This window comes from Burkholderia sp. 567 (assembly GCF_040545115.1).
GTDB classification, from domain to species: Bacteria; Pseudomonadota; Gammaproteobacteria; order Burkholderiales; family Burkholderiaceae; genus Burkholderia; species Burkholderia ambifaria.
This window is the reverse complement of the sequence record NZ_JBEPLG010000009.1, coordinates 111,110-168,591: the sequence shown is the minus strand read 5'-3', so window position 1 is coordinate 168,591 and position 57,482 is coordinate 111,110. Positions and strand designations below refer to the sequence as shown.

The window sequence follows — 57,482 nt, the reverse complement described above, 5'->3', positions numbered from 1 at the left end:
TTGCCATGAGCGGACTATATCAATTCAGGAACAATCGTTCAATAAAATTGTGAATGGAGCGCCGAAGGCTGGATCTGCCGGAGCATGTGCCCGCATGTCCGGCAGTCGTCGTGGCGGGTCGCTCAGTCGCCGAACCCGATCTCCGCTTCGACCGATTGCCCGACCTCGAGCCACGCACCCGCGCCTTCGACGACGATCGCGTTGATGCCGAACGTCAGCGCATTGTCATAGTTCGGGTTCGCGCGATAGGTCTGCATCGTGTCGGTCGGCTCGTGCGGCCAGTCCGGGTTCGGCGCACCGGTCACCTGGTCGATCGTCGGCACCGGGCAGCGCGTGCACAGCTTCACGAGGCGCAGCCGCACGGGCGTTTCGCCGTCGGCGTCGAGATGCTCGAGGAAATCCTCTTCATACGCGTCGAGATCCGACACGACGATGTTCGGGCGGAAGCGGTTCATCGGGATCGCCGGCGCGCCTTTCGCGACGAGCTTCGCGTTCAGGTCGTCGAGCGACGACTGACCGATCACGAGCAGCGGATAGCCGTCCGCGAACTGCGTGTGCGTATCGATGTCGCCGGTCCATTTTCGGTTGCAGCCGCGGCGTGCATCCGCGCCGAAGCGCGCGAGCTTCAACGGCACGCCGAGGAATTCGGTGAGCCATGCAGCCGTTTCGGCGCCCGTGTCGATCGCGTCGACGGTGTCGCGCCAGACGGTCGCGGCCATCTTCGGGGTGGCGGGCGTCGCGTCGCCGTCGAGCGGCGTGCGGATCTCCGGCATGCCCGGCGCGTTCAGCACGAGCGCATCGCTGTCGAGCGCGGTGCGGATCAGCGCGAGGCGCGGGTGCGTGCGCTGCGTGATCATCATCCCGTCGGGGGTGGTGATCAGCCAGTGGCGATCGTAGGCGAGGCCCGTTTCGAGCAGTTGCGCGCGCGGCAGCGCGATGCCGGCGCAGGACTTGATCGGGTAGACGAAGAGTTCGGAGATGGCTGGCATGACGCTGGCTGACGAAGGCGGGATGATCGAATCGCGATTGTGCCAGATCATGCGAAAACCGTTCGGGCGGTTGGACGCCGCCGCGCGGCCGGTTACGCGAGCGCAAAGCCGAGGTCGAAGGTTGGGCGCACGTCGAGCGGCTGGCGCAGCAACCCGGCTTTCAGATAGAAGTCGGCCGTGCGCTGCTGTGCGGCGATCACCGTCGCGTCGATCGGCTGCCAGTGCGTGTTGCGGCGCTCGAACTGCAGCTTCGCGGCCGCCGACGGGATGCCGATGATGCGCGCGAGCGCCGCGGAATACGCGTCGACGTGCCGGTACGACCAGACCTGCGCGCGCACGACACGTTGCAGGAAGTCGCGCAGCACGTCGCGCTTCGACGCGATCGCCGCGTCCGTCGCCGCGACGTAGCTGAGGCCCGACCACAGGCCGCGGCCGTCGACGAGCACGCGCGCGGCCGCTCGTTTCGGCGAGCGCCGTATACGGCTCCCAGGTCGCCCACGCATCGATCGATCCGGTTGCGAGCGCAAGCATCGTGTCGGCCGGCGGCAGGAAGCGGAACGATACGGCGTCCGGCGGCAAGCCGGCCGCGTCGAGCGCCTTCAGCGTGACGAAATGGCCGATCGAGCCGCGCGTGGTGCCGATGCGCTTGCCTTTCAGGTCGGCGGTGCCTTTCAGCGTGGCGTCGGGCCGCACGAGCACGGCGGTGCCGTACGGGTCGGAGCGGTTCGCGGCGATCACCTTGATGCGGGCGCCCGACGCGAGCGCGAAGATCACCGGCGCGTCGCCGATCGGCCCGCAGTCGACGGCCCCCGCGTTCAGCGCTTCGGCCAGCGGCGCGGCGGCCGGGAATTCGGTCCACGCGATGTCGTACGCGAGGCCGTTCAGCTCGCCGGCCGCTTCGAGCAGCGCGCGCAGCCCGCCTTTCTGGTCGCCGGCCCGCAGCAGCGGCCGCGCACCCGATTGCGCATGGAGCGCGGCCGGCGCGACGGTGAGGGTGGTGGCGAGGGCGCTTGCTTGCGCGAGGAAGTGACGTCGGGTCGGATTCATCTTGAGTTCTGTCGAGCAGGGAAACGTTTCGGGAATTCAGTGCGGGAGCCCTGCTTGCACGTCGCGCACGGGTTCCGCATCGACGCGCAACAGCAGCGCGGTCAGCGGATCGGTGTTCGCGCCGGCTGCCGGCGCGGGTGCGGGGACATCCGAGCGGCACAGCAGGTCGGATGCCGACCAGCCGGTGCTGCCCGGCAATGCGCGCGCACGCAGCCAGCCGCGCCGGTCGGCGAGCAGTTGCGTGCCGCCGAACGCGTCGGGCGGCACGCCCGCGATCGTCGCGAACGCCTGCCACGCATCGGGCGTCGATGCGACACAGTTCGCGCGCATGCCGGTGGGCGGCGGTGCCGGCGTGTCGCCGGCGGTGACGAGCAGCGTCTGCCAGCGCGGGTCTTCCGGCGGCGGCGTGTCGGTCGGCGCGAGCGCGACGATGCGCACGCGCTGGCCTTCGCGCCAGCGCGCGAGCGGTTGCGGCGCGGCGCTGCCGCAGCGAACGTCGAGCGCCGGCAGCGGGACGGGCACGGGCCACGCACCTTCCGCCTGCGCGCCGCTGCCGGCCGACAGCGCTTTCAGGTAATCGAGCACGGCCCACGTGTCGGCCGGGCCGAGCGTCGCGGCAAAGCCCGGCATCGACGCCGCGCCGCGTGTGTCGTGCGTACCGTGCCGCACGCGCCAGTACAGTTCGCCGTCGAGCCGGCGCGCGAGCAGCGCGCCCGCGAAGGTCGGCGGCCAGTGCGCGAGCGTCGCCGCGAGCGGCCCTTCGCCGCGGCCGTCCGCGCCGTGGCAGGCCGCGCAATGCTGCCCATACAGCTGCTTGCCGCGCATCACGTTCGCGACGGAAAACGGCGCGGGATTGCGCTGGAAACTGGTCGGCACCGCTGGCGCGAGCCACAGCGATGCCGGCGGCCACGGTGCGAACCATGCAACGGCCAGCGCGGCGATTGCCGATGCCGCACGCCCTTTGCGCGATGCGATCGCGACGCAGCCCAGCGCCGCGGCAAGCACGGTCGCCGCACCCGCGAACGCGAGCTGGCGCGTGAGCGCCGCGTCGATGCGCAGCGTTTCGAGCGCGATCCGCTGCGCCCACGGCCACGCGGCCTGTCCGTCGGCATCGCCGGTCAGCCCGGCCGCCTGCAGCACGCGCGCGAACGCGACCTGCGCGCGATACAGCAGTTGCAGGAACAGCAGCGCCCAGTCGGAAAACGGCGGTGCACTCATCGGCGCGGCCTTTGTCGCGCACCGGCAATCCTGCGAACGGCACCGCGCATCTACCAGCTCGCATCGAGGCCGAGATGCCGCAGCGCCTCATGGCGCAGCTCGGCGAGACGCGGGTCGCCGCGATGGCGCGGATAGGGCAGGTCGACGCGCAGTTCCGCGACGATGCGTGCGGGACGCGGCCCGAACACGATCACGCGCTGCGCGAGAAACAGCGCTTCCTCGACATCGTGCGTGACGAGCAGCGCGGAGAACCCGTCGCGTTGCCACAGCGCGGTCAGCTCGGCCTGCATCGTCAAGCGCGTCAGCGAGTCGAGCTTGCCGAGCGGCTCGTCGAGGATCAGGAGGCGCGGATCGTTGACGAGCGCGCGGGCGAGCGCGACGCGCTGCGCCATCCCGCCCGACAGCTGATGCGGAAACACGTTTGAGAATTCCTGCAGCCCGACGCGTGCGAGCGCATCGTCGACGCGATGCTGCGCGGTGCGCGCCACGCCGCGCGCTTCGAGACCGAGCGCGACGTTCGCGCGCACCCGGCGCCACGGGTAGAGCGTCGGATCCTGGAACACGACGATGCGCGACGGATCGGGCCGTTCGATCGGCGTGCCGTCCTGCGCGATCGTGCCTTGCCGCGCGGCGTCGAGGCCCGCGACGAGCCGCAGCAGCGTCGATTTCCCGCAGCCGCTCGGGCCGAGCAGCGCGACGAATTCGCCGGCCGCGACCGACAGCGTGACGTCGTCGAGCACCGGCAGCGGGCCGCCGGGGCCGTCGAACGCATGGCTCACGCGGCGGATGTCGATGCGCGCGCCGCGCGGCGCCGAGACAACAGAGGGTTCGAGAACGGCGGCGCTTACCATTTGACGGTTCCTTTCTGCCACGCGAGCACACGGTCGCGCACCGCGAACAGCAGCGCGATCAGCCCGGAAAACAACAGCGCCATCACGATCAGCGCCGCATACATGTTCACGTACGATGCCCAGCCCAGCGCCCAGCTCAGGTACCAGCCGAGCCCCGACTTGACGCCCATCATCTCGGCGACGACGAGCACCGTGAACGACGCGCTCAGCCCCATGAAGATGCCGACGAATACGTGCGGCAGCGCGGCCGGAATCGCGACGCGCAGCACCAGGAAGCGCGCGTTCGCGCCGAGCGTGCGCGCGACGTCGTAGTACTGCCGGTTCACGCTCGCGACGCCCGACCACGTCAGCACCGCGACCGGGAAGCCGGTCGACAGCGCGATCAGGAACGCGGCGGCTGAATAGCTCGTCGGAAAGAAGTAGAACGTGAGCGGCAGCAATGCGGTGGCCGGCACCGGGCCGAGCACGCGCAGCACCGGGTGCACCCAGTAGCCGATGCGGCGCGACCAGCCGATCGACACGCCCACCGCGAACCCGACCGCGACGCCGTAGGCAAACCCGAGCGCGAGCAGCTTCAGCGTATTGCCGGCGCTGCCGACGAGGCGCGGCCAGTCGTCGACGTAGACTTCGATCAGCGCCTGCGGCGGCGCGAAGAACGGCGTGGGCAGCCAGCCGGTCTTCGCGGTGACGATTTCCCACGCGGCGAGCACGAGCGGCAGCGCGACGAGCCACGGCCCGGCCGGGCGCACGCGGGCGAGCCGCGCGCGCGTGGCCGGCACGCGATGGCCGAGCGTCGCCGCGATCAGCAGCAACGCGGCGATCGTCCATGCGGCGGTGCCGAACGTATCGGTGTACGCCCAGTCGGTGAAGCCGACGACGCGGTTCGGCCACAGTTCCGTGAGCGCGCCGAGCACGGCCCATGCGACCGCCGCGACGATGCCGGCCGGCCAGCTGCGCGCACGACGGGCTTCGGCCGCGAGCGTCGCGTCGCAGGCTGTGCACGCGGCACGGGATGTAGCGGCAGCCGTGGCAGCGGCGGGGGCCGACGCGGTGCGGGCGGGTGACGTGTGTTCGATCGTCGACATCGCGTCACCCGAGCACGTTCGCATAGACCTGCTGCGCGAAGCGCTGCGGGTCGGTGCTCTTCTTCAGCACGTTGATGCGGCGGAAATCGTCCGCATAGAACGCGATTTCCTGCTGCAAATCGACGTTGGTCGGGTGGTGCGTGTAGGTCAGCGTCGCGTACAGCTTGCGCAGGTCGTCGGGATTGATCTTCGGCGAATACTTCGCGAACGCCTTCGCGGCTTCGTTCGGGTTGTCGTGCGTGTACTCGGTGGCCTGCACGATCGAGCGCGCGAGCGCGGCGGCCGTCGGCCGGTCGTTGCGTACGAGATCGCCGCGCGCGCCGATCACGCAGCACACCTTGCGCGCGTATTCGCCGGACAGGTTCGTCGCGAGTTCGGTATACGCGCCGTTGCTGCGTTTCTCGAGCAGGTAGAGATTCGGATCGCCGTCGGCGATCGCCTGGATCTCGCCCTTGTCGACCGCGACGCCGAGCAGGTCGGCCGGATACTGCCGCCACGTGATGTCGCGCTCGGGATCGATGCCGTTCTTCGCGAGCAGGATCGAGAAGAAGTGCTTGCCGGGCGCGGCGAGATCGCTGACGCCGACGGTCTTGCCCTTCAGCGCCTGCAGCGTCGTGACGCCGGCCGTCTTCGAGCCGAGCAGCCGCACGCAGCCGCCGTGCGAGCTGCCGATGATCTTCACGTCGAAGCCGGCTTCGAGCGGCTTCAGCCAGCGGTGGATCATCCCGACCGCCGCGTCGGCCTTGCCGGTCGCGATCGATTCGAGCAGCTGGTCGGTCGACCCGCTGTAGTTGATCAGCTCGACCTTCAGCCCGTTCCTCTCGAAGAATCCGTGCTCCTGCGCGACGACGATCGGCGTCAGGCAGAACGCGTTCTGGTTCCACGCGAACGTGAGCTTTTTCAGCGGCGGCGCGGACCAGGCCTTGCGGCCGAGCGTGATCGCCGGTGCGGCGAGCGCGGCGGCGCCGGCCGCGCGCAGCAGCCGGCGGCGCTTGTCGTCATGGGCGCCGGTCGGCGCGGGTGCGATGGTATCGGTCATGGTGTGGTTTTGGGTTCCGGTCGTGCGGCAGGCGCTCAGTCGAGCAGGTCGGGTTCGTCGGCGACGACGCGCGCGAACAGGCTGTCGAACGCATGCAATGCGCCGTCGGGGCCGCCGATCTGGCCGTGCGTGTGTCGCGCGGTCGCGTGATCGATCGGTTGCGGCGTGCCGGCCGCTTCGGCCAGCAACTGCGTGTGCGCGGCATTGTCGAGCGCGATGTACCACCACGCGGCGGCCTCGACCGTCGGGCCGGCCGTCAGGATGCCGTGGTTCTTCAGGATCACGCCCTTGTGCGTGCCGCCGTCGGGCTTCACGAGCGCGGCCGCGATCCGCGCGCCTTCGCTCGTGTCGGCGACCATGCCCGTGAAGTCGTCGAACAGCGCGTGATCCTCGTAGAACACGCACGCGTCCTGCGTCAGCGGGTCGAGCGCGCGGCCGAGCGTGGACCACGCCTTGCCGTAGGTCGAATGCGTATGCGCGGCCGCGACGAGGTGCGGATGCGCGTCGTGAATCGCCGCATGGATCGCGAACGCGGCCTTGTTCAGCGGCCGGTTGCCGATCGCGGTTTCGCCGCGCGCGTTGACGAGCAGCAGGTCCGACACCTTGATCTGCGAGAAATGCACGCCGAGGGGATTCACCCAGAAGTGGTCGGGCAGTTCCGGATCGCGCGCGGTGATGTGGCCGGCGAGGCCCGACGCGAAGCCGAAGCGCGCGAACAGGCGGAACGCGGCCGCGAGCCGCTCCTGCCGGTGGCGGCGCTCGGCGGCGACGTCGACGCGCGGCGCGGGCGGATCGAACCAGAAATGCTGGCGCGGTGTGTCGGCGAGGACGAGGCCCGACGCGGTGCGCGCGGGCGACGAAGAAGACAGGACGGCGGACATGGCGGGCGGCTCCGTTTGCGTCAGGCGGCGCGGCGCGCCGCGTCGCGGGCCGCGACGGCGCTGCGTACGCGCGGAATCAGTTCGCGGCCGTAGTCGATCGCGTCGTCGAGCGGGTCGAAGCCGCGGATCAGGAACGTCGTCACGCCGAGGTCGTAGTAGTCGAGCAGCGCGTCGGCGACCTGTTCGGGCGTGCCGACCAGCGCGGTCGAATTCGAGCGCGCGCCGGTGAGCTTCGCGATCTCGGTCCACAGCCGCTTGTCGACCCGCGAGCCGCGTTCGGCCGCGGCGAGCAGACGCCGCGCGCCTTCGCTCTGTTGCGGGCCGCCGGTGCCGAGGCCGGCCGCTTCGCGCAGCCGGCGCGTCTCGTCGAGGATCCGGTGCGCGCGCGCCCATGCGTCGTCTTCGGTCGCCGCGAGGATCGGCCGGAACGACACGGAAAAGCGCACCTGCCGGCCGTGCTTCGCGGCTTCGGCGCGCACGCGGGTCGTCAGGTCGCGCACCTGGTCGAGCGATTCGCCCCACAGCGCATAGACGTCCGCGTGCTTGCCGGCGACTTCCAGCGCCGCCTCCGATGCGCCGCCGAAGTAGATCGGCACGTGCGGCTGCTGGAACGGCTTCACTTCCGAAAAGCCCTGTGTGAAGCGGTAGTGCGCGCCGTCGTGATCGAACGGCTGCGTTTCGGTCCAGATGCGTCGCAGGATGCCGAGGTATTCGTCGGTGCGCGCATAGCGCGCGTCGTGATCGAGAAAATCGCCGTCGCGCTGCTGTTCGCTGTCCGAGCCGCCGGAGATGAAGTGCACCGCGAGCCGGCCGCGGCTGAACTGGTCGAGCGTCGCGATCTGCCGCGCGGCGAGTGTCGGCGCGGTGAAGCCCGGACGATGCGCGAGCATGAAATGGATGCGCTCGGTCGTCGCGGCGGCGAACGCGATCGTCAGGGTCGCCGACGGGCCGGTCGAGTGATGCGGGACGAGGATCCGGTCGAAGCCGGCCGTTTCGTGTGCCCGCGCGAAGTCGCGCACGTAGTCGGGGTCGACGACGGGACCGGTAGGCGGATGGATTTCCGACTGCTTCTGGCTCTGGATCATGCCGATGAATTCGACGCTCATCTGGGTCTCCGATGCAAGGACGGCCCGGCGCGGCCAGCGACGGCCGGCCACGGCGGGGAATGGAGCGCAGATTACCGCCGGGATCATGCGGAATGGAAATAATCAATCCGGATTTGAATATCAGATTTGCATGGTTTGGGCGCGTGTGCGCTGCGCATACGCTGTGGGCTCGCGATCGAAGCGAAAGGGCGCCGGCCGCCTGTCGTGCGGGGCTTCGGTCGCCGCCCGATCGGCGCCGAGCGCCGCCGGCTTCACGAGCCGCCGCGCCGCGTGCCGATCGATCTCCGCCGTCACCGCCTTTACGTTGCTTGGCTACCCGCTACCCAGTCACCGAGGGAATCCGTACCGATGTCCGCCAGCCTTGCCGCTTCTTCGTCGCCAGCGCCTTCACAGTCGTCGCTGCGCCACCTGCCTGCCGACGATGCGCGCGTCGCCGCGCTGCTCGAGCGTCTTACGCCCGAACTCGCGGCCGACGCCGCCCGCAACGATGTCGACGGCCGCTTCCCGCACGAGAACTTCGCGCGGCTGCATCGCGCCGGGCTGATCGCGCAGGTCGTGCCGCGCGAGCATGGCGGCGCGGGTGCGACGCTCGCGCAGGCGAGCCGCATCGTGGCCGCGGTCGCGCGCGCCGATCCCGCGACCGCGCTGGTGCTGACGATGACGTATCTGCAGCATCGCGCGCTCGGCCGCGCGGACCACCGCTGGCCCGCGCGCCTGCGGCATGCGGTGTTCGACAGTGCGGTCGACGAAGGCGCGTTGATCAACGCGCTGCGTGTCGAGCCGGCGCTCGGGTCGCCGTCGCGCGGCGGCCTGCCCGAAACGGTTGCGCGTCGCGACGGCGACGGCTGGCGGCTGTCGGGCCACAAGCTGTACTGCACCGGCATTCCGGCGCTGCGCTGGCTGGCCGTATGGGCGCGCACCGACGAGCCCGAGCCGCGGGTCGGCGTGTTCCTCGTGCCGCGCGAGCGCCACGCTGGGGACGATGTGCGCATCCGCGTGATCGAAAGCTGGAATCACCTGGGCCTGCGCGCATCGGGCAGCCATGAGGTCGTGTTCGACGACGTGCGGCTGCCCGCCGATCATGCGGTGGACGTGCGAGCGCCCGATGCGTGGGCCGTGTCGGCCGCGAGTCATGCGGATGTCGACGCGCAGGCCGACCAGCAGGCCTGGATGGTCGCGCTGCTCGGCAGTCTCTACGATGCGGTGGCGCGTGCGTCGCGCGACTGGCTGCTCGAGTTCGCGACGACGCGCGCGCCGAGCGGGCTCGGTGCGCCGCTCGCGACGCTGCCGCGCGTGCAGGAGGCCGTCGGCGAGATCGAAGGGTGGCTGCACACGAACCGCGTGCTGCTCGACGCGCACATCGCACGCACCGATGCCGGCGATGCACCGCCGGTGACGACGAGCGGCCTCGTCAAGCGAACCGTGACGGAGCAGGCGATCCGCACCGTCGAGCACGCGTTGAAGCTGTCGGGCAATCACGGGCTGAGCCGCAGCAATCCGCTCGAACGTCACTATCGCGACGTTCTGTGCAGCCGCGTGCATACGCCACAGGACGACGCGATCGCGGTCGCCGCCGGACGTGCGGCGCTCGAGGCGGCGGCGCTCGAGGCGGCGGCGCGGAGCGCGACGCCGGAGCCGCACGCGGGCGAGACGTCACGCAACGCGCCGGCATCCGCTCGACACGATGCGTGAGCGCGGTGGCGTGGCGGTCAGCGGAAACGAGACGACGCCGTGCCTGCGTCGTCGGGCCTGGTCAAGCGGCCTCGTCGTGCGCGGCGGCATCCGCGGGCAGCGCGAACGCCGTGCGTGCATGCGCGGCCACGGCCGCGAGCGGCGCGGTGAAGCGCGCGGCGTCCTGCCGGTGCAGCAGCCACAGATCGATCTGCGGCTTGAAATCGGCGAGCGGCACGATGTCGAGCGCGTCGCGCAGCGGGCTGCCGTCGAGCAGCGGCAGCGGCATCAACCCGATGCCGAAGCCGTTCGCGACGCTCTGCAACTGCAGGTCGCGGCCATAAGTGTCGAGCGTGACCGGCATCGGCAGCCCCTGCGCGTCGAGCGCCCGGCGCAGGCCCGCACGAAATCCGCAGCCGTCGGGATTGAGCACCCAGCCGCGCGCCTGGCAGTCGGCAAGCCGATAGGCGCGGCGCGGCCAGTCGCCCTTGCGGCCGACCGCGACGAGCCGCGTGGCCAGCAGCCGTTCGCCCGCGACCTGCGGCGGCAGCACCATCTCGCGGGCCAGAAACACCAGCGCCGCATCGAGCTCGCGGCGCGCGATGCGTTCGACGAGCGTGCCGCCCCAGGCGGTCGTGACCTGCGTGGTGAGCGCCGGCCATTGCCCGGCAAGCCGCGCGATCAGGCCGGGCAGCATCAGCTCGCCGAGCCCCTGCGTGAGGCCGACGCGGAATTCGCCGGCGGGCGGCCGCTGGCCGGCCGTCAGTTCGCGCAGCGCATCGACTTCGCGCAGGATCGCGCGACACTGCTCGAACACCTGCCGGCCGATGTCGGTCGGGCGCGGCGGCTTCGTGTTGCGGTCGAGCAGCGTCACGCCGAGCGCTTCCTCGAGGTTCTGGACGCGCCGCGTGATCGCGGGCTGCGTCATCCCGAGCTCGGTCGCGGCCTGGCTGAGCGTCTGGCAGCGGACGACCGCTGCAAAAGCGTCGATATCGCTAATTTTCATGTTTGTTCTGCATGGTCTTTCAGGGGCATCATGACGATCCATCATGTTCGGCATCATATTCGAGGAGCTGGCCGATGAGTACGCTTTCGTTGCGGCAGACGCCGCTGCATCCGTTCGTCGACGGGCTGGGCGCGCTGCTCGCGTCCGGCGCGAACGAGGCGCGCATTCTCGACGAGGGCGGCGCGTTGCTCGCCGCGCTCGTTGCGCACGACGACTGGCTGCCCGACGCGTTCGCGCAGCCCGATCCCGAGCGCTACCGCCAGTACCTGCTGCATCTCGATCCCGACGAGCGGTTTTCCGTCGTCAGCTTCGTATGGGGCCCCGGCCAGACCACGCCGATTCACAACCACACGGTGTGGGGGCTGATCGGGATGCTGCGCGGCGGCGAGTTTTCGCAGCCCTACCGGTTCGACGCAACCGGCAAGCCGGTGCCGGCGGGCGATGCAGTGCGGCTGCAGCCGGGCGAGGTCGAGGCCGTGTCGCCGCGCATCGGTGACGTCCATCGCGTGACCAACGCGTTCGCGGATCAGGTATCGATCAGCATCCACGTGTACGGTGCGAACATCGGCACGGTCGAACGCGCGGTGTTCCTCGATGACGGGACCGTGAAGCCGTTCGTGTCCGGCTATTCGAACGCGTGACGTCGCATGCCGCCCGCGCCAGCGCCCGCCCGCAGGCGCGAGATTCAACCGTTTTCCGTGTGCTTTCTTCATCGACTTCAACAGAATCCGACCGAGACATCGTGACGCAATCCGCTGATTCCACTTCCCGTTTCCCCGTCGCGTCGTACCAGGACGTACGCGCGCGCCTGCTGGCCCGCGACGAGCTCGCGCTGATCGACGTGCGCGAGGAGGATCCTTACGCGCAGGGCCATCCGCTGTGGGCCGCCAACTTTCCGCTGTCGAAACTCGAACTCGACGCGTGGACGCGCATTCCGCGCCGCGACACGCCGATCGTCGTGTTCGGCGAAGCCGGCGGCGAGGATCTCGCGCCGCGTGCGGCCGCGACGCTCGCGCGGCTCGGCTATACCGACGTGCGCCTGCTTGATGGCGGCCTCGCGGGCTGGCTCGCCGCGGGCGGCGAGCTGTTCATCGACGTGAACGTGCCGAGCAAGTCGTTCGGCGAATGGGTCGAGGCCGAGCGGCATACGCCGTCGCTGTCCGCGCAGGAGGTGCAGGCGCTGATCGATGCGCAGGCCGACGTCGTGATCGTCGACGCGCGCCGCTTCGACGAATACCAGACGATGAACATCCCGACGTCGACGAGCGTGCCGGGTGCGGAACTCGTGCTGCGCGTGCGCGCGCTCGCGCCGAACCCGCAGACTCGGGTCGTGGTGAACTGCGCGGGCCGCACGCGCAGTATCATCGGCACGCAGTCGCTGATCAACGCTGGGCTGCCGAACCCGGTCGCCGCGCTGCGCAACGGCACGATCGGCTGGACGCTCGCCGGCCAGACGCTCGAGCGCGGCGCATCGCGACGCTTTCCGGACGACGTCGATCCCGCGCAGCGCGACGAAGCCCGCCGCGCCGCACGCGCGGTGGCCGAGCGTGCAGGCGTGCCGCGCATCGCGCTCGCGGACGTCGCCGCGCTCGACGAACCGGGCCGCACGCTGTACCGCTTCGACGTGCGCACGCCGGAGGAATACGAGGCCGGCCACCTGCCGGGCTTTCTGAGCACTCCGGGCGGCCAGCTCGTGCAGGAGACCGACCATCACGCGGCCGTGCGCGGCGCGCGGATCGTGCTGGCCGACGACGACGGCGTGCGCGCGGACATGACCGCGTCGTGGCTCGCGCAGATGGGCTGGGACGTGCGCGTGGTCGAGCCGGCCGGCACGGCGGCGTTCGTGGAGCGCGGCCAGCCGCCGCGCGACGTGCCGGCTACGCCGCAGGTGAGCGAGGTGTCACCCGCGACGCTCGCGGGCTGGCTGAAGGAGGCGGCTGCGGGCGAGATCGCGATCGTCGACGTGACGACCAGCGCGAACTACGTGAAGCGCCATATTCCCGGCGCGTGGTTCGTCGTGCGCGCGCAGTTGCGCGACGCGCTCGCCGCGATCCCGCCGGCGAAGCGCTACGTGTTCACGTGCGGATCGAGCCTGCTCGCGCGGTTCGCGGCGCACGACGCGCGTGCGTTGCTGCCGGCTTCCGCGGCAATCGCGGTGCTGGCGGGCGGCACGGCAGCGTGGATCGATGCGGGGCTGCCGCTCGAGCACGGCGAAACGCATCTAGCGTCGCCGCGTGTCGACCGTTACCGGCGCCCGTACGAAGGCACCGACAACGCGGCCGCCGCGATGCAGGCGTACCTCGACTGGGAATACGGGCTGGTCGATCAGTTGAAGCGGGACGGCACGCATCATTTTCGCGTGATCTGATCGCGGCGCGGGAACCGGCGCGCGGCAAGCGGCAAGCGGCAATCGGTAAGCGGCAAGCGGCAACCGGCAACCGGCAACCGGCAACCGGCAACCGGCAACCGGCAACCGGCAACCGGCGACCGGCGACCGGCGACCGGCGACCGCCAACCGCCAACCGCCAACCGCCAACCGCCAACCGCCAACCGCCAACCGCCAACCGCCAACCGCCAACCCCCAACCGGCGCGCGGCCCCGCGTGCGCCGCGCCCGTTGCCGCGCGCTCTGCGCGTCCAGCATTCAGCCGGTTCAGCGCTTGAACGTATCAACAGCCGTGCGGCCGACGGCCGGATCGTCGGTGAAGAAGCCGTCGATCCCCGCGCGCAGGTAAGCCTGGATCTCGCGCACCGAGCCCGCGGTGTTGCGCGTGGCCGGCGTGCCGCCGTCCTTCAGCGACGCGGGCAGGAAGTTGTTCTCCGGGCGGAACGTATACGGGTGCACGACGAGGCCGGCTTCGTGCGCATAGCGCACGTACGGCGTCGGCTGCTGCAGCGTGCCGTCCGCGGCCACCGCGATGATCGACGTCTTGTACGGCCCGACGCCGTTCGCATAGGACGCGATCTCGCGCATTCCGTCGCGCGTCGACAGGTCGCCATAGGTGCGCTTGTCGTTCGCCTTCACGAAGTCGTACGGACGCTGGCCGGCTTCGTCCATCAACTGCACGAGCTTCCAGTTCGGCTGGCTCGACTTGATCCGGTTGCGGATCGTCTTCAGGTTCGCGACCTCGAACGACTGGATGTAGACCGTCGCCGTGCGCGCCGTGTACGGATCCTTCAGCAGCGCGTCGACGAGGCGATCCTCGAGCGGCAGGCCGATCGACTGGAAGTAGGTCGGATGCTTGGTTTCCGGATACAGATGGATCGTGCGGCCTGTCTGCGCGGACATCTGCTTCGCGAGCGCGACGATCTCGTCGAAGGTCGGGATCTCGAACTGATCGTTGTACGCGGTGTTCGCCGGACGGATCTGCGGAATGCGCTCGCGGGCACGCAGCGTCTTCAGCTCGGCGAGCGTGAAGTCCTCGGTGAACCAGCCGGTCAGTTGCGTGCCGTCGATCGTCTTGGTCGCCTTGCGGCTCGCGAACTGCGGCAGCGTCGACACGTTCGTCGTGCCCGAGATTTCGTTTTCGTGGCGCGCGACGAGCACGCCGTCGCGGGTCGCGACGAGGTCGGGCTCGATCACGTCCGCACCGTCCTCGATTGCCTTGCGGTACGACGCGAGCGTGTGCTCGGGGCGCAGCGCGCTCGCGCCGCGATGGCCGACCACCTGCACCTTCGCTGAGATCGGTTGCGTGGGATCGGACGCCGAGATATCGTCGCCGCCGCAGGCGGCAAGCAGCAGGGCGGCGGCACAGGCGAACGGGATACAGCGCAGGGCGGTCGGGCGCGTGAAGAGCATGGCGGTGAACCTTCGGAACGGAAGTCGGTGAAAGGGCGCTCGATCCGGCGGCGCGGATTGAACGGGATCGAACGGGACGCGATCGTCGCACCGGATCATTACATATGTATTACTTTCGCCTTTCTGTTTTGTTGTGACGAAAATGAGCGGGACGGTGGAACACGCGGTGGCGCGGCGTGACGCGATCCGACCCGTGTTGGAGAGCCGCCGCGCCGGATGCACTAAACTTGCGGGACTTTTGCATCGCCGCGCCGGGCCGACGCCTGCCCGCGCACGACGACGCGGCGACTCGCGGCCGGCGCGGGCACCCCGGCACCGTATGCGTGCGGGGCCCGCGCCGGTCGATTTTTAGCGACCCATGACGACTCATACCGATCCCGCCTATCTGCTCGGCGACCTGCTGAAGAACGTTTCCCGCTCCTTTTACCTGACGCTGCGCGTGCTGCCCGACGGCATGCGCGAGCCGGTCGGTCTGGCCTACCTGCTTGCGCGCGCGGCCGACACGATCGCCGATACGGCGCTCGTCGCGCCCGAGCGCCGCGCGGCGCTGCTGACCGACCTGCGCGACGAGATCGAGCGGCTCGGCGACGGCGCGGCGCTGTCGCGCGCGCTCGAGGATGTCACGCGGATGCAGACGGATTCGCACGAACACATGCTGCTCGCGTCGATGAAGCCGATGCTTGCGTTGCTGCGCGCGCAGCCGGACGCGGACCGCGCGTCGATCCGCAAGGTCGTCGCGACGCTGACGTCGGGGATGGAATTCGACCTGCGCACGTTTCCCGACGAGCAGTCGGGGCAGGTCGCGTCGCTGCCGAGCCGTGACGAACTCGATCGCTACACGTATCTGGTCGCCGGCTGCGTCGGCGAATTCTGGACCGACATGACCGGCGCGCACACGCGGGCCGCGCGCGGCTGGGATTTCGCGGACATGCGCGAGAAGGGCATCCGTTTCGGCAAGGCGCTGCAGATGACCAACATCCTGCGCGACTGCGCGAAGGACCTGCGGATCGGCCGCTGCTACCTGCCGGACGACGTGCTGGCCGAGCATCGCATCGGCGTCGCCGACCTGATGTCGCCCGACGCGTCGGCGCGCGCGCGCGGCGTGCTGGTCGAGCTGTTGCGCGCGACGCTCGCGCAGTATCGCGACGCATGCTTCTATACGCAGGCGATTCCGCGCCGCTTCGTGCGTCTGCGGCTCGCATGCCTGTGGCCGATCATGATCGGCCTCGAAACGCTCGAACTGCTGGCCGGCCACGACGCGTGGCTCGATCCGGCGCGGCCGGCGAAGGTGCCGCGCAAGCGCGTCTACCGGATCATGGCGTCGTCGCTCGCGCTCGTCGGTTCGAACGCGGCGATCCGTGCGCGCATCAACGCGCTGGTCGACGCGGTGAACGCGCGGATCGCGGCACCCGCGTCGCATTGAATGTCGCCGGCGCGAGGCGCCGGCATCCTCTTTCGGCCCGCGTTCGCCGGGCCGCTCCGTCCGATCTCCGCCGCACGGGCTGAAACGTTTTCAAATTTCGTTTCGCGAAACGTGGGTGTCACGAACGTAAGCGATCCTGCGCGGCGATGTGAATCGCGGTGTCGATCGCGGTTGCGCATTGGTCGGAACAAACGTGCCGAAGGCGTCTGACAACACCGCCCGGTCGCGATGCACCCGTAAAAATGTAAAGCTAGGGTTTTCACCGGGAAATGCCGGAAATCCCCGCCGCGTAAGCGTTTTCAGGTGTTATGTAACCGTTTGGTGAACCCGTGCGTTGCGTCGATCATACGATGACCGACGGCACGTATTGGGAAACAATTGGTAATCCGTCAGAATCGCTCCGGCATGTACTCGCACATGTGCATAAAACCACACCAGAAAAGAAATCATTCTTTGAGGACGGAGAATCAATGAAAAAGCGCGTCGCTTTCGCCATGACGGCAGTGGGTCTCGCAGCCGCTACCGCAGCCCACGCCCAGAGCAGCGTCACCCTGTACGGTATCGTCGATAACGCTATCGCGTACCAGAACAACTCGTCGGCAACCGGCGCGACCACGGGTGGTCACTCGAAGGTTCAGATGGCCACCGGCATTTGGGCGGGCAGCCGCTTCGGCCTGAAGGGCAGCGAAGACCTCGGCGGCGGCACGAAGGCGATCTTCCAGTTGGAAGCCGGCTTCAACGCGAACAACGGTTCGTCGCAATGGACGAACGGCATCTTCACGCGTCAGGCATGGGTCGGCCTGAGCAACCAGACGTACGGTACGCTGACGGCAGGCCGCCAGTACACCGCGTACTACACGCTGCTGTCGCCGTACAGCCCGACGACCTGGCTGACCGGCTACTACGGCGCGCACCCGGGTGATATCGATTCGCTGGATACCAGCTACCGCGCGAACAACTCGCTCGTCTACATGTCGCCGAAGTTCTACGGCTTCACGGTCGGCGGTTCGTACTCGTTCGGCGGCGTCGCAGGCAGCGTGAACCGCGGCTCGACGTGGAGCGCGGCGATCCAGTACCTGAACGGCCCGGCAGGCATCGCGGTCGGCTTCCAGCGTATCAACAACGCGACGCTCGGCGGCGGTGTGTGGGGCGCGAACTCGACCGCGCAGAACGGTCTGGACACGAGCGGCAACGGTGCGGAACAGGCCGTGTCGTCGATCAACAACGGCTACCGCACGGCACAGGCGCAACAGCGTCTCGCGGTGACGGCAGGCTATCAGTTCACGCCGGCATGGGACGTTTCGGTTTCGTACTCGAACGTGCAATACATCCCGGGTACGCTGTCGGGCTTCCGGAACACTGCAATCTTCAACACGGCAGGCGCCGTGCTGCACTGGAAGGCAGCACCGCAGTGGGACTTCGCGGCAGGCTACTCGTACACGCGTGCGACCCAGTCGAACGGCATCTCGAGCGCGGCCAAGTACCATCAGGTCACGCTGTCGCAGTACTACAGCCTGTCGAAGCGCACGGGCCTGTACGCAGTTGAGGCTTACCAGCACGCGAGCGGCAACACGCTCACCCCGACGGGCGGCGTGATCCTCGCGACGACGTCGACGGGCGACGGCGTGGGCGCAGGTTCGAAGCAGAACCAGATCGCGGCCGGCGTCGGCCTGATCCACCGCTTCTAAATGTCGCGCGGCGCGCGAGCGCCGCTCACGGCATGCGGGTTGAAGAAACCGGCCTTCGGGCCGGTTTTTTTTTCGTCGTTACGCGCCGGGCGCATAGCGAATAGCGCGAGTACGGTTGTCGATCGGGCCGCGTCCGGCGATGCATCGTCGAGCCATCGTGCCGGTCAGCGGTGCGAATCATCCGTCCAGTTTCCGGCCAGCGCCTGGAACAGCGCCGCCGTATCCGCGAGCCGGTCGGCTTGCGCACGGGTGCGCTCGAGCGCGGTCTGCAATACCTGTCGCTGTGCGTCGAGCAGGTCGATCAGGCTGATTCCGCCCGCCGCGTAGCGGTCGCCGGCAATCGCGCGGCTGGCCGCCGCCTGTTGCGCGGCGTCGTCTCTCGCCTGCAATTCGGCCGCATCGTGTTCGACCGCGCGCATCGCGTCGGCCACCTGCTGAAGCGCCAGCAGCACGGTTTCCCGATAGCTCGCGAACGCGGCGTCGTATGCCGCTTCGGCCGCGCGTTTCCGCGCGCGCAATTCGCCGCCGTGGAAGAGCGGCTGCGTGAGGCCGAGCCCGACGTTCCACACATTGAGTCCGCTGACGATATCCGCGATGCGCGTGCGCTCCGACCCGATCCCCGCCGAAATCGAAAAACGCGGATACAGGTTCGCCGTGGCCACGCCGACGTTCGCGCTCGCCTGGTGCAGCACAGCCTCCGCCGCGCGGATGTCGGGCCGTTCGCGCGCGAGCGTCGACGGCAGCGCGACCGGCAGCGTGCGGGGCAGCGCGAGTGCGTCGAGCGCGAGGTCGGGCAATGCTTCGTCCGACGGCGGCGCGCCCAGCAGGATCGCGAGCCGGTGGCCGGCCTTCGCGTGGCGCGCGGCGAGCGGCGGCAGCGATGCCTGCGTTTGCGCGAGCAGCGCGCGCTGCGCATGCACGTCGGCGCGCGACACGCCCCCCGCCGCGAAGCGCGCTTCGACGATGCGCAACTGCCGCGCTTGCGCGTCGACGAGCTGCCGCGTGAGCGCGACCTGCTGCGCGAGCGACGCGCGCAGGATCGCGGTCGCGACGACGTTGCCCGCGAGCGTCAGGCGCGCGGCGTCGAGCGTATACGCCTGATAGTCGACCTGGGCCCGCAGCGCTTCGAGCGCGCGCCGGTTGCCGCCGAACACGTCGAGTGCGTACGACACGCTCACCGACGCGTCATACAGCGTGAACGGCCCGGGATTCGGCACGTTGGCGGGCAGCCCGAACGCGGCGATGTCGACCTTCTCGCGCGTGGCGGACAGGTTCGCGTCGACGCGCGGCAGCATCTTCGCGCCGGCTTCGGCCGCATGGTTCTGCCGCGCTTCGTCGAGCCGCGCGCGGGCCTCGGCGAGCGTCGGGCTGTTGCGCCATGCGGTGTCGACGAGGCGGTCGAGCGGTTCGGAGCCGAATTCCGTCCACCAGCGTTGCAGCGTGTGCGGGGATGACGCGAACGTCTGCGCGTCGCCGGCCGGGCCGCCGGCGGCCGCCGTGGTCGCGGGCGCCGCATCGCGCGTGTACTGCTGGGTGACCGGCGGCTCCGGCGTGCGGAAATCCGGCCCGACCGCACATCCGGCGAGCAGCGCAATCGCGGCCAGCGCGCCGCCGCCGGCAGCGCGGGCAGCGTGGGCAACATGAAATGTGCGACGCGAAGCCGGTTTCATCGAGCGGCCCTTAATCGAGCGTGCGCCGGTAGAAGCGCAGCGCGACGCTCATCACGACGAGGGTGAACAGCGCGACGGGCCACACGGACGGCCACAGGTCGGCCCAGGCGTTGCCTTTCAGCAGGATGCCGCGCACGAGGCGGTTGAAGTAGGTGAGCGGCAGCAGGTTGCCGATGAACTGCGCCCACTTCGGCATCCCGGCGAACGGGAACATGAAGCCCGACAGCAGGATGTTCGGCAGGAAGTAGAACACCGCGAGCTGCATCGCCTGCAACTGGTTCTGCGCGAGCGACGACAGCGTGATGCCGACCGTCAGGTTCGCGGCGATGAAGAGCAGCGCGGCGAGGTAGATCGCGAACACGCCGCCGACGAACGGCACCTCGAACACGAACCGCGCGGCGGCGAGAATGATCGACACCTGGATCAGCCCGATGAACACGTACGGAACGATCTTGCCCGTCATCACCTCGAGCGGCCGCACGGGTGTCGCGAGCAGATTTTCCATCGTGCCGCGCTCGCGTTCGCGGGTGATCGCGAGGCCGGTCATCATCACCATCGTCATCGTCAGGATCACGCCCATCAGGCCCGGCACGACGTTGTACTGCGTGATCCCCTCGGGGTTGTACAGGCGGTGCAGCACGACGTCGAACGCGGCCGGGCGGCCGTTCAGGCGCGCGAGCGGGCCCGTCAGGTCCTTGTCCGCGACGGGCTGCACGAGACCCGTCAGCGCGCCGATCGCCGACGCGGTCGCGACGGGATCGGTCGCGTCGGCCTCGACGAGCAGCGACGGATGCTCGCCGCGCAGCAGCCGCTTCGAGAAATCGGCCGGCACGCTGAGCACGAACTGCACGTCGCCGCGCGCGAGCGCCTGCCGGCCGGCCGCTTCGTCGGGCAGCGTCGCGACGATGTCGAAATACGCGGAGTTGCGCATCGCGGCGATGAAGCTGCGTGCGAAGGGGCTCGAATCGGCGACGATCACCGCGGTCGGCAGGTGCTTCGGATCGGTGTTGATCGCGAAGCCGAACAGCGCGAGCTGGATGATCGGCACGCCGACGATCATCGCGAACGTGACGCGATCGCGGCGCAGCTGCAGGAATTCCTTCAGCACGATGCTCCACCAGCGCGCGACCGAGAACGATTCGCGCAGGCCCGCCCACGCGTTCATGACGACGCTCCGCCGGGCGGCCCGGAGGCGCGGCCCATCATGTAGATGAAGACATCTTCGAGCCCGGTGTCGATCGGCGTGATCTGCAGCGAGGCGCGACCGTCCGTGCGCGCGCCGGCCTCGGCCGCCACCTTCGCGAGCGTCGCGTCGAGCCGCGCGCGATCGCGGCCGCTCACGTGCAGCGCGGAGCCGAACACGACGGTTTGATCGACGCCCGGCATCGTGCGCAGTTGCGCGGACAGTTCGGTCAGGTGCCCGCCCGTGATCGCGCGGGTCGACAGGTGCTGCGACGCGACGATCTCCGCCGACGTGCCCTGTGCGAGCAGTTCGCCGGCCGCGATATACGCGAGCTTGTGGCAGCGCTCGGCCTCGTCCATGTAGTGCGTGCTGACGAGCACCGAGATCCCTTGCGCGGCGAGCCGGTGCAGCTCTTCCCAGAAGTCGCGGCGCGCGGCCGGGTCGACGCCGGCGGTCGGTTCGTCGAGCAGCAGCAGCTCCGGCTCGTGCAGCATGCACGCGGCGAGCGCGAGGCGCTGCTTCCAGCCGCCGGACAGCGCGCCCGTGAGCTGATCCGCACGGCTCGCGAGACCGAGCCCGTCGAGCGCGCGCGCGACGGTTGCGTGGCGATCGGGCATCCCGTACACGCGCGCGACGAAATCGAGGTTCTCGCGGATCGACAGGTCTTCCCAGTATGAGAAGCGCTGCGTCATGTAGCCGACGCGCCGCTTGATCTGCGCGCTGTCGCGCACGATGTCGTAGCCGAGGCAGGTGCCGCTGCCCGAGTCGGGCGTGAGCAGGCCGCACATCATCCGGATCGACGTGGTCTTGCCGCTGCCGTTCGGCCCGAGAAAGCCGAAGATTTCGCCGCGCGCGACGCGCAGCGATACGTCCTTCACGACGTGCTTGTCGCCGAACCGCTTGTTCAGGCGGTGGACGTCGATCGCATACGGAGCGGCCGGCGCGTTCAACGCACCCTCACGGCGACGGGCTGGCCCGGATGCAGCTTCGGCGCGTCGGCGGGCGCCGGGCGCGCCTCGACCATGAACACGAGCTTGCTCCGGCTCTCGTTGCTGTAGATCACCGGCGGCGTGTACTCGGCCGCGCGCGACACGTAGGTGATGCGCGCGAGCACGTCGGCCGCGCAGCCGTCGCAGTGGATCGCGATCGTGCGTCCCGGGGCGAGCGACGCGATGGCCGCCTCCGGCACGAAGAAGCGCACCTTCAGGTTCTGCGGTGGCAGCATCTGCACGACCGGATTGCCGGCCTGCACCCATTCGCCGACGCGGTACAGCGTGTCGTACACGCGCCCGTCGGCGGGCGCGGCGATGCGCTTCTGGTCGAACTTCCATTGCGCTTCGGCCACGGCGGCCTGCGCGGCGTCGACCTGCGCGGCCTGGGCGGCGACCTGCTGCGCGCGGCCCGGCAAACGCGCGACATCGACCTGGTTCTGCAGTTCGCGCATCTGCGCGGCGGTGGTCTGCGCGGACGTGCGCGTATCGTCGAGCTGCTGCTTCGACAGGCCGCCGGCCGCGTACTGGCGTTCGTCGCGCGCGAGTTGCGCGGCGGCCCGCGCCGCTTGTGCGGTGGCCTGCGCGAGCTGGGCACGCGTGACCGCGACTTCCGGCGGGCGCTTGCCGGTCTGCAGGTCGGCAAGCTGCGCGCGTGTGGCCGCAAGCTGATGCTGCGCCTGTTGCAGCGCGGCCGTTTCGCTGACGGCTTCGAGCGCGAACACCGGCGTGCCGGCCGCGACGGCCTGGCCGCGTTCGACCGACAGCTGGGTCAGCGTGCCCGCTTGCGACGACGACAGGTACACGAATTCGCCTTCGACATAGCCCTGGTAGGTCGTGCCGGTGTTGGCCGGCCGTCCGCAACCGCCGAGCAGCGCGGCGACGGCCAGCGCGAGCGGCAGCGCGCGGGCCGTGCTCACGACGGCCTCCGCGGCGCGCGAGCGCGCGCATCCGGCGCGGTGACGGGCGGCTGCAGGCCGGAGCCGAGCAGCGCGCGGACGTGGCGATGCAGCACGTCGCGATCGATCGGCGGCAGGCCGCGCGCGCTTTGCCACAGCTTCGCGGTCGCGAGCGGCAGCATGACGAGCGCGATGATCGAATGGAACAGGAACGCGGGTTCGAGCGACGGGTTCAGCGTGCCGGCCTGCTGCGCGGCGCGGATGCGTTCGGCAAAACGCCCGACATGCTCGAGCGGAATGCGGCGGACCATCCGCTCGCGCAGCAGTCCGCCTTCGTGGACGATCTCGCGCAGCCAGATCGACGGCAGCCACGGCATGCGATGCGTAACGTCGAAGAACCGGTCGACGAGTTCGGCGACGAGCGCGAACGGATCGTTTTCGATCTGCGGCGCGGTCGGCCGCCACACGAACGCGATGACCTGCGCGAGCCGCTCCTCGACGATCGCGTCGAGCAGTTGCTCGCGATTCGTGAAGTAGTAGTGGACCATCGCCGACGTGACGCCTGCGGCCGCGGCGATCTGCGCGACCGTCGTCGCGGCGATGCCGTGCTCGGCGAACAGCTGGATCGCCACGTCGAGCATGTGATCGCGCAGGTCGAAGTCTTCCACCGACGGGCGGCGCCCGCGCGGCCTGGCGACGGCGGATTTCGCGTTCATGCAGACGACGCTAATTGATGAGTTAGTTAATTTCAAGGAAGGGTTTTCGCGCGCGTTGATCGAGATCAGGCATAGGCCGAATGGCGGGGCGCATGAGCGGGGAGGTGGCGCTGCGCGGGGCCGTGCGCGGGTGGCGGCGTGTAGGGAGCGGCTAATGAGGAAGCGGCGGGGAACGCAGTCGTGAAGCAGGCGCGCGCCCGCCACGGCACGCGCCTGAAAGGGCGTCACTGATCCCGGCACCTCGTCATTCAATTGGACCGCCGCCCGCCGCTGCCTTACGATCCACCACAATCCCCGACCGGAGTGCCCCCATGCTGTCCGAAGACGAACTGGCGCTGCTCGATGCGATCCGCGCCACCGGCAGCCTGTCGCGCGCGGCCGCGCGGCTCGGCAAGGCGCCGTCGACGGTGTCGCACACCGCGCGGCAGCTCGAAACGCGCTTCGACGCGCTGCTGTTCGACCGGCGCGGCTACCGGCTGCAGCTCACGCCGGCCGGCCAGTTGCTGACCGACGAGGCATCGCGCCTCGCACTGGACGTCGCACGGCTCACGCAGCGCGTGCGGCAGGTCGCGAGCGGCTGGGAGGACCGGCTGACGATCGTCAGCGACGAGGTGCTGGAGTTCGATACGCTGCTGCCGGTCGTTCGCGCGTTCGATGCGCTCGATTCGGGCGTGTCGCTGCGTTTCACGCACGAAGTGCTCGGCGGCACCTGGGAAGCGCTGCGCGACGGCCGCGCGGATCTGGTCGTCGGCGCGACCAACGAGCCGCCGGCGATTCCGGGCTTCAAATGGTTCGAGCTCGGCGCGATGGAATGGGTGTTCGCGGTATCGCCGCGCCATCCGCTGGCGGCGGCGAGCGAGCGACTCACCCGCGACGCGATCGGCGCGCATCGGGCGGTGGTCGTCGCGGATTCGTCGCGGCGGTCGGTCGGCCGTGTGTACGGGCTGCTCGGCGGCCAGGCGGTGCTCGCGGTGCCGTCGATGCGCGCGAAGATCCTCGCGCAGCGCGACGGGCTCGGCGTCGGCTGGGTGCCGCGCCGGCGCGTCGCGTCGCTGCTTGCGCGCGGCGAGCTCGTGGAGAAGGAAACGGCCGATCCGCGCGAACCGAACGTGCTGTATGTCGCATGGCGCAGCGACTGCGACGGCCGCGCGCTGCAATGGTGGCTCGAGCAACTGCGCGAACCGCGGCTCGCGCAGCGGCTGCTCGACGGAATCGACGTGTCGGGCTGAGCGCGCGAGGCGGCCACGCGACGTGAGGCGCCATCCACGAACACGTTCGAAAATTTCGAACATGTCTGCCGTGCCGATCGCACGGCACGGCCGCGGGCCGAGCGCATCCTGTGTTCACGGTCAACTCACCGGTTCACAGGAGAACATCATGCAACGCTTCGAAGGAAAGACGGTTCTGGTCACGGGCGGCAACAGCGGCATCGGCCTGGCGGCCGCACGGGCATTCGCGGCCGAAGGCGCGCGAGTCGTCATCACCGGCCGCGACGAGCAGACGCTCGCCGCCGCACGCGAAACGCTCGGCGACGGCGCGCTCGCGATCCGCAACGAGGCCGGCAGCGTCGCGTCGGCGCGGGCGCTGGCCGACGCGCTCACGGCGTCCGGCGTGCGGCTCGACGCGGTGTTCATCAATGCGGGCGTCGCGAAACTCGCGCCGTTCGCGGATAGCGACGAGGCGATGTGGGACCTCGTGTTCAACACCAACGTGAAGGGCGCGTATTTCCAGATCCAGTCGCTCGTCCCGCTGCTGAACCGCGGCGCGTCGATTGTGATCAACGGGTCGATCAACGCGCACATCGGGATGCCGGGTTCGTCCGTGTATGCGGCGAGCAAGGCGGCCGTCAATTCGTTCGCGAAGACGCTGTCGACGGAATTGCTGCCGCACGGCGTGCGGGTGAACGTGGTGAGTCCCGGGCCGGTGCAGACGCCGCTGTACGGTAAGCTCGGCCTCGATGCGGCAGCGCTCGACGAGACGGCCGACAAGATCAGGGGCCTCGTCCCGATCGGTCGGTTCGGCACGCCGGACGAAATCGCGTCGACGGTGCTGCACCTGAGCGCGCCCGAGTCCGCCTTCATCGTCGGCGCGGAAATCATCGCGTCGGGCGGGATGGGCTTGCTCTGAGCGTGAAACCGGCAGGGCTGCAGCGCCTCGTCGGGCGGCGCAGCCCCGCCGTCAATGCGTATCGCTAGCGCGCTGCGTGACCCGCATCGAGCTGCGTCACCGTCAGCCCCGAGAACGTCGCGCTGCCATGCTCGGCGAACACGGCGACGCGGTCCGCCTCGCGCGGCGGAAAGATCAGGTCCGTGAGCGCCACGCGACCGCCGTTCGCGAACACTTCGACCGAACCGCGATCGACGACGATTTCAAGCTGCAATCGCCCGTTCTCCAGCGGCAGATCGACGATGTGCTCGCGGCTGAAGTTTCCGGCGAAATCCGTCGCGCCCGAGCGGGAGCGGTCGAGCGTCAGCGTGCGCTTCGCGGTGTCGTACACGATCCGGGTGCCGATCGCGCCGTCCGCCGATCCGCGGACGATCACCCCGGCGCGGGCCGCGCGCCGCGGCTCGATCGTCACCGTGATGCGCTGAACGACGCCGCGCGTGGCGGCCGACAGCGCGCGCGTGGCGGATTCGACGCTCAGATCGCCTTCATGCACGGCGGGCCGCCCGTCGGCCCACGCATCGAACGCGGCGGCCGGCGTCACGAAGAGCGTGGGTTCGCCGCCGATCGTCTTCAGCGCGAACTCGCGCGGCAGCGTCATCGCGCCGCGCCAGGGTGCCGTGGGCGCTTTCGCCGCGTAGTCCCAGTTGCTCATCCACGCAATCGCGACGGGGCGTGCGCCCGGCGCACCCGAGAACGTGCCGGCCGCATAGAAATCGGCGCCGTGATCGACCCAGCGGAATTGCGCGGGGTCTGAGCCGGCCGGCGCGACGCGGTCGGGGACGAACGTGCGGCCGTCGAAATTGCCGACGAAATACATCGCACCGGAGCCGCCGGCGATCGACCACGGGTTGACGTTGACGATCATCACCCACTTGATGTGGCGCGGATCGTCGTCGACGGGCAGCGGCACGAGGTCGGGCATTTCCCACAGCGCGCCCGCATGCGGCACGTCCGGCAGCGTGAAGTCGCTCAGGAACGCCCAGTGGATCAGGTCGTCGGAACGGTAAAGCTTGACGACGTGTGCGTCGGCGACGACCGTCGTCATCACCCAGTAGCGCCCGGGCGCGTACCACGACACCTTCGGGTCGCGGAACTGCTTCGATTCCGGATCGAGCGTGAGCACCGGATTGCGCGCATAGGGCTGCCACGTCGCGCCGTGGTCGAGGCTGTACGCGAGCGACTGCGCCTGCGTGCCGGGCGCGTGACCGGAACCGGCCTTGTAGACGCTCGTATAGAGCGCGACGAGCGGCGTCTCGCCCGGTGCGCCGAGGCCGGACGTATTGTGCGTGTCGGCGACGATCGAGCCGGAGAAGATTTCCTCCGTGGCGTTCGCGCGCATCGCGACCGGCTGCTCGCGCCAGTGGACGAGGTCGGTGCTGGTCGCGTGGCCCCACGACATGTTGCCCCAGTCGTTGCCGAGCGGGTTGTACTGGTAGAACAGGTGATAGCGGCCGTTCTCGTAGACGAGGCCGTTCGGATCGTTCATCCAGTTGCGTTGCGGCGTGTAATGGATGGCGGGTCGCCATTGCGGCGTCGCGCTCGCGGGCGGCGCGGCGAAGGTTGCGTGCATGCTGCCCGCACAGGCGAGCAGGCAGGCGAACCGGAAGGAAAAGCGGGAAAACGTCGATTTCATGCGGGGGCCCGTGCTCCGCTGCGCGAAGCGGGAAGGAAGGGCGCATGCCGCGTACGGCGGCGACATGCGCGATCTGCGAAACAAAAAAAGGCGGGCGCACACGCGGCACGCGCGATGCGTACCCGCCGAACTGGCGGCCAGGCGGCCGCGGCCGTTACGGCCGGGTGCCGGAGCCGCCGTCGTTGTGGCCGGCGCCCGTCGCGGGCAGGTTCGACGGGATCTCGCCGTACCCGCCGAGGCCGCCGCGGCCGTAGCTGCGGTCGACTGCCGTCGACGTGCCGTTGATGTTGACCTTCACGGTCGGCGCGAGCGTGCCGCCGCGACGCGGACCGATCGCATCGATGAACGACTCGACGAGCCCGCCCGGCATCACGTAGTGCGAATACGACTGGAATTCGCGCGGGTTCTGGTTCGGGTCCTGCGAATACGGCGCACCGGCCGGCGCGGAGAAGTCGGTCGGGTTGCCGAGCACGAGCCCGCTGCCGCCGTTCAGCGGCAGGTAGTCGCTGCGGATGCCGTTGCCGACGAAGCCGTAGACGCCGTCAGGTCCGTCGACGCCGGCGGCCATCGTCGTGCGGTGGCTGATCGTGAACAGGTAGTACTTGCCGTCCTTCAGGTAGATTTGCGGACGCTCGGTCTGGTCGTCGACGCAGTTCGCGGACAGGATCGGCGGCAGGAACTTCCATTCGGTGAGCTGCGGGTTCGTCGCGACCGCCAGGCCGACATTGGCCTTTTGATACACTGCGCCGGAGTTCATCACCGCGTTCAGGTCTTCCTTGTACGGATCGTTCGGCGCGTAGCCGAGGTCGGCCTCGGTACAGGTCCGCGCGCCGCGCTGGCCGCCCGTATTGCCTTCGAACACCATGTAGGTCTTGCCCGGATGCGCGGGATCGGTGAACACGAACGGATCGCGGAACGAGAAGTAGGTGTTTTGCTGGCCCGTCTGGTAGTAGTTGCCGTCCGGCTGCAGCAGCGCCTTGTGATCGTCGAAGCCGGTGAACCACACGTGCTTGTCGTCGGCCTGGATATGGCCGTCCGCGCGCGTGATGATCGCCTGCGGCGGCGTGATGTCGGCGCCGCCGGGTGCCGAGCGGTTGAACGACGTCGCGGTGTAGTACAGGCTGACGTTGTCGCCGTGGGTGAGGCGCGCCGAGCCCGACCATTCGGCGTTGTTGGTCATCGGCGACGTGCCGAACACCTTGGCGCTCGCGCCGTCCGGGAACAGATGGCCGCCCCAGATCCAGCCGCCGTTCGCCGGCCGCTGCGATGCGGGAACGCCGGCCCGGCGATAGAAGAAGCCGATGCGCGCATGGACGTGACGATCATCGAACGTGTAGCCGGCGTGCGGGTCGGCGGTCAGCGAGAAGATCACTTCCCAGCCCTTGTAGCTGAGCTGGTTCGCGCGCAGGTCGGCCAGCGGCCAGGTGTCCCACACCCACACGTTGGAGTTGATCAGCGGGAAGTCCTGCGGAATGTCCGGCATCGACAGCGCTTGCGGCAGCGAATTCTTGTCGGCGCCGGCCGTATGCGACTGCGCGACGATCTGGCGGATGTCCGCACGGGTCCAGCGCATCGTGAAGTTGCCCTCGGGGTCGTAGGCCTGCTGCGTGTGCGGCGTCGGCGCGGGCGCCCCGGCGGTCTGGGCATGCGCGGCGGACGCGAAAGCGGCCAGTGCGGCGCCGGTGAACAGCAAACGTTTGGCCGCAGTCGCGCGGCAAAAAGGAAAATAAGTCATGTCGGCTTTGTTTCCGTTGACGGTGAAAGGGAACGGCTGAAGGTGGCATCGATGTCCAAACCGGTTCGGATGCTATTTCAAACCGGTTTGGACGTCAAAAGATAAATATTTGACGGTAATAACTACCAATCGGCAATAATTGCCGCGCAAGCGGGTTTTGCCGACTGGCATGCATAACGCGAGGAGCGACGTGAAGGTGAATCTGAAGGCGTTGTCGGACGCGCTCGGGCTGTCGCGCACGACGGTCAGTCGCGCGCTGAACGGCTATGACGACGTGAGCGAGGCGACCCGCGAGCGCGTGATGAAGGCCGCGCGGGAGCTTGGTTACGTCGCGGATCCGACCGCGCGCCGGCTGGCGACCGGGCGCTCCGACGCGATCGGTATCGTCTATCCGTTCGGTGCGGGCGATCTCGGCGATCCGCGCTTCGGCGAAGTCGTCGCGGGCATCACCGAGCGGCTGGCGGAGCGCAATCTCGACTTCATCATCGCGTCCGCGCGGCCGAACGCCGAGCTGGACACTTACCGACGGCTCGTGGACGGCAAACTCGTCGACGGGCTGATCGTCGCGCGCACGCTGGTCGACGATCCGCGGCTCGCGTATCTGCGGTCGAATGCGTTTCCGTACGTCGCGTATGGCCGCACGCAGGCCGTCGAGCCCTACGCGTGGTTCGATTTCGACAACGAAGCGGGCGCGCGGGATGCGGTGAGGCGCCTGATCGGTTTCGGCCATCGCCGCATCGCGATGATCAGTGCGCCGCTGTCGCTCAATTTCGCGATGCAGCGTCGCGCCGGCTATCTCGCGGCGCTGCGCGAGGCCGGCATCGAGCCCGATCCGGCCTTGCTCGTCGAGTGCGCGTTTACGCGCGACGGCGGGCAGCAGGGCGTGCAGACGTTGCTCGAGCGGGCCGAACCGCCGACGGCGCTGCTCGTCGACAACAATATCGCGGGCGGCGGCGCGTTCCGCGCGCTGGTCGACCGCGGCGTGCGCCTGGGGCGGGACATGTCGTTGATCGTCTATGACGGCGTGCCGCCGGATGTCGCGCATCCGTATCGGGTGACGGCGGTCTTGCAGCCGACCGGGCAGGCGTCAGGACGTGCGCTGGCGGACCTGATGCTGGGGTTGCTCGTGGACGGCGTGCGCGGCCAGCGGCTCGAGATGCCGGTGATCGAGGCAGGAGACACGGACGGGCCGCTGCGCGGCTAGTTGACGCGGCGACGACCGGGGCGCGATCGGCAACGGACGTTGCGCGGCGCGCTCCCGCCGCAAAAGCCATGTCAACGACAGGGCCGAACACGATGTTACTAGACGACCGGTCTAATCCGCGGCTATCATCCGCTCTCAATGAATGCGACGCCATACCTGCCGCACTCAGCCGGACGCGAAAATGCCATATCGCGCGGCGATGGGGGTCGTGCAGGAGATGCCGTCGTTTTTTTCGAGGCTCGTCTAGACGACTGGTCTAATAGCCTCAGGCAACATTTTCGGTACGTGGCCGGCACGTTGACGCGCGCCAGCTGACTAACCGGCAGGCGCGCCGTCGTCGCCGGCTCGGCGGCGTGTATCACGCTGGCCGCGGCCGTGACGCGGTGCCGTTTCCCCATTTCGAAGGAGTGTCCGATCATGAAGATTCTGGTTGTCCTGACCTCGCACGACACGCTCGGCGACACCGGCAAGAAAACGGGCTTCTGGCTCGAGGAACTGGCCGCGCCGTACTACGCGTTCAAGGATGCGGGCGTCGAGCTGACGCTCGCGTCGCCGAAGGGCGGCCAGCCGCCGCTCGACCCTAAAAGCAGCGATCCGACCGCGCAAACCGACGCGACGCGCCGCTTCGACGCGGATCCAGCGGCCAAGGCGGAACTCGCCGCCACCCGCAAGCTGGCCGACGTGTCGGTCGACGATTACGACGCGGTGTTCTATCCGGGCGGGCATGGCCCGCTATGGGATCTCGCCGAGGATCTGCATTCGATCGGCCTGATCGAGCGCGCGCTGGCGGCCGGCAAGCCGGTCGCGGCCGTGTGCCATGCGCCGGGCGTGCTGCGCCACGTGAAGGATCCGAAGACCGGCGAGTCGGTCGTGCGCGGCAAGCGCGTGACCGGCTTCACCAACAGCGAGGAAGCGGCCGTCGAGCTGACGGAAGTGGTGCCATTCCTCGTGGAGGACATGCTGACGACCAACGGCGCGCAGTTCGAGCGCAGCGCCGACTGGGCGCCGCATGTCGTCACCGACGGGCTGCTGATCACCGGGCAGAACCCCGCATCGTCGGAACCCGCTGCCGAGGCGCTGCTCGCGAAGCTCGGCCGCCAGTAAGCCGGCCGGCGCCGGCACGACCGGCGCCACGCCGCTTCCGTCGTCGGACGCGCCGCGCCCCGCGACGGACCCAAACGCACCGTCGTGCATACCGCACGGCGGGTCATCCAGTCGTTTCGTAGAACCAAGCAAAGGAGTGTCGATGTCTGCCCTGTTCGAACCGTTCAAACTCAAGGATGTCACGCTGCGCAACCGCATCGCGGTGCCGCCGATGTGCCAGTACGTCGCCGAAGACGGCGTCGTCAACGACTGGCATCACGTGCATCTGGCCAGCATCGCGCGCGGCGGCGCGGGCCTCGTGATCGCCGAGGCGACGGCCGTGTCGCCGGAAGGCCGCATCACGCCGGGCTGCGCCGGGCTGTGGACCGACGCGCAGGCCGAGGCGTTCGCGCCGTCGGTCGCGGCGATCAAGGCGGCCGGTGCGGTGCCGGGCATCCAGATCGCGCATGCGGGCCGCAAGGCGAGCGCGAACCGTCCGTGGGAAGGCGACGACCATATCGCCGAAGGCGATCCGCGCGGCTGGCAGACCATCGCACCGTCGGCCGTGCCGTTCGGCGCGCACCTGCCGAAGGTGCCGCGCGCGATGACGCACGACGACATCGCCCGCGTGCAGGCCGACTTCGTCGCATCGGCGAAGCGCGCCCGCGACCTCGGCTTCGAATGGCTCGAACTGCACTTCGCGCACGGCTATCTCGGCCAGAGCTTCTTCTCGGTGCATGCGAACCAGCGCGACGACGAGTACGGCGGTTCCGCCGAAAACCGCGGCCGCTTCATCGTCGACACGCTGAAGGCCGTCCGTCAGGTCTGGCCGGAGCACCTGCCGCTGACCGCGCGTCTCGGCGTGATCGAATACGACGGCCGCGACGAAGAGACGCTCGCCGAATCGATCGCGCTCACGCAGCGGATGAAGCAGGAAGGGCTCGACATGCTGAGCGTGTCGGTCGGCTTCTCGACGCCCGACGCGCAGATTCCGTGGGGCCCGGCGTTCCTCGCACCGATCGCCGAACGCGTGCGCCGCGAGGCCGGCCTGCCGGTGTCGTCCGCCTGGGGCATCGACACGCCGCAACTCGCCAATCGCGTCGTCGCCGAGCAGCAGCTCGACCTCGTGATGGTCGGCCGCGCGCATCTTGCCGATCCGCACTGGCCGTACTACGCGGCCAAGCAGCTCGGCGTCGAGCGTCCGTCGTGGACGCTGCCCGCGCCGTACGCGCACTGGCTCGAACGCTACCGCGTCGCCGACAAGGTGGCCTGAGCACGCATTGCAGCGTGCGGCGCCGCCGCGCTGGCGGCACGCATTTGACGATGCATGACATCGCGACCGCATGCCGTTGCGGTGCCGATGGATAGAATGGCGGTTCGTACAGGCTTCCGGCCTGCGCGAACCGCCATTTTTTTCATTTCGACAGAGGTGCCATGCGCGTACATGTGTCGCCGTCCCAGGATTCCGCCGCGCGGCCGCGCGCTCAGCAGATCGCCCGCGCCGTGCTGTATGCGGCGCTGCTGCTGCTCGCGCTGTGGGTAATCCGCGACTTCCTTCCCGCCATCGCGTGGGCGTGCGTGATCGCGATCGCGTTATGGCCGTTGCTGAAACGCCTCGAATCCGGACGCTGGTTTCGCAACCGGCCGACCCTGATCGCGACCGTGATCACCGTGGGCGTGTCGCTGCTGGTGATCCTGCCGGTCGCGCTCGCGCTCGGGCAGGCGATCGCGCAGGAGCACGACCTGCGCATGTGGCTGCAGTCGGTCCAGGACAACGGCATTCCGCTGCCCGATGTGATCGCCCGGCTGCCGTACGGGGCCGCGCAGGTCACCGAGTGGTGGCAGGCCAATCTCGGTCATCCGCTGCATGCGGGCGCCGCGATGCACGGCGCGAGCGGCGAGAAATTCATCGCGTTCGGGCGGCAGTTCGGCACCAAGCTTGCGCATGCGCTGTTCGAGTTCGGCTTCATGCTGGTCACGCTGTTTGTGATCCTGAGGGCCGGCCACAAGTTGTCGGGCGCGTTGCTGCATGGCGCGCGGCGCGCGTTCGGCCCCGGTGGCGGCGAACTGATCGAACGGATGGTCGCGGCGGTGTACGGGACGGTGACGGGGCTCGTCGTCGTCGGGCTCGGCGAGGGCGCGATTCTCGGCGTCGCCTATGCGCTGGCGGGCGTGCCGCACGCGGCGCTGCTCGGTCTGGTCACGGCCGTCGCCGCGATGCTGCCGTTCTGCGCGCCGATCGTGTTCTGCGGCGCGGCGCTCTGGCTGTTCGTGCAGGGTGCGACCGTGTGGGCCGTCGTGGTGCTGGTGGTCGGCTTCGTGGTCGTGTTCGTCGCCGAGCATTTCGTGCGGCCGGTGCTGATCGGCAGCTCGACCCGCTTGCCATTCCTGCTCGTGCTGTTCGGCATCCTCGGCGGCGCCGAGACGTTCGGGCTGATCGGGCTGTTCGTCGGCCCCGCGCTGATGACGGTGCTCACGATGCTGTGGGCCGAATGGGTCGCCTGACGATGACGGCCGTTGCGCCGATTCGGACCAGCGGCGCAGCGGCATCGACGCGCGTGCGAGGCGGCGCGGTGCCGCAACGGTTCGCAACGATCGGGTGCGGGCCGGACGGCGTCGAGCGGGGCGTCGGACACCGGTCTCTACATTTCTTTTCGATCCGGACCCAAAGGTCGAGTAGCATGGGGCTTTCGATCACGCCGGCATGGCGCAGCAGATTTCTCCCAGCATGCGATTGATTCCGATGTACCGTCCCGCCGCGACGCTGTCGCTGGCCGCCAGTTGCCTGATGCTGCACGGCTGCGCGTGGTTCGACTCGTGGCTGCCGTTCTCGTATTCGCGCACGCCGCTGGCGAGGGCTGCGTCGCGGCACGGCGCGACGCGCGCCGACGTCGTCCGCGCGGGCGGCAACCCCCGCAGCGTGTGGATGGTCCGCAACGGCAGCGGCGTCTGCTACAACTACTTCATCGAGCACGGCAACGATCACCGGCCTTACTTCGTCGTGTTCGACAAGGCCGGTGCCGTCACGCAATACGGCTTCGATACCTGCATGGACGCCGACCGCAAGGGCACGCTTCAGTCGGGAAAGACCGTTTCCCGATAGCGCGGCGGGGCGCTTGGCGTGCCCGCTGTGCACGTTCCCCGGGCTAGCGGGGCCATCAAGCAATCGTATCGACCACGCCACCATCGACGCGCAATGCCGCGCCCGTCGTCGCCGATGCCTGCGGCGAGCATACGTACACGACGAGGTTCGCGACTTCCTCCGTCGTCGCCGGCCGCTGAATGATCGAACTCGCGCGCTGGCTACGCACGAAATCCACCGCGACTTCGTCGATGCTGCGGCCCGTTTCGTCGGCCGTCGCTTTCAGCATCGCGCGCACGCCTTCCGACATCGTCGGCCCCGGCAACACCGAATTGACGGTCACGCTGGTACCGGCCGCGACCTTCGCGAGGCCGCGCGCGATCGCCAACTGAGCGGTCTTCGTGAACCCGTAGTGAATCATGTCGACGGGGATGTTCAGGCCCGATTCCGACGAAATGAACACGATGCGGCCCGCGTTGCGTTCGAGCATGCCCTTCAGGTAGTGCCGTGCGAGACGCACGCCGGACATCACGTTCATCTGGAAGTAGTGGGTCCATTCGTCGTCGTCGATGTCGAAGAAACCCTTCAGCCCGTAGATGCCCGCGTTGTTGACGAGGATGTCGGCCTCGGGCGTGTGCTGCGTGATGCGCGCGACGCCGGTGGCGTCGGACAGGTCGGCGGCGACGCCGTCGATGTCCGCGTCGGGCACCGCGGTGCGCAACAGCGCGATTGCGGCGTCGACCGACCCGTCGCTGCGTCCGTTGATGACGACACGTGCGCCCGCTTGCGCGAGCCCTTCTGCGATCGCCAGCCCGATGCCGGCGGTGGAAGCGGTGACGACCGCGGTCTTGCCTGTCAGATCGATGTGCATGAGCGTTCCGGTTGGAAGAGGTTGAAAGAGGGAACGGAACCCGCCGCGTCCGCCGCGGCGGTCGGAATTCAAAGCTTAGGCGATCCGGCCGCGATGCGTCGGCTCGCGGTTGCATCGTGCCGCGCAGTCTTGTACGGTTTGCGTTCGCCGTCCGATCCGGGAGCCCGTCGCGTGAGCCGTTCCGCCAACACTGTCGTCGTGCCGTCGCCGTTCTGGCGCGACGCCGCGCTGCCGTTCATCGAGGCGCGCACCGTCGACGACGGGCGCACGATCTGCTACGCGAAGCACACGCACGACACGTTTTCGCTCGGCGCGATCGTCGGCGGCACGAGCACCTATCTGAACGGGGCGACGAAGGAACACGTCGGGCGCGGCGTGCTCGTGATCATCGATCCCGAGCAGGTGCATGCGTGCAATCCGTACGGCCCCGACGCATGGGCGTACCGGATGGTCTACGTGGACGTGCCGTGGCTCGCGCGTCTGCAGCATTCGCTCGGGCGCGATCCGAACAGCGATTTCCACGGGTTTTCGCCGAAATTGACGGAACGGCGCGACCTGTTCGCGCAGTTCGGACGCTTTTACCGCACGCTCGTGGCGCCCGGCGTCGATCCGCTCGGCAAGGAAAGCGCGGCGGTCGAATTCTTCACCGGGCTGCACGGCGCGCTCGATCGCGAACTGCCCGACGATGCGCGGCGCGGGGCCGACAATGCGAAGCTCGCGCGGGCGGCCGACTACATCGCCGCGCATTGCCGTCAGGCCGTCACGCTCGATGCGATCTGCGCGGCCGCCGACCTGTCGCCGTCCTACCTGATCCGCGCGTTCAACGCCCGTTACGGCATGACGCCGCATGCGTTCCTGATCGATCGCCGCGTGCAGTATGGCCGCGCGGAGCTGCGCCGCGGCCGGCCGATCGCCGACGTCGCGCTCGATGCCGGCTTCGCGGACCAAGCGCACTTCCAGCGCGCGTTCCGGCGCATCGCGGCCGCCACGCCCGGACAATATCGAAGCGCCGCGAGTTGAGCGCGGGAGGGGCGGCCCGGTGTCGGTGATGGCCCGCAACATCGGCCATCCGTACCTCATCCGCCGCAAAAACACGTCGAAGCGCCCGCGCTAGATATCGAGCAGATAAAGCGCGCTGCCCGCGAGCAGCAGTGCCATCGCGCGGTTGAACAGCCGCATCCGCCGCGCATTCGCGAGTCGATGCCGCAGCGACGCGCCCGCATACGCCCAGCAAGCGATCGACGCAAAGCAGATCACCAGATACAGCGCCGCGAACTGCCAGACCTGCGCGCGGTCGCCGTCGGCCGCATACGCGCCCATCGCGGCCACGCACGCGAGCCATGCCTTCGGATTGAGCCACTGCATCGCCGCACCGGCCGCGGCCGACGGGCCGGCGACGTCCGGCGCGTCCGGGTCGGCCGGGTTGGCTGATAGCCGCCCGTCGTCGAGCGCAAGCCGCAGCGCAAGGTAAAGCAGGAACGCGATCCCCGCCCACTGGGTGGCGGTGGTCAGCATCGGCCAGCGCGCGAGCGCCGCGTGCAGCCCGAGGCCGATCAGCAGGAACAGCGCGACGAAGCCCAGCGTCGCGCCGGCCGCATAGCGCAGGCTTGCGCCGAGACCGTGGCGCGCGCCCGCGCTGAGCGCGACGATATTGACGGGACCGGGTGTGATCGACGACGCCAGCGCGAACGCGGCCATCGAAACCAGCATGCTCATCCGTTGCCTCCATGCGAATGTCAAAGTCGCATCAAGACTAACGAAGCCGCGTGGGTCCGTATTGAAGAAAACTGCCCTCGACGGCGCAGCCGCCGTCAGTGCAATGCGCGAGGGGCGGGCGCCGGCCGCAGCGGGTGCGGGTTGCCGGCATCGGGCGCGGGCAGCGGGTCGCCGCTGCATGGTTGCGTCGACACCGAGAAGCCGAACGTATTGATGCCGTCCGAACACGCGACGAACACGCTGCCGCCATGCATCTCCGCGACCGCCTTGACGATCGACAGCCCCAGCCCGTGGTTCTCCTTGCTGTTCGCGCGCGCTTCCTCGAGCCGGTAGAAGCGCTCGAACACGTGCGCGCGCTGCGCGGGATCGATCGGCTCGCCGGGGTTCGCGACGGACACGTCGACGAGGGTGTCGCGGCGCGTGATCGTCACGTTCAGCGTCGCGCCGGGCGCCGAATGCTGGATCGCGTTGATCAGCAGGTTCGTCATCGCGCGGCGAAACAGCGACGGGTCGACCGCCGCGCGCGCATCGCCGTGCAGTTCGGCGCGCAATTGCGCTTCGTCGAGCGGAATTTCCAGGAAGTCGAGCATGCGCCGCACTTCGTCGGCGAGCGACACGTGCTTCAGGTCGGTCGCGCGTTCGCCGCGATCGCTGCGCGACAGGAACAGCATGTCGTTGATGATCACGCGCAACCGTTCGAACTCTTCGAGATTCGATTGCAGCGTCTGGCGCATCCGGTCGACGGAACGGTCGCGACTCGTCAGCGCGACCTGGGTCTGGCCGATCAGGATGCTGATCGGCGTGCGCAGCTCGTGCGCGACGTCCGCGTTGAACGCCTCGAGCCGCGCATAGGTTTGCTGGATGCGCTCGAGCGCGCCGTTGAACGACGTGGCGAGATCGCGCAGCTCGGTCGGCAGCGCGTCGGTGTGCAGCCGCTGGCGGCGATTGGTGGCGCTGATGGCCGCGGCGTCCTGCGACAGCCGTTCGAGCGGTGCGAGCCCGAAGCGCGCGACCGCGCGGCTCAGCAGCAGCGTGAGCACGGTGGCCGTCGCGATCAGCGCGGCGAGCGTCCACGCGAACCGGCGCAGCATTCGCTGCGTGCGCTCGCACGACGTCGCGACGATCAGCTTCAGGTCGGGCCGCTCGCCGCTGCCCGCGATTGCGACGGTCTTCGTCATCACGTCGTAGCTGCTGTCGTTGAGCGCGTACTGCTGGAACGCACCGAACGGCTCGCCGACGGGCACGCCGTCGACCGGATGGCCGAAGCGAAAGTCGGCGTCGGGACTTTCGATCTGGTAGCGCGTCGATCCGTCGGGCGGTTCGAGATCGGCGAGCTTTTCCTGCATCAGGCGGCCGCGCGCGGCCGTGGTCGCGTGCGACACGATCATCTGCGCGACCTTCGCGCGCGTGTCGATCGTCGCGCGCAGTTCGGCGAACAGCTGGCGCTCCATCATCACGAACAGCCCGCAGCCGACCAGCGTGAACACGAGCAGCGACACGATGCCGAACATCGCCGACAGCCGCAGGGTGATCGAGCGTTTCATGCGTGCCGCTCCGCGTCGCCTTCCTCGCGCGCCTCGAGCACATAGCCCATGCCGCGGATCGTGTGCAGCAGTTTCTCCGCGAACGGGCCGTCGAGTTTCGCGCGCAGGCGCTTGATCGCCGTCTCGACGACGTTCGCGTTGCTGTCGAAATTCACGTCCCACACGAGCTCGGCGATCGTCGTTTTCGACAGCACCTCGCCGCTGCGCCGCGCGAGCACGCCGAGCAGCTGGAATTCCTGCGCGGTGAGGTCGAGGCGCGTGCCGTCGCGGGTCGCGCGGCGGCCGATCAGGTCGACGCGCAGGTCGCCGATCGAGATCAGTGTCGATTCCTGCACGCGCGCGCGGCGCGTGAGCGCGCGCAGCCGCTCGATCAGCTCGAGGAACGAGAAGGGCTTGGTCAGGTAGTCGTCGGCGCCGCCGCGCAGCCCGCGCACGCGGTCGTCGACGCGGTCGCGCGCGGTCAGCATGATCACGGGCGTCTGCTTCTGCGCGCGCAACGCGCGCAGTACGCCGAAGCCGTCGAGTTTCGGCAGCATCACGTCGAGCACGACCACGTCGTAGTCGAATTCGATGGCCTTCCACGCGCCGTCCTCGCCGTCGAGCGCGGTGTCGACGACCCAGCCTTCCTCGGTCAGGCCGCTCTTCAGGTATTCGACGACTTTCGGTTCGTCTTCGACGATCAGCACTTTCATGGATTCGTTCGCCTATCGGAGGGTTAGGGGCCGACGCGCGCGGCGGGCGGCGGGCTGGCTGTCGCGACATCGGTCGGCGTCGCGCCGCCGTCCCAGCCGCCGCCGAGCGCCTTCGCGAGAAACACGACGAGCGCCGCGCGCTGGCCCTGGATCTGCACGGCCTGGCGCTCGCTCGTCAGTAGCTGCTGCTGGGCCGTCAGCACGTCGATGAACGGCGTCAGGCCGCCCGTATAGCGGTCCTGCGCGAGCGACACGAGCTTGCGCGCGTCGTCGACGGCCGCCGACGCCTGCTGCGCGGCCTGCGCCAGCACCGACAGGCCCGTCACCGCATTCTGCACCTCCTGGAACGCGGTGAGCACGGTCTGCCGGTAACTGGCCTGCGCGGCCACGTAGCCGGCCTGCGCGAAATCGACGCCGGCCTTCAGCTTGCCGCCTTCGAACAGCGGCTGGCTGACCGACGCGCCGAGCGACCACAGCAGCGCCGGCACGGTAAACAGGCCGGAGAAGCGCGTCGCGTCCCAGCCGATGTCCGGCGACAGCGCGATGCGCGGGAAGTATGCGGCGCGCGCGACGCCGATCTGCGCGTTCGCGGCGGCCATCGCGCGCTCGGCCGACGCGACGTCGGGCCGCCGCTGCAGCAGGTCGCTCGGCATCCCGGTCGGCAGCGCGGGCGCGTTGATCGGCACCACGCGCGGCGGCAGCGAGAACGCCGGGGCCGGCGTGCCGACCAGCGTCGCGATCGCCGTCTCGACCTGCGCGCGCTGCTGGATCAGCAACTGCGCCTGCGTGCGCGTCGCATCGAGCTGCGAGCGTTGCTGGAACAGGTCGAGGCCGGACACCGCGCCGAGCTCGTGGCGCGCGCTCACGTAGTCGAGCGCCTTCTGCTGCAGGTCGATCGAGCGCTTGACGACGTCGATCTCGGTGTCGAGCTCGCGCAGCGCGAAGTAGCTCGACGCGAGATCGGCGCTCAGCACGAGGCGCGCGTTCGCGAAATCGTCGCGTGCCTGCTCGGAGCCGGCCTGCGCGGATTCGACGCTGCGCCGCACGCGGCCGAACAGGTCGAGTTCGTAGCTGACGCTCGCGCCGACCTGGATCTCGTTCTGCACGGTCGACATGCTTTTCGTCGCGTAATTGGTCTGCGGCCGGTCGGCGGAGATCTTGAAGCGCTGGCCGCTCGCGTTCAGCACGACGGCCGGATACTGCGCGGACGCGACCGACGCGAGCGTGGCCTTCGCCTGGTCGTAGCGCGCGGCGACGACCTTCAGGCTCTGGTTGTTGCGCAGCGCGTCGGCTTCCAGTGCGTCGAGCTGCGCGTCGCCGAACGCGGTCCACCACGCCGGATCGAGCGGCGCACGGGCCGGCGCGGCCGGGTGCCAGTACGCGTCGGCCGGGTCGAGCCGCCATGCGGCCGGCGTGTCGACGGCGGGGCGCCGGTAGTCGGGGCCGACCGTGCAACCGGCGAGCGCCGAGAGCGCGACGACGCTCACGGCGGCCGTCGCGCGCAGGCGGGCGCGCATCGCGCTCACGACTTCGCTCCCGCGGCCGCGGAGGCCGGCTTCGCGGCGGGCGGCGCCTGCACGACGACCGGGTCGCCGTTCGCGAGCGCGTCGCTCGGGTTCGCGACGAGGCGGTCGTTCGGCGTGAGCGGGCCGTCGACTTCGAGCGTCTGCCCGATCGTGCGCACGACCGTCACCGCCTTCAGGCGCACCTGGCCGTTCGCGTCGACGGTCGCGACCGTCGGCCCCTCGGCACGGAACAGCAGCGTATTGGCCGGTATTTGCAGACGGCCGACCGGCGTCATCGGCAGCGTCGCCTGCACGTACGCGCCGGGCAGCAGCCGTCCGTCCGGGTTCGGCAGCGTGATCTCGATCTGCAGCGAACGGGTCGCGACATCGATCGCCTGGGACGTGCGCGTGACCGTGCCGTCGAAGGTCTTGCCGGGCAGTTCGGCCTGCGCGACGCCCACGTGCTGGCCGACCTTCACCTGCTGCGCGTAGGCCTGCGGCACCTGCACGTACAGGCGCAGCCGGTCGGCCTGCACGACCGTGAACAGCGAGCGGCCCGCGTTGCCGGAATTGACGAGGTCGCCGACGTCGACGTTGCGCTGCGTGACGACACCGTCGATCGGCGCGACGATGCGCTGGAAGCCCTTCAGTTCGGTGAGCCGCCGCATGTTCGCATCGGCCGCCGCGAGGTTCGCGGTGCCTTGGTTGAACGCGCCCTGGCGGTCGTCGAGTTCCTGCTGCGACACCGCATCGCGCTGGCGCAACTGCTGCGCGCGATCGAACGACGTCTTCGCGAGCGCGAGCGCGGCCTGCGCCTGCTGGCGCTGCGCAGTGGCCTGCGCGAGCTCCTGGTTCAGCTCGGGCGTGTCGAGCTCGGCGAGCAGCTGGCCCTGCTTCACGTGCGCGCCGATGTCGGCCTGCCAGCGCAGCACGTAGCCGCTCGCACGCGCATAGATCGGCGCCTCGACGAAGCCGCGCAGCGTGCCGGGCAGCGTCAGCTTGCCGCCGCTGGCCGCATCGACCGGATGCACGATGCTCACGTACTGGCGCGTGTTCTGCTCGGCCACCGCGTCGAGCCGGCCGCGGTTCAACACGTTGACGACGATCGTGCGCGCGGCGCCGGCGGCCAGCAGCACGCCGATCACGATCAGCACGACCCGCGCGCGCCGCGACACCGACGTGCGCGTCGGCAGGTGCATGCCGTGTTCGTCCACCTGGATGCCGACCGAGCTGTGATGTTTCTCTTCCATGAATTCAACCAATCCAACCGGGTAGAGGGTGGGCGAAAGTCAGTGTCCGGCCTGGCGCGCGCGCCGGCGGGCCAGCCGTGCATGCACGCCGCCGAACACGAGCGGCACGAACAGCAGCGTCGAAACGGTGGCGAACAGCAGCCCGCCGATCACCGCGCGGCCGAGCGGCGCGTTCTGCTCGGCGCCTTCGCCGAGCCCGAGCGCCATCGGCACCATCCCGATGATCATCGCGAGCGCCGTCATCAGCACCGGGCGGATCCGCGTCGCGCCGGCCTCCAGCGCGGCCGTGAGCGGCGGCGCGCCGGCCGCGAGACGCTGGCGCGCGAACGACACGACCAGGATGCTGTTCGCGGTCGCGACGCCCACCGTCATGATCGCGCCGGTCAGCGCCGGCACGCTCAGGTGCGTGCCGGTGATGAACAGCATCCACGCGATGCCGGCAAGCGCGGCCGGCATCGCGCTGATGATGATCAGCGGGTCGAGCCACGACTGGAAATTCACGACGATCAGCAGGTAGACGAGCACGATCGCCATCGCGACGCCGGCGCCGAGGCCGAGATACGACGTGCGCATCGTCTCGACCTGGCCGCGCACCGCCAGCTCGGTGCCGCGCGGCAGCGTCGCGCGCGCGTCGGACACGATCCGGTCGATCTCGCCCGCGACCGAGCCGAGATCGCGGCCCTCGACGCTCACGTACAGGTCGATCGCCGGGCGGATGTTGTAGTGCGTGACCACGGCCGGACTCGCGACGGGATGGACGCGCACGAGGTTGCCGAGCAGTTGCGGCGGCATGCCGGTGCGGCCGCTCGCGGAAACCGGCGTGCCGAGCAGGTCGTCGATCGACGAGATGTTGTATTGCGGGGTCTGGATCTGCAGCGGGTACTGGACGCCCGTGCGCGGATTGAGCCAGAACGACGGGGTCGTCTGGGAACTGCCGGACAGCGAGATCAGCATGTTCTGCGCGACGTTCTGCGCGGAGAGGCTGAGCTGCTGCATGCGCGTACGGTCCATGTCGGCCACCAGGGTCGGTTCGTCGTTGCGCTGCAGCACATGCACGTCGACGGCGCCGGGGATTCGCCTGATCTTCTTCATCAGGCTGCTCGCGATAGCCATGTTACTCGCGAGATCGTTGCCGAGCACCTGCACGTCGATCGCGGCCGGCTGACCGAAGTTCAGGATCTGCGTGATGATGTCCGACGGCTGGAAGAAGAATTCGATGCCGGGGAAGCGCCGCGGCAGCAGCGTGCGCAGCGTCTGCACGTAGTGCGCGGTCGCGCGATGGCCGGGCTTCAGCGCGATCAGCAGTTCGCCGTCGAGCGAGCCGATCGTGCCGCTGTTGCTGTACGACAGGTTGATGCCGCTCACCGGCAGCCCGAGGTTGTCGACGATCGCACCCAGCTCGTCGGGCGGCACGGCTTCGCGGATCACGCGCTCGACCTGGTCGGTGAGGCGAGCGGTTTCCTCGATCCGGTAGCCGGTGGGCGCGCGCAGGTGCAGCCGGATGTTGCCGGAATCGGCGTTCGGGAAGAAGTCGCGGCCGAGCACGAACACGAGGCCGGTCGACAGCACGCAGAAACCGAGGAAGCACATCGCGTAGAAGCGGCGGCGCACCAGCAGCATGCTGAGCAGCACGATGTACCACGCGCGCAGCCGCTCGAACGCACCGTTGAACGCGTGATGGATGCGCGCGAAGCGCGACGTCGAGCGATCGGGGCCGGTGCCGGCCTGCTGCGGGCGGAACAGCAGCATCGCGAGCGTCGGCACGAGCGTGCGCGACAGCACGTAGGACGCGAGCATTGCGAACACCACCGCCTCGGCGAGCGGCACGAACAGGAAGCGCGCGACGCCCGTCAGGAAGAACATCGGCACGAACACGATGCAGATGCACAGCGTCGACACGAATGCGGGCACGGCGATCTCGCCCGCGCCTTCGAGAATCGCGTCGTGCAAGCTTGTACCGAGATGCAGATGCCGCTCGATGTTCTCGATCGTGACGGTCGCGTCGTCGACCAGGATCCCCACCGCGAGCGCGAGCCCGCCGAGCGTCATGATGTTGATGGTCTCGCCGAGCGCCGACAGCGCGATCAGCGACGTGAAGATCGACAGCGGGATCGAGATCGCGATGATCAGCGTGCTGCGCCAGTTGCCGAGGAACAGCAGGATCATCATCGCGGTCAGCACGGCGGCGATCAGCGCCTCGTGAATCACGCCCTGCACCGCGGCGTTGACGAACACCGACTGGTCGAACAGCGGCGTGATCGTGAGCCCTTCGGGCAGCGTCGGGATCACCTTCGGCAGCAGTGCCTTCAGATCCGACACGACCTTCAGCGTCGACGCGTCGCCGGTCTTCAGGATCGACATCAGCACGCCGCGCTGGCCGTTCTGGCGCACGACGTTGGTCTGCGGCGCGAAGCCGTCGCGCACCGACGCGACTTCGCGCAGGTAGGTCGTCGCGCCGTTGACGGTCTGGATCGGCAGGTCGTTGATGTCGGCGATCGTGTCGGCCGACGCGTTCGTGTCGATCCGATATTCGCTCTGGCCCATCTTCGCGGTGCCGGTCGGCAGCACGAGGTTCTGCGTATTGACCGCGTTGACGATGTCGGCCGGCGTGAGGCCCTTCGCGAGCAGCGCCTGCGGATCGAGGTCGATCGCGACCACGCGCGTGCGGCCGCCGTACGGGAACGGAATCTGTGCGCCGCGCACCGTGATCAGTTGCGGGCGCAGGAAGTTGAGCGCGATGTCGGCGAGCGACTGTTCGCTGAGCGTCTTGCTCGACAGCCCGAGCTGGATCACCGGGATGCTCGATGCGGAATACGTGATCACGAGCGGCGGCGTCGCGCCCTGCGGCATCTGGCGGACGATCGCCTGCGCGGACGAGACCGTCTGCGCGATGGCCGTCTGCACGTTCGCGCCCGGTTGCAGGAACACCTTCACGACCGCGATGCCGGGCAGCGACGTCGACTCGATGTGCTCGATGTTGTTGACGGTCGTCGTCAGGATCCGCTCATGCACGGCCGTGATGCGATTGGTCATCTCCGACGCCGAGAAGCCGTTGTAATTCCAGATCACGCTGATCACGGGGATGTTGACCGCCGGCAGCACGTCGACAGGCGTGCGCATCAGCGCAAGCGGGGTAGCCAGCACGATCATGACGGCCATCACGATGAACGTGTAGGGGCGCCTGAGCGCGAGATTGACGATCCACATGGAGGGCGGCGGGACAGGCGGTGATCAGGCGTCGATGAAGGGAACCCGAATGATAGGCGTCGGGGCTGAACGGGTTACTGACGCGAAACTGGCGAAGGTGTCAGGTTGCGGCGCGGCGCTGACGAGCCGATTCATCGGAGGAAATGCGCGCGCACGCCAGTGCCCGCAAACGGCTGCCGAACCGGATGCGCATGCCGCGGCGGCGACGATTCGGTTCATCGGGCTTCTTCAGATCTGTTCCATCCCGACCCGCGCGAGCGCGGCCAGATCGACGACGTCGATCTGGTTGTACGCGAGCCGCAACACGCCGCGCTTCTCGAGTTGCTGCAGCGCCTGATTGATCCGCTGCCGCGACACGCCGACGAGCATCCCCAGTTCCTCCTGCGAGATCGCGAGCGACGGGCCGGTGTCCGGGTACAGGTCGCGGTTGAACAACTGCGCGAGCGCCTGTGCGACGCGCGCGTCGACGTCGAGCAGGCGGCTGTTCTGGATCGACGCGATGAATTCGCCCATCCGGTTGTTGAGTTGATGGATCACGAAGCGCGTGAACGGCAGGCTCGTGTCGAGCAGCGCATGGAACGTGTCGACCGGCACGAACAGCACGGTCGAGCGCTGGACCGCGACGACTTCATACTTGCGCAGCTCGCGCTTGATCACGCTGCCTTCGCCGAACCAGCCGCCCGACGGCACGCCGGAAAACGTGCAGCCACGGCCCGACGCGTTGAAGATCGCGAGCTTCAGCAACCCGCGATGCACGCCGATCCAGTACTCGGACGGCGCGAGCCGCTGCGCGATCACGTCGCCGGCCTCGCGCTGCTCGGCGCGCGACTGCGCGAGCACGAGCGCCTGGTGTTCCGGCGCCAGTGCGCGGAACCACGCGCACTGACCGAACAGCGCGGACAGCGCGGGAAGCGCGGGCAATGGGCCGGGTTCGGGCGGCGTGTCGGGCGGCGCAACGAGAGGGTCGTGCATGGATGCGGGTTTGCGAGGATAGGGATAACGCGCAGCGCTCGACGCGCACTCTGTCGTTTCGATGACAGACGGCTCACAATAGCGCGCGTTAGGCTGTCGGCAATTGAACCACATCAAAACGAATCGGAGTGCATGCACTCCGGCTGGATACGAGATCGAAGCGTGCGCCGCGGCGTCGATGCACGCGCCGATCGACGGAAAACGGGAGACAGGATCATGACGCAGATGTTCGAGGCCGGACTCGGCCGCCGCGACGCCAACTACGTGCCGCTCACACCGATCGATTTTCTGGTCCGCGCGGCCGAAGTCTACGGCGAGCGCCTCGCGATCGTGCACGGCGACGTGCGGCGCACGTGGGGCGAGACCCATAAGCGGGCGAAGCAGCTCGCAAGCGCGCTCGCGCAGGCCGGCGTCGCGCGCGGCGACACGGTCGCGGCGGTGCTGCCGAACATCCCGGCGATGGTCGAGGCGCACTTCGGCGTGCCGATGGCCGGCGCCGTGCTCAATACGATCAACACGCGGCTCGACATCTCGTCGGTGCTGTTCATGCTGCGTCACGGCGAAGCGAAGGTGCTGATCGTCGACACCGAATACGCGGATCTCGCGCACCGCGCGGCGCGCGAAGTGCCGGGTTTGAAGATCGTCAGCGTCGCTGACGCGATGCCGGCCGACCCCGCGCGCTTCGCGGGCGCGACCGACTACGAAGCGTTCGTCGCGGGCGGCGACCCCGACTACGCGTGGACGCCGCCCGCCGACGAATGGGATGCGATCGCGCTGAACTATACGTCCGGCACGACGGGCGACCCGAAGGGCGTCGTCTATCACCATCGCGGCGCGTATCTCGCGGCGATCAGCAACATCCTCGAATGGGACATGCCGAAGCACGCGGTGTATCTGTGGACGCTGCCGATGTTCCACTGCAACGGCTGGTGCTTTCCGTGGGCCGTCGCGGCGCGTGCAGGCGTGAACGTCTGCCTGCGCAAGTTCGACGCGAAGACGGTGTTCGACCTGATCCGCAGCGAACGCATCACGCATTACTGCGGTGCGCCGATCGTGCAGAGCGCGATCGCGAACGCGCCGGCCGAATTCCGCGCGGGCATCGATCACACGGTGCACGCGATGGTCGCCGGCGCGGCGCCCGCGCCGGCCGTGATCGCGAAGATGAAGGAGATCGGCTTCGACCTGCTGCACGTGTACGGGCTGACCGAGGTCTACGGCCCGGCGACCGTGTGCGCGAAGCAGGCGCACTGGGACGCACTGCCCGACGACGAGCGTGCGCGCCTGAACGCGCGGCAGGGCGTTCGCTATCACCTGGAAGCGGGCGCGACGGTGCTCGACCCGGACACGATGGCGCCGGTGCCCGCCGACGGCGAGACGCTCGGCGAGATCATGTTCCGCGGCAACATCTGCATGAAGGGCTACCTGAAGAATCCGAAGGCCACCGACGAGGCGTTCCACGGCGGCTGGTTCCATACGGGCGATCTCGGCGTGCTGACGCCGGACGGCTATATCCGCATCAAGGATCGCCGCAAGGACATCATCATTTCCGGCGGCGAGAACATCTCGAGCATCGAGGTCGAGGATGCGCTGTACCGGCATCCGGCCGTCGCGGTCGCGGCGGTGGTGGCGATGCCCGACCCGAAGTGGGGCGAGGTGCCGTGCGCGTTCGTCGAGCTGCGCGAAGGCGCGAGCGCGACCGAGGAGGAGATCGTCGCGCACTGCAAGCAGCTGCTCGCGGGGTTCAAGGTGCCGAAGGCCGTGCGCTTCGGCGAGCTGCCGAAGACGTCGACCGGCAAGATCCAGAAATTCCAGCTGCGCAACGAGGTGGGATCGGACAAGGCGATCGACCTGGCGGGGGACAAGAAGTAGTCGGGGCACCCGCGACGGTCGATCGTCCATCGGCCGTTGTCCGTCAAGCGTCCATCAAGCGTCGCGTTCGAGCCGGAACACGCTGACCGCGTCCGACAGTTGCGCGGCCTGGTCGCGCAGCGCGACGGCCGCGCGTTCGGCATCCGCAATCAGCGTCGCGTTCTGCTGGGTCGCCTCGCCGATCTGCGTGACGGCCAGGTTCACCTGCTCGATGCCGGTCGATTGCTCGCGCGACGCGGCGCTGATCTCGCCGATCAGCGTGCGGACCTGGTCGACCCGCGCGACGATGTCGCGCATCGTGCCGCGCGCGGCGTCCGCGATCCGGTAACCCTGTTCGACGGTCGTCGACGATTCGGTGCTCAGCGCATCGATCTCCTTGACCGCGGCCGCGCTGCGCTGCGCGAGCGCGCGCACCTCGGCCGCGACCACCGCGAAGCCCTTGCCGTGCTCGCCGGCACGCGCGGCCTCGACGGCCGCGTTCAGCGCCAGGATGTTGGTCTGGAACGCGATGCCTTCGATCGCGCCGGTGATCTCGGCGATCCGGCGCGTCGCGCGGCCGATGTCGTCCATCGTCGCGACCACGCGCTGTACCGCGGCGTCGCCGTTCGTCGCGGCGGCCGATGCGTCCGCGACCAGCGCGTTGGCTTGCGCCGCATGCTCGGCGCTTTGCTGCACGGCGGCGGTGATCTGCTCCATGCTGGCGGCCGTCTGTTCGACGCTGCTCGCCTGCGTCGCGATCCGCGCGGCGATGTCGCCGCTGCCGGCCGCGATGCCGACCGTGCCGTGCGCGATGTCGGCCGAGCTGTTGCGCACCTGCGCGACGATGCGCGCGAGGCCGTCGCCGATTCCGTCGACCGCCTGCACGAGCCGGCCGATCTCGTCGTTGCCCGCGCTGCCGTGCGCGGCCGCGCCGTCGCGGATGCGCACGCTGAGGTCGCCCGCCGCATAGCGCTCGGAGGCCCGTGCGGCGGCTTCCAGCGGCCGGCTCACGACGCGGCGCACGACGATGACGAACAGCGTCGCGAACGCCGCGACGAGCACGGCGCCGATCATCAGGAAGCGGTTGCGGGTGGCGCGCATGGTGGCGAGCAACTCGTCGTCGAGCGCGATGCCGCCGACGAGCCATTGCCACTGCGGAATCGTCGTGAACGACACGAATTTCGCGGTGGGCCCGCCATCGTGCGCGGCCGGGTCGGTCGACGTGTACGCGAGCCGGCCGTCGCCGGCCGCGAGCATCTGGGCATAGGGGGCACGCTTGTCGTCGGCGGGTTGGCCGGCCGCATCGGGATGCACGACGAAGGTGCCGCGCGACGGGCCCTGCGACGCATCGAGCACGAAGTAGTAGCCGTTGTCGCCGATTTTCAGCGCGCGGATGCCGTCTTCGACGAGCTTGAGCTCGGTGCCGATGTCGAGACCGACGAACAGCGCGCCGATCACGCGGCCGGTTGCGTCGGTCACCGGCTTGTACTGCGTGATGTACGGCCGGCCGAACAGCTTCGCGAGGCCCGTGTAGCTGCGGCCGGCGACGAGCGGCGCATACGCGGGGCCGGCGCGGTCGAGCTTCGTGCCGACGGCGCGTGCGCCGTCCTGCTTCTTCAGCGAGGTCGTGATGCGCACGAAATCGTCGCCGTCGCGCGCGAAGATCGTCGCGATCGCGCCGCTTTTCTTCAGGAACTGGTCGGGAATCGCGTAATCGAGGTCGAGCGGCTGGCCGCCCGCGAAGAGGGTCGGCGCGGGAACGCCGCCGATGTCGACCGTGCGCGCCGGGTCGAGCGAGAAATCGGCCGGCAGGAAGCTCGCGAACAGCGACATCGAGCGGTTGGCCTCGGCGGTCAGCGCCTTGTCGAACAGATCGACCATTGCGCGGATCGACTGCTCCTTGTCGACGGTCCGCAGGTGCGCTTCTTCAGCAAGCTGCTGGCCGGCGAAATGGGCGAGCGTCCACGCGAACACGGTAAACAGCAGGGCGACGAGCGCGCACGCCAGCGCGGCCAGACGCGCGCCGACGCTCACCCGGCCCAATTGGGTCAGTCTCATGAAGCATCCTGAGTGGGGAGTGAGAAAGGGCGGAACGCACGCGTCACCGCTAGTCGCTGCTTAATACGGCAACTTTCGCGAAATCTTTAGCGCGGTGGCGTCGAGGGCGGCCCGGCCGGCGCGCAACGGAGCGGCGAATGTCAGTGCGTCACGAGCCATGCGACGGCCAGATAGCGGCCGACCTTCGCGATCGTCACGATCGCGAGGAAGCCCGGCAGCGGCTCGCGCAGCACGCCGGCGATCATCGTCAGCGGATCGCCGATCACCGGCGCCCAGCTCAGCAGCAATGACCAGCGGCCGTAGCGCGCGTACCAGCGTTCGGCGCGCGCGAGCGCGGCCGGCTTGATCGGAAACCAGCGGCGGTCGCGGAAGTGCTCGATGCCGCGCCCGAGCGCCCAGTTGATCACCGAGCCCGCGACGTTGCCGACGCTCGCGACGAGCAGCAGCGCCCACACCGGCTCGCGCCCGGCGAGCAGCAGGCCGGCAAGCACGGCTTCGGACTGGAGCGGCAACAGGGTCGCGGCGACCATCGACACGGCGAACAGGCCGCCGTAGGTGAGCAGTTCGGACATCGCGCGATTGTACCGGCCGTGGGTTGTGGGTCGGTCGGCCGGCAGCCGCGCGGCCGCTCAGTTCCAGCCGACCATGATCGCGCCCATTCCGACCAGCAGCCCGCCCGTCACGCGGTTCATCGCGCGCATCCGTGCCGGCCGCCGCAGCGCCCGGCTCAGCCGGTGCGAGAACAGCGCCATCGACGCGACACCGCCCGCGAACAGCAGCGCGAAGGTCGTCGCGAGCAGCAGGAATTGCGCGTTCAGACTCCAGTCGGCGTTCGGGACGATGAACTGCGGAAAGAACGACGGGAAGAACAGCAGCGTCTTCGGGTTCAGGCCGGAGGTGGCGACGCCGCGCCAGAACAGTGCACGGCCGGTATCGGTATCGGTGTCGGGTGCGGCGATGCCTGTTTCCGCCGATGCGGCGGGAGCGGCGGATGCGGTTGCAGGCGCACGGCTGAGCCATTGCTTGCAGCCGAGCCACACGAGGTACGCGGCGCCGGCCCAGCGCAGCACGGTCAGCGCGTGCTCGTCGAGATGGACCAGCGAATTCAGGCACAGCGCGGTGAGCGCGAGTTGCAGCAGCACGGCGAGCGTGCCGCCCCACACGCACGGCAGCGCACGGCGCCAGCCGGCGCGCAGCGCCTGGTTCATCGTGAGAAGGTTGACGGGGCCGGGGGCTAGATGAGGACGGCGGATGCAGCGAGGAACGACAGATAAAGCCTGAACGACATGACGGGAAGGACGGGAACGGGGAGTCGGGCGCCGGCCCGGCAGCCGGATAGGCGCGCGGGCGGCGGGCAATCGCATGCCTGCATGTGCGGCGCCGCAACTCGTGATTGCGGCCAGGCGTCCCGCTGCGAAGGGGTTGTCGCGGGGAGCGTGCCGGACAACAGGCATGGAGAAAATGTATCAAGCCGGCCGGTTAAAAGGCTTCCTGTTTTCCAGCAAAACCGAGTCGAAACCAGAATCCTGTTCAGCTAGAATGCGGATTTAAAGTAGAAGATTCTTCTCGCCATGGCTACTCGCGAACGCACGCCGAAAACCCTCGACAACCAGGACCGCAAGATCCTCGGTGCGCTGCAAAAAAATGCGCGTCTGTCGAACGCCGAACTGGCCGAACAGATCGGCATGTCGACCACCGCATGCTGGAACCGCACGCGGCAGCTCGAACTCGACGGCTACATCGACGGCTACGTCGCGCTGGTCAACCAGCGCATGCTCGGCTATGCGGACATCGTGATCCTCGAAGTCACGCTCGATCGCCACGAAGACGACGCGCTCGCGCGTTTCGGCGCCGAACTCGCGGCGTTGCCCGAAGTGCTCGAGGCCTACCTGGTATCGGGCGAATACGACTACTGGATCAAGGTCGCGGTGGACGGAACGGCCGGCTACGAGCGCTTCCTGCGCGAGAAGCTGTACCGGATTTCGAGCATTCGCCACAGCCGCTCGATGTTCGCGCTGCGGTGCATGAAGGACGTGCCGTCGATTCAGGTGTGACGACGGCGGAGACGTGGCCGCGCGTCATCGTCACGATGAAGTCGCGGTTGCGTTGAGGAAGGGCGGTAATCGGGCTGTCGCGGCCAATGCGCGCGGCCCGGAGCCGGATAGAGGCGGGAAATTCGAGCAGGGCGGGGAAAACGGATGAATCTTCCGTGCCGACGCGCTCGGTACTGGCACTGCCACTGGCATCCGCATCACAGCGCTCACATCGCGTGAGCGCATCACTCATATCGGGGCCACTCGGCCCTTTTTACGATATCCATCGGGACACCGATGCCGGACGCGGCGGCCTTGCGGCGCGCGTCCCGGCAAGCGGATCAGTCGGACATCATGCCGCCGGCCGGCGGCCATCGGCTGCGTTTAGCGCGGCAGGCGTGCGTGCGCTTGAGCGATGATTTCGCAGTTCTCGAGGTGCAGTGCCCATGCTTCTGCAAGCAGTTCGCCAATACGTGCGAGCCAGCCAGCGGATTGGGTGGAACGATCGGAGATGTTAGACGTTTGCATGACGAAGCCCCGTATAGGTGGCGAGTTAGGGATAACCCTAATCATAGAGGAACGTCACCGCTTTGTGAAATGCGATTTCGTTATATGAGAATTACTGACATTTTGTGTTGCTGCTCCGCAACATGAGCCGCGTCCGTCATCGTCGTTACACAGTGGACAGACGTGACGAGGCCGCGGCGAGCACGGCCTCGCAATGAGGAAGAGGAAGGAACGTCAGGGCGACGATGACTCGCCGATCCACCCGAATCGCCACGACAGGCGGCGCGTCGCGGCGAGCAGCGTATGTGCGAGCGCGCTGTCCGGCCCGCGCGGGAAGCCGCGCGACGAGCCGATGATCGCGATCACGAGCCGGATGCTGCCGGTGTGATCGAACACGGGCGCGGCGATCGTCCCGATCCCCGGCACCGGCGCGTCGAATGCGAAATCGAGTTCGTCCGTGCGGATCGTCGCGAGCCGCGCGCGGAACGCGTCGTCGACCTGCGTCGCACGGCCGGCGAGGCGCACCGGTTCGTCGGCCAGGAGGCCGGCCAGCACGTCGTCGGACATGCCGGCCGCGAAGATCCGCCCGATCGCGGTATTCACGAGCGACATCACCGTGCCGACCTGCAGGCTCACGTGCTGCGGCCGTGCCGATTCCTCGAGGCGGATCACGGTCGGCCCGAGCGGCCCGAGGGTCGCCGCGGCGACGCTCATGTCGGTCGCGGCCGCCAGCGCGACGATCTCGGCTTCGGCATCGCGCGTCGGCGACACGCGCTGCATCGCGATCAGGCCGAGCGCCTGGCCGAGCGGGCCGCCGCCGAAGCAGCCGGCATCGTCGCGGCTCAGCAGGCCGATCTTTTGCAGGCTCACCAGATGCGGAAACGCCTTCGCGGCCGGCATGCCGGCCGCCGCCGCGAGGTCGCGCAGCGGCAGCGCGCGGCCCGCCGAGATGAGCGCGAGCAGCAGGTCGCCCGTGCTGTCGAGTGCATTGATGCCGCGCTGGGCTTTCGTGTCGTCGGCGAGCGCGGGCGGCAGGCGCTGGACGGACGGAGCCGCGGCCGGCGCGCCCGGCTGCGCGTCGCGTCCGGCGTCGAGCGACGCGGTGGCCTGCCGCGCCGCATCGCGCAACGCGGTCGCGATCGGGCCGTCCCAGCCGACATCGATTGATCCGGTCGAACCGATCACCGTCAACGCGAGTTGCAGGCGGCCGTCCGCGTCCAGCACCGGCACGCACATCGCGCTGACGCCGGGGCTCGGCCGGTCCACGCCGCGCTCGATCCCGCGCGCGCGGATCGCATCGAGCTCGGCCTGCCACGCGCCGGCATCGGACGTGGGCTGCTCGCCTTCCGCGCCCGCGAGCGTGTCGCCGGCGCCGGCCTGGCTGGCCGCCATCGCGTCCAGCAGTGCGGGGTCGCCGAACGCGCGGAACACGCGGCCGGTCGCCGTCGTATCGAGCGACATCACCGAGCCGACGTGCAGGTTCACATGCAACGGATAGCCGCCGTGCTCGATGCGCACGATCGTCGGCCCGAGCACGCCCGGCACCGACAGCGCGACGCTCAGGCCGACCGCTTCCGCGAGCCGCGCCGCGTGCGGCAGCGCCGCGCGATAGGCCGGCTGGCGTTCGATCGACATCAGGCCGAGCCGCAGCGACAGCGGCCCCGGCTCGTAGTTGCCGGTGAGCGCGTCGCGTTTCACGAGCGCGAGCCGCGTCAGGCTGACGAGATAGGTATGCGCCTGCGCGGTCGACAATCCGGCCGCGGCCGCCAGCTCCGACAGCCCGAGCGGCGTGCGCCGGCGCGCGAGCGCGTCGAGCAGCCGGCCGCCGACCTCGACACTCTGGATCCCGCGCTGCGCCTTGGGCGGCGCGTCGTCTGCGCTGACTTCGTGGTTCTGCACGCGATGATTCTTCCGTTGACGAAACCCCGCATGGTATCCGACGCCATTTGACGCGCCAGCCCGCAGGTTTACCCGTATTGGACAATAGCAAGCGACTTTGTCATTGACAAATAATCGATGCGGGTCGATGATCCACTCACTCCCCTCAACACATGGCTCGAAGCCAGGGAACGCAACATGGCCAAAGCATTCGCATCGCAAGCCGATCTGGAAGTGAAGAAGATCACCTGGACGCAGCTGTCCGAGAACGCGTACGCGTATACCGCCGAAGGCGACCCGAACTCGGGCGTGATCATCGGCGACGACAGCGTGCTGATCGTCGATACGACCGCGACGCCCGCGATGGCGCAGGACCTGATCGCGAAGATCCGCAGCGTGACCGACAAGCCGATCAAGCACGTCGTGCTGTCGCATTACCACGCGGTGCGCGTGCTCGGCGCGTCCGCGTATTTCGCCGAAGGCGCGCAGCACGTGATCGCGAGCCGCGGCACCTATGAAATGATCGTCGAGCGCGGCGAGGCCGACATGAAGTCGGAGATCGAGCGCTTCCCGCGCCTGTTCGCGGGCGTCGAGACGGTGCCGGGCCTGACTTGGCCGACGCTCGTGTTCGAGCGCGAGATCACGCTGTTCCTCGGCAAGCTCGAAGTGAAGATCATGCACGTCGGCTCGGGCCACACGAAGGGCGACACGATCGTCTGGCTGCCGTCGCAGAAGGTGCTGTTCTCCGGCGACCTGGTCGAATACGACGCAGCCTGCTATTGCGGCGACGCGCAGCTCGAACAGTGGCCGACCACGCTCGAGGCGCTGCGCGCGCTCGGCGCGGAAAAGCTCGTGCCGGGCCGCGGCCCCGCGCTGCTCAATCCGGCCGACGTGAACAAGGGTCTCGACTATACGAAGGACTTCGTGACGACGCTGCTCGCGCAGGGCCGCAAGGCCGTCGAGCGCAAGCTCGACCTGAAGGCGTCGATGGCGCTCACGCGCGAAGCGATGGATCCGAAGTTCGGCAACGTGTTCATCTACGAGCACTGTCTGCCGTTCGACGTGTCGCGCGCGTTCGACGAGGCGAGCGGCATCACGCATCCGCGCATCTGGACCGCGCAGCGCGACAAGGAAATGTGGGACGCGCTGCAGGACTGAGCGGGTCACCGCGGCGGGGCGTCCGGGCGGACGTCCCGCCGTTTTCCTGACGGCCCGTGAACGGCGGCGGCATTGCGCCCGCGGCTTCCGGAGCCGACTTCCGATCTCACAAGAAAGCAGGGCGCATGCACGCCCTCGGAGACTGCTGCGCGCTCGAATCGCGCGGCCCGTTTGGAGAGAGACATGCCCCAATCGCTTCCCGCCAAAGCGACGATCGCGCACGCGAGTGCCGCGGCGGCGTCGGCTTCCGCATACGAATCCGCGCCCGCATCCGATGCCGGCGACGCGCTACTGTTCCGCAAGATCGCGTGGCGGATCGTGCCGTTCCTGTTCCTCTGCTACGTCGTGTCGTTTCTCGACCGCATCAACATCGGCTTCGCGCAGCTGCAGATGAAGCACGACCTCGGCTTCAGCGATGCGATGTACGGCCTCGGCGCCGCGGTGTTCTACGTCGGCTACGTGTTCTGCGAGGTGCCGAGCAACCTGCTGCTCGCGCGCTTCGGCGCGCGCCGAACCTTCACGCGGATCATGCTGCTGTGGGGCATCGCGTCGACCGGGATGATGTTCGTGTCGCAGCCGTCGCATTTCTATGTGCTGCGCTTCCTGCTCGGCGTGTTCGAGGCCGGCTTCTTTCCCGGCATCGTGCTGTACCTGACCTACTGGTTCCCGGCGAACCGGCGCGCGGCGGCGATCTCGGTGTTCTTCGCGGGCGTCGCGGTCGCGGGCGTGCTTGGCGGCCTGGTGTCGGGCTGGATCATGCGCGACATGAGCGGCGTGCTCGGGCTGCACGGCTGGCAGTGGATGTTCGCGATCGAAGGCGCGCCGGCCATCGTGCTCGCGGGCTTCGCGTTCACGTATCTGGTCGACCGTCCGCAGGACGCCGCGTGGCTTACGTCCGACGAAAAGGCGCGCGTCGCCGCGCTGTGCGGCGACAGCCGTGCGCACGGCGCCGGTCATGGCGCGCACGACACACGCAGCCTGCTCGCCGCGCTCGCGAACCCGCGCGTCTACCTGTTCGCGTTCATCTACTTCTCGCTGACCTGCGCATCGCTGACGCTCAATTTCTGGATGCCGCTGATGATCCGCGACTTCGGCGTGACCGACGTCGTGGCCGTGAGCCTCTACACGGTCGTGCCGAACGCGGTCGGCGCAGTCGGCCTGATCCTGATCGCGCGTCGCTCGGACCGCACCGGCGAGCGCCGCAAGCACTTCGCGTGCTGCACGATCGGCGGCGGCATCGCGCTCGCGGCGCTGACGCTGCACCTGCACAGCTTCGCGGCGATGCTCGCGTGCCTGTCGATCGCGGCGACGCTGATCTTCGCCGCGCTGCCGATCTTCTGGGCCGTGCCGACCCGCTACCTGTCGGGCAACGCGGCCGCGGCCGGGATCGCGCTGATCAGCAGCATCGGGATCACGAGCGGCATCGTCAGCCCGTGGGTGATCGGGCTGATCCGCACGCGCACCGGCAACATGGATCTCGCCGTGTACCTGCTGGCCGCGCTGCTCGCGCTGAGCGGCGCCGCGCTGATGCTCGGCGTGAAGGGTGAAGGCGCGCAGCGCGCGTGAATCACGGGCCCGTCGCTGCCGGCGGGCGTCGTGGTCGTTGCACGGACATGCGTGACAAGCGGGGCGAAACGGGCTTGGCGAATCGGGCGCGTGCAATGTCACGCGCCGTTTGACGACGACCGGCGAGCCGGCCGTCATCGACGCGCTGCGATTCGACAGCGCCGCGCTCGCGCATGGCGGGCGCGACGCCGATATTGCCGATTAGCGCGCTGCCGCATAGCGCGGCGCCGGCGAATCCGTCGACAGGTGCGGCGCCATCGTGCGGCGCGCGGCCTCGTACGCATCCCATTCGTCAGCCGCATGCAGCGACGGAATCGTCACGAGCTCGCCGCGCTCGAAGCCGACCAGCGCCGCGTCGACGAGGTCGGACGCCGACATCACGATCTCCTTCGGCAGGTGTTCGAGCGGCAGGCCGCCGGTCTGCCAGAAGTCGGTGGCCGTCGCGCCGGGCAGCACGGCCTGCACCTGCACGCCGTGGTCCGCGAGTTCGTGATGCAGCGACTGGCTGAACGCGA

Annotated in this window: 46 protein-coding genes and 2 pseudogenes (2 of these 48 running past the window's edge); 17 read left to right on the top strand and 31 right to left on the bottom strand. The window is 69.0% G+C overall.

Annotated elements, in window-relative coordinates:
* The 9 genes and pseudogenes from ABIC50_RS25175 to ABIC50_RS25135 all read right to left on the bottom strand — a co-directional run.
* On the bottom strand, window positions 1-7 hold the start of the coding sequence (locus ABIC50_RS25175) for a TetR/AcrR family transcriptional regulator (RefSeq protein WP_105832766.1). It extends 560 nt beyond the left edge of the window; the window shows 7 of its 567 coding nt (coding positions 1-7); its start codon is at window positions 5-7; its stop codon lies off the left edge, out of view.
* Between the two features lie 115 nt (window positions 8-122).
* Window positions 123-989: an MOSC domain-containing protein gene (locus ABIC50_RS25170; RefSeq protein WP_354167587.1), complete on the bottom strand. Its 867-nt coding sequence runs from the start codon at window positions 987-989 to the stop codon at window positions 123-125.
* 92 nt (window positions 990-1,081) lie between these two features.
* Window positions 1,082-2,036 (bottom strand): annotated as a pseudogene (locus ABIC50_RS25165) (ABC transporter substrate-binding protein).
* Between the two features lie 36 nt (window positions 2,037-2,072).
* Window positions 2,073-3,254: a c-type cytochrome gene (locus tag ABIC50_RS25160; RefSeq protein WP_354167584.1), complete on the bottom strand. Its 1,182-nt coding sequence runs from the start codon at window positions 3,252-3,254 to the stop codon at window positions 2,073-2,075.
* A 50-nt stretch (window positions 3,255-3,304) separates the two neighbouring features.
* Window positions 3,305-4,105, bottom strand: a complete 801-nt coding sequence (locus ABIC50_RS25155) for an ABC transporter ATP-binding protein (protein ID WP_354167581.1) — start codon at window positions 4,103-4,105, stop codon at window positions 3,305-3,307.
* Window positions 4,099-5,190, bottom strand: coding sequence for an ABC transporter permease (locus tag ABIC50_RS25150; RefSeq protein WP_354167578.1), 1,092 nt, complete (start codon window positions 5,188-5,190; stop codon window positions 4,099-4,101). Before ABIC50_RS25150 ends, ABIC50_RS25155 begins: the two co-directional genes overlap by 7 nt.
* A 4-nt stretch (window positions 5,191-5,194) precedes the next feature.
* Window positions 5,195-6,229 (bottom strand): ABC transporter substrate-binding protein, encoded by a 1,035-nt coding sequence (locus ABIC50_RS25145; RefSeq protein ID WP_354167575.1) that lies wholly within the window; start codon window positions 6,227-6,229, stop codon window positions 5,195-5,197.
* A 35-nt stretch (window positions 6,230-6,264) separates the two neighbouring features.
* Window positions 6,265-7,110, bottom strand: coding sequence for a class II aldolase/adducin family protein (locus ABIC50_RS25140; protein ID WP_354167572.1), 846 nt, complete (start codon window positions 7,108-7,110; stop codon window positions 6,265-6,267).
* 20 nt (window positions 7,111-7,130) lie between these two features.
* Window positions 7,131-8,216, bottom strand: a complete 1,086-nt coding sequence (locus ABIC50_RS25135) for an LLM class flavin-dependent oxidoreductase (protein WP_354167569.1) — start codon at window positions 8,214-8,216, stop codon at window positions 7,131-7,133.
* Between the two features lie 348 nt (window positions 8,217-8,564).
* Here ABIC50_RS25135 and ABIC50_RS25130 point away from each other — a divergent pair, with 348 nt between their 5' ends.
* Window positions 8,565-9,908, top strand: a complete 1,344-nt coding sequence (locus tag ABIC50_RS25130; RefSeq protein ID WP_354167567.1) for an acyl-CoA dehydrogenase family protein — start codon at window positions 8,565-8,567, stop codon at window positions 9,906-9,908.
* A 61-nt stretch (window positions 9,909-9,969) separates the two neighbouring features.
* Here ABIC50_RS25130 and ABIC50_RS25125 read toward each other — a convergent pair whose 3' ends face one another.
* Window positions 9,970-10,893, bottom strand: coding sequence for a LysR family transcriptional regulator (locus ABIC50_RS25125; protein ID WP_354167564.1), 924 nt, complete (start codon window positions 10,891-10,893; stop codon window positions 9,970-9,972).
* Between the two features lie 74 nt (window positions 10,894-10,967).
* Here ABIC50_RS25125 and ABIC50_RS25120 point away from each other — a divergent pair, with 74 nt between their 5' ends.
* The gene (locus ABIC50_RS25120) at window positions 10,968-11,534 is read left to right on the top strand and encodes a cysteine dioxygenase family protein (RefSeq protein ID WP_354167562.1); all 567 of its coding nucleotides are present in this window, start codon (window positions 10,968-10,970) and stop codon (window positions 11,532-11,534) included.
* A 101-nt stretch (window positions 11,535-11,635) separates the two neighbouring features.
* Window positions 11,636-13,261 carry a rhodanese-related sulfurtransferase gene (locus tag ABIC50_RS25115; RefSeq protein WP_354167559.1) on the top strand — a complete coding sequence of 542 codons (1,626 nt, stop codon included), beginning with the start codon at window positions 11,636-11,638 and terminating at the stop codon, window positions 13,259-13,261.
* Between the two features lie 284 nt (window positions 13,262-13,545).
* Here ABIC50_RS25115 and ABIC50_RS25110 read toward each other — a convergent pair whose 3' ends face one another.
* On the bottom strand, window positions 13,546-14,691 hold the full coding sequence (locus ABIC50_RS25110; RefSeq protein ID WP_175659326.1) for a glycerophosphodiester phosphodiesterase: 1,146 nt from the start codon (window positions 14,689-14,691) through the stop codon (window positions 13,546-13,548).
* A gap of 358 nt (window positions 14,692-15,049) precedes the next feature.
* Here ABIC50_RS25110 and ABIC50_RS25105 point away from each other — a divergent pair, with 358 nt between their 5' ends.
* Window positions 15,050-16,114 carry a phytoene/squalene synthase family protein gene (locus tag ABIC50_RS25105; RefSeq protein WP_011658703.1) on the top strand — a complete coding sequence of 355 codons (1,065 nt, stop codon included), beginning with the start codon at window positions 15,050-15,052 and terminating at the stop codon, window positions 16,112-16,114.
* A 470-nt stretch (window positions 16,115-16,584) separates the two neighbouring features.
* Window positions 16,585-17,802, top strand: a complete 1,218-nt coding sequence (locus tag ABIC50_RS25100; protein ID WP_105832780.1) for a porin — start codon at window positions 16,585-16,587, stop codon at window positions 17,800-17,802.
* A gap of 164 nt (window positions 17,803-17,966) precedes the next feature.
* On the opposite strand, the gene ABIC50_RS25095 is transcribed toward ABIC50_RS25100, so the two are convergent.
* The 5 genes from ABIC50_RS25095 to ABIC50_RS25075 are packed head-to-tail and all read right to left on the bottom strand — an operon-like array spanning window position 17,967 to window position 23,259.
* Window positions 17,967-19,472, bottom strand: coding sequence for an efflux transporter outer membrane subunit (locus ABIC50_RS25095; protein WP_354167556.1), 1,506 nt, complete (start codon window positions 19,470-19,472; stop codon window positions 17,967-17,969).
* A 10-nt stretch (window positions 19,473-19,482) separates the two neighbouring features.
* Window positions 19,483-20,637: an ABC transporter permease gene (locus ABIC50_RS25090; protein ID WP_175662846.1), complete on the bottom strand. Its 1,155-nt coding sequence runs from the start codon at window positions 20,635-20,637 to the stop codon at window positions 19,483-19,485.
* The gene (locus tag ABIC50_RS25085) at window positions 20,634-21,605 is read right to left on the bottom strand and encodes an ABC transporter ATP-binding protein (RefSeq protein WP_354167553.1); all 972 of its coding nucleotides are present in this window, start codon (window positions 21,603-21,605) and stop codon (window positions 20,634-20,636) included. Before ABIC50_RS25085 ends, ABIC50_RS25090 begins: the two co-directional genes overlap by 4 nt.
* On the bottom strand, window positions 21,602-22,564 hold the full coding sequence (locus tag ABIC50_RS25080) for an HlyD family secretion protein (RefSeq protein ID WP_354167550.1): 963 nt from the start codon (window positions 22,562-22,564) through the stop codon (window positions 21,602-21,604). The genes ABIC50_RS25085 and ABIC50_RS25080 overlap by 4 nt, the downstream gene beginning before the upstream one ends.
* Window positions 22,561-23,259, bottom strand: coding sequence for a TetR/AcrR family transcriptional regulator (locus ABIC50_RS25075; RefSeq protein WP_354167813.1), 699 nt, complete (start codon window positions 23,257-23,259; stop codon window positions 22,561-22,563). Before ABIC50_RS25075 ends, ABIC50_RS25080 begins: the two co-directional genes overlap by 4 nt.
* 311 nt (window positions 23,260-23,570) lie before the next feature.
* Between ABIC50_RS25075 and ABIC50_RS25070 the strand changes: the two genes are divergently transcribed.
* Window positions 23,571-24,488 carry a LysR family transcriptional regulator gene (locus tag ABIC50_RS25070; RefSeq protein ID WP_354167547.1) on the top strand — a complete coding sequence of 306 codons (918 nt, stop codon included), beginning with the start codon at window positions 23,571-23,573 and terminating at the stop codon, window positions 24,486-24,488.
* A gap of 148 nt (window positions 24,489-24,636) precedes the next feature.
* Window positions 24,637-25,386, top strand: coding sequence for an SDR family oxidoreductase (locus ABIC50_RS25065; RefSeq protein WP_041491642.1), 750 nt, complete (start codon window positions 24,637-24,639; stop codon window positions 25,384-25,386).
* Window positions 25,387-25,450: 64 nt separating this feature from the next.
* Here the strand turns inward: ABIC50_RS25065 and ABIC50_RS25060 are convergent, their stop codons facing one another.
* Both ABIC50_RS25060 and ABIC50_RS25055 read right to left on the bottom strand, forming a co-directional pair.
* Window positions 25,451-27,058 (bottom strand): glycoside hydrolase family 32 protein, encoded by a 1,608-nt coding sequence (locus ABIC50_RS25060; RefSeq protein ID WP_354167544.1) that lies wholly within the window; start codon window positions 27,056-27,058, stop codon window positions 25,451-25,453.
* A gap of 154 nt (window positions 27,059-27,212) precedes the next feature.
* Window positions 27,213-28,793, bottom strand: coding sequence for a glycoside hydrolase family 68 protein (locus ABIC50_RS25055; RefSeq protein WP_126225331.1), 1,581 nt, complete (start codon window positions 28,791-28,793; stop codon window positions 27,213-27,215).
* Window positions 28,794-28,962: 169 nt separating this feature from the next.
* Between ABIC50_RS25055 and ABIC50_RS25050 the strand changes: the two genes are divergently transcribed.
* The 5 genes from ABIC50_RS25050 (at window position 28,963) to ABIC50_RS25030 (ending at window position 34,183) form a co-directional block, all read left to right on the top strand.
* Window positions 28,963-29,997, top strand: a complete 1,035-nt coding sequence (locus tag ABIC50_RS25050; protein WP_354167541.1) for a substrate-binding domain-containing protein — start codon at window positions 28,963-28,965, stop codon at window positions 29,995-29,997.
* Window positions 29,998-30,414: 417 nt separating this feature from the next.
* A complete protein-coding gene (locus ABIC50_RS25045; RefSeq protein WP_229082206.1) occupies window positions 30,415-31,101 on the top strand; it encodes a type 1 glutamine amidotransferase domain-containing protein in 687 nt (228 codons plus the stop codon).
* A gap of 142 nt (window positions 31,102-31,243) precedes the next feature.
* Entirely contained in the window at window positions 31,244-32,353 is a 1,110-nt protein-coding gene (locus ABIC50_RS25040) for an NADH:flavin oxidoreductase/NADH oxidase (protein ID WP_006754894.1), read from the top strand.
* Between the two features lie 161 nt (window positions 32,354-32,514).
* The gene (locus ABIC50_RS25035; protein WP_175654851.1) at window positions 32,515-33,585 is read left to right on the top strand and encodes an AI-2E family transporter; all 1,071 of its coding nucleotides are present in this window, start codon (window positions 32,515-32,517) and stop codon (window positions 33,583-33,585) included.
* Window positions 33,586-33,808: 223 nt separating this feature from the next.
* Window positions 33,809-34,183 (top strand): hypothetical protein, encoded by a 375-nt coding sequence (locus ABIC50_RS25030; RefSeq protein ID WP_105832795.1) that lies wholly within the window; start codon window positions 33,809-33,811, stop codon window positions 34,181-34,183.
* A 55-nt stretch (window positions 34,184-34,238) separates the two neighbouring features.
* Here the strand turns inward: ABIC50_RS25030 and ABIC50_RS25025 are convergent, their stop codons facing one another.
* Entirely contained in the window at window positions 34,239-35,033 is a 795-nt protein-coding gene (locus ABIC50_RS25025) for an SDR family NAD(P)-dependent oxidoreductase (protein ID WP_354167538.1), read from the bottom strand.
* A gap of 171 nt (window positions 35,034-35,204) precedes the next feature.
* Here ABIC50_RS25025 and ABIC50_RS25020 point away from each other — a divergent pair, with 171 nt between their 5' ends.
* Window positions 35,205-36,053, top strand: coding sequence for an AraC family transcriptional regulator (locus tag ABIC50_RS25020; RefSeq protein WP_011658721.1), 849 nt, complete (start codon window positions 35,205-35,207; stop codon window positions 36,051-36,053).
* 90 nt (window positions 36,054-36,143) lie between these two features.
* Here ABIC50_RS25020 and ABIC50_RS25015 read toward each other — a convergent pair whose 3' ends face one another.
* From ABIC50_RS25015 to ABIC50_RS24985, 7 genes are all read right to left on the bottom strand, one after another.
* Window positions 36,144-36,749 (bottom strand): LysE family translocator, encoded by a 606-nt coding sequence (locus tag ABIC50_RS25015; protein ID WP_354167535.1) that lies wholly within the window; start codon window positions 36,747-36,749, stop codon window positions 36,144-36,146.
* A gap of 95 nt (window positions 36,750-36,844) precedes the next feature.
* Entirely contained in the window at window positions 36,845-38,293 is a 1,449-nt protein-coding gene (locus tag ABIC50_RS25010) for a heavy metal sensor histidine kinase (RefSeq protein ID WP_354167532.1), read from the bottom strand.
* On the bottom strand, window positions 38,290-38,985 hold the full coding sequence (locus tag ABIC50_RS25005) for a heavy metal response regulator transcription factor (RefSeq protein WP_006755759.1): 696 nt from the start codon (window positions 38,983-38,985) through the stop codon (window positions 38,290-38,292). The genes ABIC50_RS25010 and ABIC50_RS25005 overlap by 4 nt, the downstream gene beginning before the upstream one ends.
* Window positions 38,986-39,008: 23 nt before the next feature.
* Window positions 39,009-40,502, bottom strand: coding sequence for an efflux transporter outer membrane subunit (locus ABIC50_RS25000; protein WP_354167811.1), 1,494 nt, complete (start codon window positions 40,500-40,502; stop codon window positions 39,009-39,011).
* 5 nt (window positions 40,503-40,507) lie between these two features.
* On the bottom strand, window positions 40,508-41,740 hold the full coding sequence (locus ABIC50_RS24995) for an efflux RND transporter periplasmic adaptor subunit (RefSeq protein ID WP_354167530.1): 1,233 nt from the start codon (window positions 41,738-41,740) through the stop codon (window positions 40,508-40,510).
* A 39-nt stretch (window positions 41,741-41,779) separates the two neighbouring features.
* Window positions 41,780-44,947 carry an efflux RND transporter permease subunit gene (locus tag ABIC50_RS24990; protein ID WP_354167527.1) on the bottom strand — a complete coding sequence of 1,056 codons (3,168 nt, stop codon included), beginning with the start codon at window positions 44,945-44,947 and terminating at the stop codon, window positions 41,780-41,782.
* Between the two features lie 228 nt (window positions 44,948-45,175).
* Window positions 45,176-45,919, bottom strand: a complete 744-nt coding sequence (locus ABIC50_RS24985) for a Crp/Fnr family transcriptional regulator (protein ID WP_471685741.1) — start codon at window positions 45,917-45,919, stop codon at window positions 45,176-45,178.
* 216 nt (window positions 45,920-46,135) lie between these two features.
* Between ABIC50_RS24985 and ABIC50_RS24980 the strand changes: the two genes are divergently transcribed.
* The gene (locus ABIC50_RS24980) at window positions 46,136-47,788 is read left to right on the top strand and encodes an acyl-CoA synthetase (RefSeq protein WP_175745172.1); all 1,653 of its coding nucleotides are present in this window, start codon (window positions 46,136-46,138) and stop codon (window positions 47,786-47,788) included.
* 54 nt (window positions 47,789-47,842) lie between these two features.
* Here the strand turns inward: ABIC50_RS24980 and ABIC50_RS24975 are convergent, their stop codons facing one another.
* The 3 genes and pseudogenes from ABIC50_RS24975 to ABIC50_RS24965 all read right to left on the bottom strand — a co-directional run bounded on the left by ABIC50_RS24975 (window position 47,843) and on the right by ABIC50_RS24965 (window position 51,113).
* The gene (locus tag ABIC50_RS24975; protein ID WP_354167521.1) at window positions 47,843-49,825 is read right to left on the bottom strand and encodes a methyl-accepting chemotaxis protein; all 1,983 of its coding nucleotides are present in this window, start codon (window positions 49,823-49,825) and stop codon (window positions 47,843-47,845) included.
* Between the two features lie 140 nt (window positions 49,826-49,965).
* Window positions 49,966-50,397, bottom strand: a complete 432-nt coding sequence (locus tag ABIC50_RS24970; protein ID WP_006755377.1) for a YqaA family protein — start codon at window positions 50,395-50,397, stop codon at window positions 49,966-49,968.
* 57 nt (window positions 50,398-50,454) lie between these two features.
* Window positions 50,455-51,113, bottom strand: a pseudogene (locus ABIC50_RS24965) (LysE family translocator).
* Between the two features lie 283 nt (window positions 51,114-51,396).
* Here ABIC50_RS24965 and ABIC50_RS24960 point away from each other — a divergent pair.
* Window positions 51,397-51,879 carry an Lrp/AsnC family transcriptional regulator gene (locus ABIC50_RS24960; RefSeq protein ID WP_006755380.1) on the top strand — a complete coding sequence of 161 codons (483 nt, stop codon included), beginning with the start codon at window positions 51,397-51,399 and terminating at the stop codon, window positions 51,877-51,879.
* 720 nt (window positions 51,880-52,599) lie between these two features.
* On the opposite strand, the gene ABIC50_RS24955 is transcribed toward ABIC50_RS24960, so the two are convergent.
* Window positions 52,600-54,264, bottom strand: coding sequence for an IclR family transcriptional regulator (locus ABIC50_RS24955; RefSeq protein ID WP_354167518.1), 1,665 nt, complete (start codon window positions 54,262-54,264; stop codon window positions 52,600-52,602).
* A 177-nt stretch (window positions 54,265-54,441) separates the two neighbouring features.
* On the opposite strand from ABIC50_RS24955, the gene ABIC50_RS24950 reads away from it, so the two are divergent.
* Together ABIC50_RS24950 and ABIC50_RS24945 are read left to right on the top strand one after the other, a co-directional pair.
* Window positions 54,442-55,401, top strand: coding sequence for an MBL fold metallo-hydrolase (locus ABIC50_RS24950; protein ID WP_105832838.1), 960 nt, complete (start codon window positions 54,442-54,444; stop codon window positions 55,399-55,401).
* A 183-nt stretch (window positions 55,402-55,584) separates the two neighbouring features.
* On the top strand, window positions 55,585-56,967 hold the full coding sequence (locus tag ABIC50_RS24945) for an MFS transporter (protein ID WP_354167515.1): 1,383 nt from the start codon (window positions 55,585-55,587) through the stop codon (window positions 56,965-56,967).
* Window positions 56,968-57,168: 201 nt separating this feature from the next.
* On the opposite strand, the gene ABIC50_RS24940 is transcribed toward ABIC50_RS24945, so the two are convergent.
* On the bottom strand, window positions 57,169-57,482 hold the final stretch of the coding sequence (locus ABIC50_RS24940) for an SDR family NAD(P)-dependent oxidoreductase (RefSeq protein ID WP_165753047.1). Its footprint extends 487 nt past the window's final position; only the last 314 of its 801 coding nucleotides appear in the window; its start codon lies off the right edge, out of view — the gene reads right to left on this strand; the stop codon is at window positions 57,169-57,171.

Coding starts and splice junctions, on each gene's coding strand:
- ABIC50_RS25170 (WP_354167587.1), bottom strand. CDS start 989: ATGCCAGCCATCTCCGAACTCTTCGTCTACCCGATCAAGTCCTGCGCC.
- ABIC50_RS25160 (WP_354167584.1), bottom strand. CDS start 3,254: ATGAGTGCACCGCCGTTTTCCGACTGGGCGCTGCTGTTCCTGCAACTG.
- ABIC50_RS25155 (WP_354167581.1), bottom strand. CDS start 4,105: ATGGTAAGCGCCGCCGTTCTCGAACCCTCTGTTGTCTCGGCGCCGCGC.
- ABIC50_RS25150 (WP_354167578.1), bottom strand. CDS start 5,190: ATGTCGACGATCGAACACACGTCACCCGCCCGCACCGCGTCGGCCCCC.
- ABIC50_RS25145 (WP_354167575.1), bottom strand. CDS start 6,229: ATGACCGATACCATCGCACCCGCGCCGACCGGCGCCCATGACGACAAG.
- ABIC50_RS25140 (WP_354167572.1), bottom strand. CDS start 7,110: ATGTCCGCCGTCCTGTCTTCTTCGTCGCCCGCGCGCACCGCGTCGGGC.
- ABIC50_RS25135 (WP_354167569.1), bottom strand. CDS start 8,216: ATGAGCGTCGAATTCATCGGCATGATCCAGAGCCAGAAGCAGTCGGAA.
- ABIC50_RS25130 (WP_354167567.1), top strand. CDS start 8,565: ATGTCCGCCAGCCTTGCCGCTTCTTCGTCGCCAGCGCCTTCACAGTCG.
- ABIC50_RS25125 (WP_354167564.1), bottom strand. CDS start 10,893: ATGAAAATTAGCGATATCGACGCTTTTGCAGCGGTCGTCCGCTGCCAG.
- ABIC50_RS25120 (WP_354167562.1), top strand. CDS start 10,968: ATGAGTACGCTTTCGTTGCGGCAGACGCCGCTGCATCCGTTCGTCGAC.
- ABIC50_RS25110 (WP_175659326.1), bottom strand. CDS start 14,691: ATGCTCTTCACGCGCCCGACCGCCCTGCGCTGTATCCCGTTCGCCTGT.
- ABIC50_RS25105 (WP_011658703.1), top strand. CDS start 15,050: ATGACGACTCATACCGATCCCGCCTATCTGCTCGGCGACCTGCTGAAG.
- ABIC50_RS25100 (WP_105832780.1), top strand. CDS start 16,585: ATGAAAAAGCGCGTCGCTTTCGCCATGACGGCAGTGGGTCTCGCAGCC.
- ABIC50_RS25095 (WP_354167556.1), bottom strand. CDS start 19,472: ATGAAACCGGCTTCGCGTCGCACATTTCATGTTGCCCACGCTGCCCGC.
- ABIC50_RS25090 (WP_175662846.1), bottom strand. CDS start 20,637: ATGAACGCGTGGGCGGGCCTGCGCGAATCGTTCTCGGTCGCGCGCTGG.
- ABIC50_RS25075 (WP_354167813.1), bottom strand. CDS start 23,259: ATGAACGCGAAATCCGCCGTCGCCAGGCCGCGCGGGCGCCGCCCGTCG.
- ABIC50_RS25070 (WP_354167547.1), top strand. CDS start 23,571: ATGCTGTCCGAAGACGAACTGGCGCTGCTCGATGCGATCCGCGCCACC.
- ABIC50_RS25065 (WP_041491642.1), top strand. CDS start 24,637: ATGCAACGCTTCGAAGGAAAGACGGTTCTGGTCACGGGCGGCAACAGC.
- ABIC50_RS25060 (WP_354167544.1), bottom strand. CDS start 27,058: ATGAAATCGACGTTTTCCCGCTTTTCCTTCCGGTTCGCCTGCCTGCTC.
- ABIC50_RS25055 (WP_126225331.1), bottom strand. CDS start 28,793: ATGACTTATTTTCCTTTTTGCCGCGCGACTGCGGCCAAACGTTTGCTG.
- ABIC50_RS25050 (WP_354167541.1), top strand. CDS start 28,963: ATGCATAACGCGAGGAGCGACGTGAAGGTGAATCTGAAGGCGTTGTCG.
- ABIC50_RS25045 (WP_229082206.1), top strand. CDS start 30,415: ATGAAGATTCTGGTTGTCCTGACCTCGCACGACACGCTCGGCGACACC.
- ABIC50_RS25040 (WP_006754894.1), top strand. CDS start 31,244: ATGTCTGCCCTGTTCGAACCGTTCAAACTCAAGGATGTCACGCTGCGC.
- ABIC50_RS25035 (WP_175654851.1), top strand. CDS start 32,515: ATGCGCGTACATGTGTCGCCGTCCCAGGATTCCGCCGCGCGGCCGCGC.
- ABIC50_RS25030 (WP_105832795.1), top strand. CDS start 33,809: ATGCGATTGATTCCGATGTACCGTCCCGCCGCGACGCTGTCGCTGGCC.
- ABIC50_RS25025 (WP_354167538.1), bottom strand. CDS start 35,033: ATGCACATCGATCTGACAGGCAAGACCGCGGTCGTCACCGCTTCCACC.
- ABIC50_RS25015 (WP_354167535.1), bottom strand. CDS start 36,749: ATGAGCATGCTGGTTTCGATGGCCGCGTTCGCGCTGGCGTCGTCGATC.
- ABIC50_RS25010 (WP_354167532.1), bottom strand. CDS start 38,293: ATGAAACGCTCGATCACCCTGCGGCTGTCGGCGATGTTCGGCATCGTG.
- ABIC50_RS25005 (WP_006755759.1), bottom strand. CDS start 38,985: ATGAAAGTGCTGATCGTCGAAGACGAACCGAAAGTCGTCGAATACCTG.
- ABIC50_RS25000 (WP_354167811.1), bottom strand. CDS start 40,502: ATGCGCGCCCGCCTGCGCGCGACGGCCGCCGTGAGCGTCGTCGCGCTC.
- ABIC50_RS24995 (WP_354167530.1), bottom strand. CDS start 41,740: ATGGAAGAGAAACATCACAGCTCGGTCGGCATCCAGGTGGACGAACAC.
- ABIC50_RS24990 (WP_354167527.1), bottom strand. CDS start 44,947: ATGTGGATCGTCAATCTCGCGCTCAGGCGCCCCTACACGTTCATCGTG.
- ABIC50_RS24985 (WP_471685741.1), bottom strand. CDS start 45,919: ATGCACGACCCTCTCGTTGCGCCGCCCGACACGCCGCCCGAACCCGGC.
- ABIC50_RS24980 (WP_175745172.1), top strand. CDS start 46,136: ATGACGCAGATGTTCGAGGCCGGACTCGGCCGCCGCGACGCCAACTAC.
- ABIC50_RS24975 (WP_354167521.1), bottom strand. CDS start 49,825: ATGAGACTGACCCAATTGGGCCGGGTGAGCGTCGGCGCGCGTCTGGCC.
- ABIC50_RS24970 (WP_006755377.1), bottom strand. CDS start 50,397: ATGTCCGAACTGCTCACCTACGGCGGCCTGTTCGCCGTGTCGATGGTC.
- ABIC50_RS24960 (WP_006755380.1), top strand. CDS start 51,397: ATGGCTACTCGCGAACGCACGCCGAAAACCCTCGACAACCAGGACCGC.
- ABIC50_RS24950 (WP_105832838.1), top strand. CDS start 54,442: ATGGCCAAAGCATTCGCATCGCAAGCCGATCTGGAAGTGAAGAAGATC.
- ABIC50_RS24945 (WP_354167515.1), top strand. CDS start 55,585: ATGCCCCAATCGCTTCCCGCCAAAGCGACGATCGCGCACGCGAGTGCC.